General features: G+C 37.3%; 41 protein-coding genes and 1 CRISPR repeat array (2 of these 42 cut by a window edge). Of the genes, 27 read left to right on the top strand and 14 right to left on the bottom strand.

The features are described from left to right. The 5 genes from BMW64_RS16445 to BMW64_RS16430 all read left to right on the top strand — a co-directional run. Nucleotides 1-506: the end of a lantibiotic dehydratase gene (locus BMW64_RS16445; RefSeq protein WP_090001089.1), read on the top strand. Its footprint begins 2,506 nt before the window's first position; only the last 506 of its 3,012 coding nucleotides appear in the window; its start codon lies off the left edge, out of view; it ends in the stop codon at nucleotides 504-506. A 6-nt stretch (nucleotides 507-512) separates the two neighbouring features. Next, complete coding sequence (locus BMW64_RS16440; protein ID WP_090001088.1) at nucleotides 513-1,718, top strand: sensor histidine kinase; 1,206 nt, start codon at nucleotides 513-515, stop codon at nucleotides 1,716-1,718. Further along, complete coding sequence (locus BMW64_RS16435) at nucleotides 1,684-2,388, top strand: LytR/AlgR family response regulator transcription factor (protein WP_090001086.1); 705 nt, start codon at nucleotides 1,684-1,686, stop codon at nucleotides 2,386-2,388. Before BMW64_RS16440 ends, BMW64_RS16435 begins: the two co-directional genes overlap by 35 nt. Before the next feature lie 279 nt (nucleotides 2,389-2,667). Beyond that, complete coding sequence (locus BMW64_RS21045) at nucleotides 2,668-2,802, top strand: hypothetical protein (protein WP_262484237.1); 135 nt, start codon at nucleotides 2,668-2,670, stop codon at nucleotides 2,800-2,802. Beyond that, nucleotides 2,799-3,161, top strand: a complete 363-nt coding sequence (locus BMW64_RS16430) for a hypothetical protein (RefSeq protein WP_143052717.1) — start codon at nucleotides 2,799-2,801, stop codon at nucleotides 3,159-3,161. Before BMW64_RS21045 ends, BMW64_RS16430 begins: the two co-directional genes overlap by 4 nt. 169 nt (nucleotides 3,162-3,330) lie before the next feature. Here BMW64_RS16430 and BMW64_RS16425 read toward each other — a convergent pair whose 3' ends face one another. Next, complete coding sequence (locus BMW64_RS16425) at nucleotides 3,331-3,801, bottom strand: hypothetical protein (protein WP_090001082.1); 471 nt, start codon at nucleotides 3,799-3,801, stop codon at nucleotides 3,331-3,333. Beyond that, nucleotides 3,798-4,763, bottom strand: coding sequence for a cytochrome P460 family protein (locus BMW64_RS16420; protein WP_090001080.1), 966 nt, complete (start codon nucleotides 4,761-4,763; stop codon nucleotides 3,798-3,800). Before BMW64_RS16420 ends, BMW64_RS16425 begins: the two co-directional genes overlap by 4 nt. Nucleotides 4,764-4,923: 160 nt before the next feature. On the opposite strand from BMW64_RS16420, the gene BMW64_RS16415 reads away from it, so the two are divergent. The 10 genes from BMW64_RS16415 (at nucleotide 4,924) to BMW64_RS16375 (ending at nucleotide 22,548) form a co-directional block, all read left to right on the top strand. After that, nucleotides 4,924-6,030, top strand: a complete 1,107-nt coding sequence (locus BMW64_RS16415; protein WP_090001245.1) for a LytR/AlgR family response regulator transcription factor — start codon at nucleotides 4,924-4,926, stop codon at nucleotides 6,028-6,030. Nucleotides 6,031-6,071: 41 nt separating this feature from the next. Continuing rightward, entirely contained in the window at nucleotides 6,072-6,491 is a 420-nt protein-coding gene (locus BMW64_RS16410; RefSeq protein WP_090001078.1) for a hypothetical protein, read from the top strand. A gap of 216 nt (nucleotides 6,492-6,707) precedes the next feature. Beyond that, nucleotides 6,708-9,860: an efflux RND transporter permease subunit gene (locus BMW64_RS16405; protein ID WP_394332266.1), complete on the top strand. Its 3,153-nt coding sequence runs from the start codon at nucleotides 6,708-6,710 to the stop codon at nucleotides 9,858-9,860. 48 nt (nucleotides 9,861-9,908) lie between these two features. After that, nucleotides 9,909-11,135: a TolC family protein gene (locus BMW64_RS21135; protein ID WP_394332265.1), complete on the top strand. Its 1,227-nt coding sequence runs from the start codon at nucleotides 9,909-9,911 to the stop codon at nucleotides 11,133-11,135. 4 nt (nucleotides 11,136-11,139) lie between these two features. After that, a complete protein-coding gene (locus BMW64_RS16400) occupies nucleotides 11,140-12,279 on the top strand; it encodes an efflux RND transporter periplasmic adaptor subunit (protein ID WP_090001076.1) in 1,140 nt (379 codons plus the stop codon). A gap of 465 nt (nucleotides 12,280-12,744) precedes the next feature. Next, complete coding sequence (locus tag BMW64_RS16395; RefSeq protein WP_090001074.1) at nucleotides 12,745-13,329, top strand: CinA family protein; 585 nt, start codon at nucleotides 12,745-12,747, stop codon at nucleotides 13,327-13,329. 429 nt (nucleotides 13,330-13,758) lie between these two features. Further along, nucleotides 13,759-17,679, top strand: coding sequence for a response regulator (locus tag BMW64_RS16390; protein WP_090001072.1), 3,921 nt, complete (start codon nucleotides 13,759-13,761; stop codon nucleotides 17,677-17,679). A 10-nt stretch (nucleotides 17,680-17,689) separates the two neighbouring features. Next, nucleotides 17,690-18,046: a response regulator transcription factor gene (locus tag BMW64_RS16385; protein ID WP_090001070.1), complete on the top strand. Its 357-nt coding sequence runs from the start codon at nucleotides 17,690-17,692 to the stop codon at nucleotides 18,044-18,046. A gap of 6 nt (nucleotides 18,047-18,052) precedes the next feature. Continuing rightward, on the top strand, nucleotides 18,053-19,120 hold the full coding sequence (locus BMW64_RS16380; RefSeq protein WP_143052716.1) for a HEAT repeat domain-containing protein: 1,068 nt from the start codon (nucleotides 18,053-18,055) through the stop codon (nucleotides 19,118-19,120). After that, complete coding sequence (locus BMW64_RS16375; protein WP_090001066.1) at nucleotides 19,114-22,548, top strand: sulfatase-like hydrolase/transferase; 3,435 nt, start codon at nucleotides 19,114-19,116, stop codon at nucleotides 22,546-22,548. The genes BMW64_RS16380 and BMW64_RS16375 overlap by 7 nt, the downstream gene beginning before the upstream one ends. A 5-nt stretch (nucleotides 22,549-22,553) precedes the next feature. Here the strand turns inward: BMW64_RS16375 and BMW64_RS16370 are convergent, their stop codons facing one another. Then, the gene (locus BMW64_RS16370) at nucleotides 22,554-23,786 is read right to left on the bottom strand and encodes a YaiO family outer membrane beta-barrel protein (RefSeq protein WP_090001064.1); all 1,233 of its coding nucleotides are present in this window, start codon (nucleotides 23,784-23,786) and stop codon (nucleotides 22,554-22,556) included. Nucleotides 23,787-24,055: 269 nt separating this feature from the next. On the opposite strand from BMW64_RS16370, the gene BMW64_RS16365 reads away from it, so the two are divergent. The 3 genes from BMW64_RS16365 (at nucleotide 24,056) to BMW64_RS16355 (ending at nucleotide 27,004) form a co-directional block, all read left to right on the top strand. Continuing rightward, on the top strand, nucleotides 24,056-25,492 hold the full coding sequence (locus BMW64_RS16365) for an SDR family oxidoreductase (RefSeq protein WP_090001062.1): 1,437 nt from the start codon (nucleotides 24,056-24,058) through the stop codon (nucleotides 25,490-25,492). Nucleotides 25,493-25,662: 170 nt separating this feature from the next. Then, entirely contained in the window at nucleotides 25,663-26,484 is an 822-nt protein-coding gene (locus BMW64_RS16360; RefSeq protein WP_090001059.1) for an alpha/beta fold hydrolase, read from the top strand. A gap of 31 nt (nucleotides 26,485-26,515) precedes the next feature. Continuing rightward, complete coding sequence (locus BMW64_RS16355; RefSeq protein WP_090001057.1) at nucleotides 26,516-27,004, top strand: MaoC family dehydratase; 489 nt, start codon at nucleotides 26,516-26,518, stop codon at nucleotides 27,002-27,004. Nucleotides 27,005-27,378: 374 nt separating this feature from the next. On the opposite strand, the gene BMW64_RS16350 is transcribed toward BMW64_RS16355, so the two are convergent. The 9 genes from BMW64_RS16350 to BMW64_RS16310 all read right to left on the bottom strand — a co-directional run bounded on the left by BMW64_RS16350 (nucleotide 27,379) and on the right by BMW64_RS16310 (nucleotide 36,714). Beyond that, nucleotides 27,379-28,200 carry an alpha/beta fold hydrolase gene (locus BMW64_RS16350; protein ID WP_090001055.1) on the bottom strand — a complete coding sequence of 274 codons (822 nt, stop codon included), beginning with the start codon at nucleotides 28,198-28,200 and terminating at the stop codon, nucleotides 27,379-27,381. 133 nt (nucleotides 28,201-28,333) lie between these two features. Further along, the gene (locus BMW64_RS16345; RefSeq protein ID WP_090001053.1) at nucleotides 28,334-28,849 is read right to left on the bottom strand and encodes a DsbA family protein; all 516 of its coding nucleotides are present in this window, start codon (nucleotides 28,847-28,849) and stop codon (nucleotides 28,334-28,336) included. Nucleotide 28,850: 1 nt separating this feature from the next. Next, nucleotides 28,851-29,312: a redoxin domain-containing protein gene (locus BMW64_RS16340; protein ID WP_090001052.1), complete on the bottom strand. Its 462-nt coding sequence runs from the start codon at nucleotides 29,310-29,312 to the stop codon at nucleotides 28,851-28,853. Between the two features lie 33 nt (nucleotides 29,313-29,345). Further along, the gene (locus BMW64_RS16335) at nucleotides 29,346-30,380 is read right to left on the bottom strand and encodes a cupin domain-containing protein (RefSeq protein ID WP_090001050.1); all 1,035 of its coding nucleotides are present in this window, start codon (nucleotides 30,378-30,380) and stop codon (nucleotides 29,346-29,348) included. 977 nt (nucleotides 30,381-31,357) lie between these two features. Beyond that, nucleotides 31,358-31,909 (bottom strand): putative antibiotic biosynthesis monooxygenase, encoded by a 552-nt coding sequence (locus BMW64_RS16330; protein WP_090001048.1) that lies wholly within the window; start codon nucleotides 31,907-31,909, stop codon nucleotides 31,358-31,360. Between the two features lie 246 nt (nucleotides 31,910-32,155). Beyond that, the gene (locus BMW64_RS16325; RefSeq protein ID WP_090001046.1) at nucleotides 32,156-33,211 is read right to left on the bottom strand and encodes an NADH:flavin oxidoreductase/NADH oxidase; all 1,056 of its coding nucleotides are present in this window, start codon (nucleotides 33,209-33,211) and stop codon (nucleotides 32,156-32,158) included. Between the two features lies 1 nt (nucleotide 33,212). Then, on the bottom strand, nucleotides 33,213-35,426 hold the full coding sequence (locus BMW64_RS16320; RefSeq protein WP_090001044.1) for a hybrid sensor histidine kinase/response regulator: 2,214 nt from the start codon (nucleotides 35,424-35,426) through the stop codon (nucleotides 33,213-33,215). Nucleotides 35,427-35,475: 49 nt separating this feature from the next. Further along, nucleotides 35,476-36,171, bottom strand: a complete 696-nt coding sequence (locus tag BMW64_RS16315) for a LytR/AlgR family response regulator transcription factor (protein ID WP_090001042.1) — start codon at nucleotides 36,169-36,171, stop codon at nucleotides 35,476-35,478. Between the two features lie 69 nt (nucleotides 36,172-36,240). Further along, nucleotides 36,241-36,714 (bottom strand): Dps family protein, encoded by a 474-nt coding sequence (locus BMW64_RS16310; RefSeq protein ID WP_090001040.1) that lies wholly within the window; start codon nucleotides 36,712-36,714, stop codon nucleotides 36,241-36,243. Between the two features lie 275 nt (nucleotides 36,715-36,989). Here BMW64_RS16310 and BMW64_RS16305 point away from each other — a divergent pair, with 275 nt between their 5' ends. The 3 genes from BMW64_RS16305 (at nucleotide 36,990) to BMW64_RS16295 (ending at nucleotide 39,354) form a co-directional block, all read left to right on the top strand. Further along, on the top strand, nucleotides 36,990-37,166 hold the full coding sequence (locus BMW64_RS16305) for a histone H1 (protein ID WP_042720556.1): 177 nt from the start codon (nucleotides 36,990-36,992) through the stop codon (nucleotides 37,164-37,166). Between the two features lie 178 nt (nucleotides 37,167-37,344). Next, nucleotides 37,345-38,490 carry a hypothetical protein gene (locus BMW64_RS16300; protein ID WP_090001038.1) on the top strand — a complete coding sequence of 382 codons (1,146 nt, stop codon included), beginning with the start codon at nucleotides 37,345-37,347 and terminating at the stop codon, nucleotides 38,488-38,490. 24 nt (nucleotides 38,491-38,514) lie between these two features. Beyond that, on the top strand, nucleotides 38,515-39,354 hold the full coding sequence (locus tag BMW64_RS16295) for a GLPGLI family protein (protein ID WP_090001036.1): 840 nt from the start codon (nucleotides 38,515-38,517) through the stop codon (nucleotides 39,352-39,354). Nucleotides 39,355-39,414: 60 nt separating this feature from the next. On the opposite strand, the gene BMW64_RS16290 is transcribed toward BMW64_RS16295, so the two are convergent. Then, complete coding sequence (locus BMW64_RS16290; protein ID WP_090001034.1) at nucleotides 39,415-41,538, bottom strand: Tex family protein; 2,124 nt, start codon at nucleotides 41,536-41,538, stop codon at nucleotides 39,415-39,417. A 486-nt stretch (nucleotides 41,539-42,024) separates the two neighbouring features. On the opposite strand from BMW64_RS16290, the gene BMW64_RS16285 reads away from it, so the two are divergent. From BMW64_RS16285 to cas2, 4 genes are all read left to right on the top strand, one after another. Beyond that, nucleotides 42,025-42,702 carry a YceI family protein gene (locus BMW64_RS16285; RefSeq protein ID WP_090001032.1) on the top strand — a complete coding sequence of 226 codons (678 nt, stop codon included), beginning with the start codon at nucleotides 42,025-42,027 and terminating at the stop codon, nucleotides 42,700-42,702. A gap of 251 nt (nucleotides 42,703-42,953) precedes the next feature. Then, the gene (gene cas9, locus BMW64_RS16280) at nucleotides 42,954-47,141 is read left to right on the top strand and encodes a type II CRISPR RNA-guided endonuclease Cas9 (protein ID WP_090001030.1); all 4,188 of its coding nucleotides are present in this window, start codon (nucleotides 42,954-42,956) and stop codon (nucleotides 47,139-47,141) included. 11 nt (nucleotides 47,142-47,152) lie between these two features. Beyond that, a complete protein-coding gene (cas1, locus tag BMW64_RS16275; RefSeq protein WP_090001028.1) occupies nucleotides 47,153-48,046 on the top strand; it encodes a type II CRISPR-associated endonuclease Cas1 in 894 nt (297 codons plus the stop codon). Continuing rightward, on the top strand, nucleotides 48,043-48,381 hold the full coding sequence (cas2, locus tag BMW64_RS16270; protein ID WP_090001025.1) for a CRISPR-associated endonuclease Cas2: 339 nt from the start codon (nucleotides 48,043-48,045) through the stop codon (nucleotides 48,379-48,381). The genes cas1 and cas2 overlap by 4 nt, the downstream gene beginning before the upstream one ends. 58 nt (nucleotides 48,382-48,439) lie before the next feature. Continuing rightward, nucleotides 48,440-51,181: a CRISPR direct-repeat array (repeat unit 47 nt; unit sequence GTTGTGTTGTATCCCAAAGATACGGATAAATGAAAGCAATTCACAAC). A gap of 71 nt (nucleotides 51,182-51,252) precedes the next feature. On the opposite strand, the gene BMW64_RS16265 is transcribed toward cas2, so the two are convergent. Further along, a complete protein-coding gene (locus BMW64_RS16265) occupies nucleotides 51,253-51,951 on the bottom strand; it encodes an IS1 family transposase (protein ID WP_090001023.1) in 699 nt (232 codons plus the stop codon). Between the two features lie 895 nt (nucleotides 51,952-52,846). Here BMW64_RS16265 and typA point away from each other — a divergent pair. Both typA and BMW64_RS16250 read left to right on the top strand, forming a co-directional pair. Further along, nucleotides 52,847-54,652: a translational GTPase TypA gene (gene typA / locus BMW64_RS16260; RefSeq protein ID WP_090001021.1), complete on the top strand. Its 1,806-nt coding sequence runs from the start codon at nucleotides 52,847-52,849 to the stop codon at nucleotides 54,650-54,652. 1,771 nt (nucleotides 54,653-56,423) lie between these two features. Then, a protein-coding gene (locus BMW64_RS16250; RefSeq protein WP_090001016.1) for a glycoside hydrolase family 10-like protein crosses the window boundary here: on the top strand, nucleotides 56,424-57,671 show its 5' portion. It continues 348 nt past the right edge of the window; the window shows 1,248 of its 1,596 coding nt (coding positions 1-1,248); it begins with the start codon at nucleotides 56,424-56,426; the stop codon falls past the right edge of the window.

Here is a 57,671-nt window from a genome sequence, read left to right as displayed (position 1 = left end):
ATACATACCGGCGTGAAATTGAAAGATATGGCGAAGAATACATGGAGAATACGGAGCTGTTGTTTTGCTACGACAGCAGTTTTTTCATAAATTGTCTTGCTGGCGGATATTTTGATGAGGATGAAAACCACAGACTTTATTCAGCCATAAAAAATATAGATAGCTATTTATCATCATTTGATTTCTGTCTGGATGACAAATTTTATTTTTGCAAAGAAATGGAAGCTGCATTTGAAACGGAATTTGATCAGAATATGAAGAAATCATTATATTCACAATACAGGTCATATTCGAAATCTTTGTATAATTATATGAAAAGTGTAGAACTAAATGAAGCTTTTGCACAAAGAGCGATGAAAATAAAAACCCTGAATCTGAGCAGAGAAAACCTGCCCAGCTTTATACATATGAGCATCAACCGATGGTTTGATTCCAGCCAGAGACAATTTGAATATATGTGCTATATTTTTTTAAAGAATTATTATAACAGACTGTTAAACAATTAAATATTAATGAGCTTTTCTAAAAAAGAGAATGGTATTCTCACATTTGCCGGACTTATAAATTTTATAAAGCACAAAGAACAATATCACGTCAGCATAAGAATTTTATCTCATGTTCTGATGTGGCTGTCCTTTACGCTTTTGCTCTTTTTTGATTACTATCTGGCTCTTAATATCTCTTTTGGGCAGTCAATGTTTTTATCGGTAAGAGTTTTAGTCAGCAGCGCAGTTGTTTTTTATTTATTTTTTTACTGCTTTTTACCGTATGCAAAGAAAAGTAATAATCTGTGGATGATCATTATAGTTGCTCCACTGCTTATCCTTACCTGGTTATTTATAAACAACTTTTTTTATGTTGCAGCGGATTATGTAGGATATGATTTAACTAATCTTTACCCTATTATGGGGAAAGAAAAAGGATATCGCCCCAGCCTGACGGAAGTCTTTAAACTGAAATTTATTATCCTTAATTCATTGTCTGTTATTTATTCCCTTTCGCCCTTCTTTTTTACCAAAATTATTGTGGATGTTACAAGGCTAAATGAGACTAAACTGCGCATTCAGAAGCAAAAATCTGACCTGGAAATAAATAACATTAATATTGAAAAAGAGTTCTTAAAAGCTCAGCTTAATCCGCATTTTTTGTTCAATACCCTTAACAATTTATATGCATTAACGGTGAAAAAAGATGATAAAGCTCCTGAAATTGTCTTAAATTTGTCGGATATAATGGCATATACCTTATATGAATCGAATACAGAAAAGGTTTCTTTACAAAAAGAGCTGGAGTTTATTTCAAATTATTTCGCATTAGAAAAAATGCGTTATCCTGAAGATAAAAAAATTACTCTCACGATAAAGGAGGAAAACCCCGGAAAGGATTATCAGGTTGCCCCACTACTTACATTTGTATTCATAGAAAATGCCTTTAAATACGGTTTAAAAAGCACAAAAGAGCAGTTTGTAAATGTTATCATTGATATACGGGACGATACATTTTTCTTTGTTATAGAAAATGACACTGAAAATGCAGAGAAAGCTGATAGAAGTAATAATTATTTAGGAGGTATAGGCCTTTCCAATGCGAAAAAGCGTCTTACATTATTGTATCCGGATATGCATGAATTATCGGTAAAATATGAAAATGGAGTTTATATGGTTTCTTTAAAAATTAGTTTGAATGAGCAAAGTATTACGTTGTATAGTGATCGATGACGAGCCTTTGGGTAGGGAAGTCATAGAAAGTTTTATTGAAAAAATACCGTTTCTTACCTTATCAAATTCTTTCGGAGATCCGCTGGAAGCACTAGGTTATCTGCAGAATGTGGAAATTGATATTGTGCTGACGGATATCCAGATGCCCAAAATAAACGGGCTCGAACTTATACAATCGCTGCAAAATCCTCCCGCTGTAATTTTCATCACCGCACATCGCGATTTTGCCTTAGACGGTTTTGATACAGGCGCTAAAGATTATCTGGTAAAGCCCGTACGTTTCGATCGGTTCTTAAAAGCCGTCAACCGTGCTAAAGATTATATCGAAAATACCAAAAAGCCCAAAACAGAAGCTCTAACGGACCGGATTTTCATTAAAACAGAAGGGAAACTGGTCAAAATTTTACTAAAAGATATTCTGTATGTAGAAGCTCAGGGTGATTACTTAAAGATTGCAACTGAGAAAACTTCCTACACTACACTTTCTACCATGAAGTCTATGGACGAAGCGCTCAAGCTTCCGGATTTTTTCAGGGTGCAGCGTTCTTTTATTATCAACTTATCCGCTGTTCAGGCCGTAAACGGCAATATGGTGGAACTTAATAATGGCAAGGTCATCTCCTTAGCGATAAGTAAAAAAGAAGAATTATTTTCTATACTGGGTTTGTAATTCGTAGACCTTCAACCTTACTTTTAATCATTAATTAGCAGATCGACTATCAGAGTTTTTAATCTTTGATAGTTGTTCTATTGCGTAAAATCTAATCTGTTAGATAAAATCTGAAAACGATATTAATACTCTTCAACTATTAAAATCGGAGAATTTCATATAATAATCATTTTCTTTTAACCTTGTTTTTTATGTTTCTGTCGGAATTATTGGGCATTCCGACGAACGATTTTGTTTTCATTTTTCGTGTGTTACACATTTGTATCAAAATTAATAACCATGAAAACTGAAATTAAAAAACAAGAGCTTTATAAGCTGAAAGTGAAAAAGAAAGTTGTAAAAAAATCTGAAAGTTCAAAAGATAATACAACAACTGAATTTACAACACCAACCATAACCTGGACAATTTTTTGAGTACAACAATTAAATGCTTCATGGTAAGCCGTAATGATTTACTAATTAACAAACTTGAAACGTTTGTTGAGAAAACTTATTTTTTAGAAATTTTTGATGAAGATGAGCTGCTTTTTGAGGATGGTTATCCGATGTTTATGTTTTTCGATATAGATTCACTAAAGATCGGAGTTCAGAATATGAAGAAAATATTGACTCTGCCGTTTCTTCCGGTTTTCATTTCATCTGTATATTCCCGTGATATTGTTAAGCAGATTATGGGAGATCGATTTTCATACTTTGGTTTTTTAAATAAGAAGTCCAGCTATGATGATTTTATTAAAGAAATCAGCCAGGTTATTGATGAAAAATATAAATAACAATCAAGTACTCATGCTCCTAAAATAAAGAATATCCTTATTTTTAAATATTACTTTCTTCACTCAAATGCGTCAGATAATTTCATCTGACGCATTTTTTAGTTATTTATTTATAAAAATTAATTTCTAAAATTTGAGCTGCATCATCATGAAACTATTAATTGATATGTTAAGGGGATACAGCCATCCTCTGATCCAGAATAATCTCTTTTCTTAACTGGTCTTTAGTATTATTACCTAAAATCCTTCGAAGTGGTTTTCCTTCGTATCTTTCATATACCGACCGGGAATCTGTAAAAGAAATTTTCTCTACTGAATAAATTTCCTTCGGAATATTGCCCCCAAACCACACTTCATCTGGTTTTTGCTTCCATGTTACCTCGTATAAAATAGCATTTTCAGGATAATCAGCATCCGGATGACGTTGAGCATAATTGAAAGCGATATCATTGCCATAAAAAGTTGACATGGTACTGTTTTCAGGATTTATCGAACTTGTAATCGGCTTCATCAATAAAGGGTTTTCCTTTAATTCGTCATTCCGCTGTACAGATGCCGTAAGATTCAGTGTATTTTTAGAATGTTGTTCGCATGAAATTGTTAATAAAAAACAAAAGAACAGGATGATGATATTTTTCATTTCTGAATTTTTTTAAGTTGGGAAATTAAATACAATGGAGAGGTAAATACATGGTCCTGATTCTCCATGGGTTTGTGACATTCTATGCATTCTTTATCAAAATCAGTCGATTCTCCGTAAGGTTTCAGATCATTTCCTTTCCATCGACCCCATCCCCAACCTTTGGTTTCAGCATACTTTTTGGCATCTTTTACCATAAATTCCACCTGCAGGAATTCCCCTGCACCAATGCTGCCATCTTTCTTCATTTGCTGTTTCCATGCGGTTTTTGCAAAGACAGTTCCGTCGGGCCAGGGATTTGTTTGTTTTTCCTGAATGGCTTTCACAGCAATTTCATTACCGAAAATGATACGCATGGTACCATTGTCAAATCGGTCGGTCGTACTGATGGCCTTCCAGTTCCTGTAATCCGGAATATACGGCAAGCCGTTGGGCGATGGTTTTACTGAAGAATGTTTCAGTGTTCCATTTATCCATTCATTATATTGTTTTTCTGCTGAGCTGATCTGTGCACTGTCAGCAATTTTCCTTGGCGAAAGTGTTAAAGCATAATTCTTTAAAATATTAATCTCACTTTGATTCAGCTTTGCATAAGAATGAACTGCTGCATAACTCGGAATAGGCATTTCACCAGATAAAATCTTATTGATAGAATAGTAAATAATAGTATTTTGCTGTGCTTTTGGCCAGGAAGCCCATTTTGAAAAATCCAAAGCTTTTCGGCCATCTCGTATATGGGAAGCGACCAGAAAATTCGCTGGAGTAATTTTATCATACCATCGGAGATTAACTTCTGAAGAATGGCAGTCAAAACAGGATGACCTCAAAATAGCATTCACCTGTTTGGGGACATTTGCAAGATCAGGCGCTTTTGTTCCGTGATCTATTCCCTTAGGACGGAAAAATTGCAGTCCGATAAAGACCGCTAACAGGATCAGTAATAGTTTATTTTTGTTTTTCATCACAAAAAGATTTTATGTTAAATATAATTCAAAGTTATGGATAATCAGTATATTACATAGCTGGCGTGTTGGTGAAAGGGAAAAAAATAAGCATGAAAGCGAATATCAGCCTGTAAATAATTTATTACTTTTGAAATATATAAGAGTTAATGATCATTCGATGAAGAAAATCAAACTTTACATTATCACGTTTCTGGCTGTTAGCGTCGTTATTTTGCTGATCAGTTTTTCTTCTTTTCAATACTTGTACAAGTCTTCCAGGCAGGAGCTTTTTAACAGTAAATTAGAAGCAGGAAAAAGAGAATCGAGGGAAATAGGGAAGTTATTAGAACTGCAACTCAAAAGCGGACTTTCGAAACAGCAAGTCATTCAGAATCTTCAGAACAGCATTATTAATACAGATACCCAAAGTGGATTTATCTGCATGTACAATCAGAAAGGTATCGAACTCTGCCATCCAAATCCTGCGTTGGTGGGGCAGGTTATTGACAAAAGCAATTCAGATTTTATTTCCGGAGAGGTCAGTTCAGGCTTTATTGATATTCTGAATTCTGGAAAAGAGAATACCGGAATCCGTAATTTCAGCAAAAAGTCAGGTCGTTCTTCTGAAATTGTGAGTGTATTTCCGGTATCAGGAAGTGACTGGATGCTGGCTTCCCACGCCAATACCAAAGTGATTGAACAGGAGATCTCCAATTTATATCTTAGATTTTTGCTTATTTTTATCTTAGCAACATTAGTGATTTTAGGAATTAGCTTCTTCCTGATCCGAATGATCTATAAAAAATATGAAAGCTATAAAGAGCGGCAGCTCAACGATCTTAATGATGAGGTTAATGCGCTTACGGCGATGAATACCCAGCTCAATCTTATTCATAACAATTCAAATCCGGACATAGACGGTTCTGATGATCAAACTGCAGAAAATATAAAGAAAAGAATCATCACCTATCATAAAGATGAACTGATTTCTTTGGAAACATCCGAAATAGCATACTTCTTCCTTGAAAATAATACCGTTTATATCAAAACCCATTCTGGCAATCAGTATTCTATCAATTCAAGTTTGGATGAAATAGCAAAAATGCTGGATCAATTTAAATTCTATAGAGCAAACAGACAATATGTTGTCAACATCAGCTCGATAACCAATATTCTTATCTATGGAAAAAACCAGCTCAAAATTATTGTTACGCCGACAAGTTCAGACGATATTCTAATCAGCAAAAACAAAGTGGCGGAATTCAAAAAATGGCTTGAGCAGTAATTAGCCTTTAATTGATTTGCTTACTTATTTTAAAATTTAAAATGATTCTTAACGAAACATTTTATAATTTTGCAGAAGTGAAAAAAGTGATCTCGATACTATTGCTTAGCTTATACTTGGTTTCTACAACCGAGCTGTATCAGTTTTTGAAAGTTCCGGCTCTTATTGAACATTACCTGGAGCATAAGGAGCAGAATCCTGCTATTACTATCGGTTCTTTCTTCAAAATCCATTATGACAATCCGGTAAAAGATTCAGATTACACCAAAGATCAGCAGTTACCATTTGTTTCGCATGCTGCACATCTTGTAGTGGTATGTACACCCGCGACACCTTTTACTTTTCAGTTTTCTGACAGAGAATCCAACCCGATTATTAAATCTAAACAGACTTTTTACAAAAGCATCTTTTACAATAAAGATATTCTCAATTCCATCTGGCAGCCGCCGAAATCTTGTTGATTTTATTTCGAATTCTTCTCAAAAATATTTTTGAGAACGTTTTGATATTAAGTTAATCAACGATATGTTCATTAATTTTTTATCAGACGATCAAACTTATTTATTCATAAGCATTTGCTAGAATAGTAAATTCAGATAGAGATATTTATCTGTAACATATTTATCTATCATCTGTTATCTATTATCTATCATCTGCTAATAAGCTCACAAATCATTATGCTTACAAAAATCATTGAGTTTTCTGTAAAGAATAAACTCATCATTGCGCTGTTGATTTTGGGATTGATAGGCGTGGGTTCCTATCAGGTCACCAAACTTCCGATAGACGCAGTTCCGGACATTACCAACAATCAGGTTCAGGTTATCACCATTGCTCCCTCATTTGGGGCAACGGACATCGAAAGACTGGTAACATTTCCCATAGAACAGGCAAACAATAACATTTCAGGATTAAAAGAAATCCGCAGTTTTTCACGTTTCGGATTATCGCTCGTTACCATTGTCTTCGAGGATGATATCGATATTTACTGGGCAAGACAGCAGGTGGCAGAAAGGCTTCAGCAGGTTCAGACCCAGATTCCTCAGGGAATAGGAACCCCCGAATTAGGGCCTATTTCCACAGGTTTAGGCGAAATATTTCAATACGTAATTCGTCCCGAAAAAGGCTACGAGAAAAAATACAACATTACAGAACTCCGCACTATTCAGGACTGGATCGTGAGAAGACAGCTTCTTGGGGTGAAAGGAGTTGCCGAAGTCAGCAGTTTCGGAGGCAAATTAAAACAATACGAAATTGCCGTCAATCCCGACAGATTAAACGCTTACGGAATCACCATCAATGATGTTTTCGATGCTTTAAACACCAACAATCAGAACACAGGAGGAGCTTATATCGAAAAAGGACCTACCGTTCTATACATCCGCAGCGAAGGTCTCATCGGAAATATCGAAGACATCAAAAATATAGCGATTGCTTCCAAAACCAATGAAATTCCATTGTTTATAAGAGACGTTGCAGAGGTGAAAACCAGCTTTGCCACAAGATACGGAGCCATGACCTTCAACGATCAGGGAGAAGTTTCCGGTGCAGTGGTAATGATGCTGAAAGGCGAAAACAGCAATCAGGTCATTAAAAACGTTAAAGAAAAAATTGCACAGATTCAGAAAACACTTCCGAAGGGAGTCGTAATAGAACCATTCCTCGATCGTACAAAAATGGTAAACAATGCCATCGGAACTGTTGAGAAAAATCTTACCGAAGGTGCATTAATTGTTGTTTTCGTACTGGTTTTGTTTCTCGGAAATGTACGTGCAGGACTGCTTGTAGCTTCCGTTATTCCTTTGGCAATGCTTTTTGCCATCTGTATGATGAATCTTTTCGGAGTCAGCGGAAACCTGATGAGTCTCGGTGCATTAGATTTTGGTTTGATTATCGACGGAGCGGTGATTATTGTAGAATCAGTCCTGCATCAGTTCAGCCATAATTCAAAGTTTAAAAAAATATTCTCCGTTGGAAAAGAGGAAATGGACACCATTGTTATTCATTCTGCCGGAAAAATGATGAATAGCGCGGTTTTCGGTCAGATCATTATTCTCATCGTCTATCTTCCGATTCTTACCTTACAGGGAATTGAGGGGAAAATGTTCAAACCGATGGCGCAAACTGTCGCTTTTGCTTTATTAGGAGCATTTTTATTGTCGTTAACCTACATTCCGATGATGAGTTCTTTGCTGTTGAGAAAGAGAAGTTCAAAACCGAGTTTATCTGACCGGATGATGAAAAAAGTGGAGAAAATCTATCTGAAAACCCTGCTTAAAATCTTGAGAGTTCCGAAAATGGTATTCTCCATCGTGGCTGTACTTTTCGTATTGGCAATTTTCATTCTCAGCAGAATGGGAGGGGAGTTTATTCCTTCGCTTGAAGAAGGAGATTTTGCGGTAGAAACCAGAGTTTTGCCGGGAAGTAATCTGAATACAACCATTGAAAGTACACAAAAAGCCGCCCATATACTGAAATCAAGATTCCCGGAAGTGGAAAAAGTAGTGACAAAAATCGGAAGCGGAGAAGTTCCTACAGACCCGATGCCAATGGATGCAGCCGATTTAATGGTGATTCTTAAAGATAAAAAAGAATGGACTTCTGCTTCCACATTCCCTGAACTGGCAGATAAAATGACCAAAGAATTACAAGATGTTCCCGGAATTACGGTAAGTTTCCAGTTTCCTGTGCAGATGCGTTTCAATGAACTGATGACCGGAGCGAGACAGGATGTTGTCGTGAAAATTTTCGGCGATGATCTGAATATACTTTCTCAGAATGCCCAGAAATTGGGGAAAATAATCGAAACCGTAGACGGAGCGCAGAATCTTTACATTGAACCGATTGCCGGAATGCCGCAGGTAACCATAGAATACAACCGTCCTGTTATTGCGCAGTATCATTTATCTATTTCCGATATCAACCGGATTGTGAATGCTGCATTCGCAGGGCAGAGTACAGGTCTCGTTTTCGAAGGCGAAAAACGTTTCGATATGGTCGTTCGTCTCGATTCTAAAGTCCGTAAAAATGTGGATGATATTAAAAATCTGCTCGTTCCGACTCCGTTTGGAAACCAAATTCCGCTTTCCCAGCTTGCAAAAGTTGAGGTAAAAAACGGACCGAATCAGATTCAGAGAGAAAATGCACAACGCAGAATTGTTGTTGGATTCAACATTAAAGGAAGAGACGTTCAGAGCATCGTGGAAGAGCTTCAGACTAAAGTCAACAAAGAGATGAAACTTCCGACAGGTTATTATATGACCTACGGAGGTTCTTTTGAAAACCTGACCAATGCAAAACAACGCCTGATGATCGCTGTTCCGGTTGCATTGGCGCTCATTTTTGTCATGTTGTTTTTAGCATTCAATTCCGTCAAAGAAAGTCTTCTGATTTACACGGCAATTCCACTATCAATTATTGGCGGCGTATTTCTTCTGGCTTTGAGAGGAATGCCTTTCAGTATCAGTGCAGGAGTGGGATTTATCGCGCTTTTCGGAGTGGCTGTTCTCAACGGAATCGTTCTGATCTCAGAATTCAACAGACTATACAAAAGCGGGATCAGGAATATCGTAAGAATTGTTATTGATGGCGGAGAATCCAGGCTTCGTCCGGTTTTGATGACGGCTTTCGTGGCCTCTTTAGGATTTATCCCGATGGCACTGAGCAACGGAGCCGGAGCAGAAGTTCAGCGTCCGTTGGCAACTGTGGTGATCGGAGGTTTGCTGGTGGCAACCTTCCTTACCCTTTTTGTATTGCCGCTTCTTTATGTAACCATTGAAAAAGGATTTAAAATGAAATCGCCATCATTTGGAAAACGCAAACGCCTATGAAGAAAACGCGATTACATATGACCTTTAAAAAACAATAAATATCTACATATGAAAAATAATCAAAAAAATATAACGGCTGTATTCATTTTGCTATTCAGCTTTGCAGGATTCGGGCTTAAAGCGCAAACGTCAATCAATCTTCAGACTGCGATTAATACTGCACTGGAAAACAACAGAAGCCTTAAAAACGAAAAGCTGAAATCTGAGTATTCCAAAGCGTTGATAAAATCGGCTAATGATATTCCGCAGACGGGTGTGACGTTCGATTACGGACAGATCAACAGTGCGTACAACGATATGAAATTTGGCGTTTCCCAAAACATTGCTTTTCCGACAGTGTATAAAAAACAGAAAAATGTATACACTGAGGAATGGAAAAAATCCTTGCTGAATGTTTCTCTGAAAGAATATGAACTAAAAAAAGCAGTCAGCCTCACCTTTTACAACATTCTGTACTGGAAAGAAAAAGAAAAACTGCTGAATGAAATTCTGAAACTGTACACCGACTTTTCAGACAAAGCGAACCTGAGACTGAAAGCAGGGGAGAGCAATATTCTGGAAAAAACAACCGCTTCCAGTCAGAAATCGGCGATAGAAATTCAGTTAAAACAATTGCAGCAGGAATTAGCGGTCTTAAAGATCCAGTTTCAGTGGCTTTTGAATACAGAAACGGATTTCATTCCGGAAGATTCAAAATCTTTTGCCAATTCTTTAAATGAAAAACTGGCGAATCATCCTTTGCTTAAAATCTGGGAACAGCAGAAAAATATTTCCACAGAACAGATCGCACTGGAAAAAGCGAAAATGCTTCCCGGTCTGCAGTTAGCCTATAATCTGAATAGTTTTAAAGGATTAGGGCCGGACGATAAACGATACAATGCAACGCCTCAGTTTCATTCGGTTCAGGTGGGTGTTTCACTTCCGATATTTTCAGGAGGTCAGAAAGCGAGAATTGAAGCCGCAAAAGTAGCCCAGTCTGTTGCTGAAAGTGAGCTTAAAAATGCGGAATTCAATCTTCAGAATCAGCTTAAAAAAGCCAGAGAAATCTATCAGTCCAATCTGGAAATTGTTTCAAAGTATGAAAGTTCCGACCTTAAAAATGCAGATGTGATTACAGAAACCGCAAAAAGGCAATTCATCGGAGGAGAAATCAATTACCTCGAATTTGTGATTCTTGTGAATCAGACAGTACAGCTCAAAAACAATTATACCGATGCCGTCTGGAAACTTAACCAAAGTGCCATTGAACTGGAATACCTTACTTTAAATCCGTAAAAAAATGAAATCAATTTCAATATACACCCTATTAATCAGCTTTTTTGTATTCATTCAATGTAAAAAAGAAGAAGCTCCGAAGCAGGAAAAAAGCCTCCCGAAAGATGAAAATGTAGTTACTTTAACCGATGCTCAGCTTAGAAATGCACCGATAGAAACAACGACGCTTTCATTACAAAATATTGCTTCGACCCTGAAATTAAACGGAATGATCGATGTTCCGCCACAAAATCTGGTTTCCGTAAGCATTCCACTTGGCGGCTATCTGAAATCCAGCAATCTTCTTCCGGGAATGCCGGTTTCCAGAGGTCAGGTGATTGCCGTGATCGAAAATCCGCAATTCATTCAGCTTCAACAGGATTATCTGATGGCAAGATCCAAAGCGCATTTTGCAGAATTGGATTATAATCGTCAGAAAACCCTCAACCAAAGTCAGGCAAGCAGCGACAAAGCGATGCAACTCGCCCAATCTGAAATGAATAGCCAGAGAATTTTAATGAATTCATTGGCGCAACAGCTCAGACTCATCAATATCAATCCTGAATCTTTAAAATCCGGAAATATTACGAAAAGTGTTCCGGTGTACAGCTCGATCAACGGTTTTGTAAGCAAAGTGAATGTGAACATCGGGAAATATGTCAATCCTTCTGATGTCCTTTTTGAGCTGATTAACCCGGATGACATTCACCTGAATCTCAAAGTGTATGAAAAAGACTTGGAAAACTTGAAAAAAGGACAGCGTTTTGCAGCATACACGAATGCAGATCCGGGCAAAAAATATTACGGTGAAATTCTTCTCATCAGCAAAGATATCAGTCAGGGCGGTCTGGCAGAAGTTCACTGCCATTTTGATAAATACGATCACACTTTGGTTCCGGGAATGTACATGAATGCCGAAATTGAAACCAGCAACTCTTTTTCCCATGCGATTCCGGAAGAAAGTATTATCAATTTTGAAGGCAAAGACTTTGTGTTTGTTGAGGTGAAGAAACAGACTTATCGATTAACGCCGGTTATGTTGGGAGAAACGGAAAACGGTTTTGTTCAGATCCTTAATTTTGATGATTTTAAAAATAAAAAAATTGTGACTAAAAATTCATACACACTCCTGATGAAGTTGAAAAACACGGAGGAAGAAGAGTAATTGAGCAAGGTTTAGTAAAAAGCATTATACTAATAGCAAAAAGCAATCAATCAGGAAATTTAAATACATTTAACTCAATATCAGTTCGATAATAAAGTCCAACGCTATGTTGGACTTTTATTTTATACAAGTATTACAGATCAGATTTAATCAGATAAACACTTTAGCAAACATTTTGTATATGAAAAATCGTTGATTGCTTTTGACTATTAAATTATGTTTCTCTATTGATTAAGATCATAATAATTGGATCTTTTATTAATTAAATTTAGTACTGAGTTCAAAATTCTAATGTATAAAGCAATTCTACGCCATCATTTATGAGAAAATTCTCTCAGTAAAATTCAGATCTGGTTGCCTGCATATCTACAGCCTTTTTTGATTTAAAGAAAACTAATAATCTCATGACCACTGAAATCAACATTGTTATCAAATTATAGTAACGATCACAAAATAACAGTATTAATGATTTTAAAACCTTCAAGAATAGGAGTCAGTTCAGAAGAGCTGTCGGTAAGATCTCTTATCAACTTTATTATAGAATTACAGAACCTTTTTGAGTATATCGGGAAATATTTCCTGTCTGCCAACGAAACGATCGCTATTGCGGAAAGTGTAACTTCGGGATTTCTGCAGTTTTCGTTTTCTCAGATGAAAGAAGCATCAACTTTTTACAAAGGAGGTATAACTGCTTATACACTTGACGAAAAGGTTGGTCTGCTAAATGTTGACGAAAAGGAAGCCGCTGCCTGCGACTGCGTTTCACCAGGCATTGCAGAAACAATGGCGCTGAATGTGTCTAAAATTTTTAAAACCGACTGGTCCATTGGTGTTACAGGTTATGCGACCCCCGTGCCGGAATCAAGACAAAAGCTTTTTGCTTATTTTTCCATTGTTTATAAAGGTAAAGTCATTCTTTCGGAGAAACTTGATCTGCATTCCAGAACCAGACAGGTCAATGCACAGCTGTATTACACGGAGTTCATACTGGGATGCCTTAAACTTGAGCTGGATAAGCACGCTGATAGAAAATCGGAATCGATGTCGTAGATTGTCATTTTCTTTTAAAGATCAATAAAATTTTTTGCAATATGACAACAGTCATAAAACTGACGTGATATATCATTTACCTTTGATTTATCTATACACTTCATTTTTGCAGTCATTTCTAATAAGCTCCCCCGTTTCTTGGGGGGGCTTTTTCAATTATAAAATTTTGATAAAAATCCATCAAAATAATATTATTTCAATGTATAAAATGTATTTAATTAAAACTTGATACCACACTTTGTTAATTTGTCTGATTATTTTCTCAAATCCGGACAAAGAGCTTTGAAACTGACGCAAATTTTTATTAGTTTTAAAGCCGGAAAAGTTATAATCTCTTTTATGTGATTTAATAAGAAAACTTAATAGAAAACTATTTTTTTAGCAATTTTATAATTATATTTAATATTATAAAAGAAATCAGTTATTAATATGAACAAATATCCAATTCCCTATAATGAAGAAGGAAGACTTAAAAAGTTAGAGTTCTTCGATCTTTTGAATTTAGGTAAAGATCCTCAATTGGATGTTTTTGCAGAGACGGCCTGCCTCATTACCGATTGTCCTTCTTCACTCATATCAATCATGGAGCGAGATACACAAAGAGTCCAAAGTTGTATTGGGCTTTCCATCGATTCAATAGAACGTGAGAATACACTTTGTCAGTATTCTATTGCAAATAGTGAAATTGTGGTAATCAATGATACGTTGCAGGATGAAAGATCTTCTGACAACCCGATAATATTGGAAGGAGGAATACGCTTTTACGCAGGTGTACCACTTATTGATGATGAAGGATTTGCATTGGGGACCATTTGTGTGATTGATTTTAAACCTAAAACAATAACTGATAATCAGATATCTGCACTCAAAAAGCTTGGAGAAATTGTCACCAAGCTCCTCTTAAGCAGCAGAGAAACTATAAACGCAGAGTATTTTCAGCAAACTTTTAATGTCTCTAACAATCTGATCTGTGTGTTGGATAAACAGTTCATGCTTAAAGATGTTAATCCAGCTTTTGAAAAAGTTTTTAATGTTTCCAAAGACAAAATTGTTGAACACAATTTTTTAAGCATTTTAGGAGATCAGGAACCGGAATTGCAAGCGCAGATTGAAAATTTTAAGAAAACAGGAGGAGAGCTTACTTTCACGACTTCCACAAAGACGGAAGATGAAAATTCCATAATTGTTCAGTGGCAGTTGAAGCAAAATCAGAAGTTTTCTGAAATTTTTTGTTTCGGAATTAATATTACCCGGCAGATAGAAGAAAAGCAGCTTCTGGAAAGTTCCGAAAGACGCTTCAGAAGTTTCTTTGAAAATGCAATCGGGCTGATGAGCATGCATGATATGGAAGGAAATATTCTGGCCGTCAATGAAAAAGGAAGGGAAACACTACATTATACTGCAGAAGAAGTAAAAAGTCTCAACCTAAAAGATCTCGTGCCGGAACAAAACTGGCTTCTGCTAAAACAATATCTTGAGCGTATCAATGAGAATAAAGAAGATTATGGTACCATGATTCTGAAAACCAAAGAAGGTGAAGAATTGATATGGATGTATCATAATCTCGTAGAAATTGATAAAGAAGGAAAACCATACGTTGTCAGTACAGCCCTCAATGTCACCGAAAGGATGATGCTGGAGAAAGATCTTGTTTATACCAAGAAAATGCTGGAGCAGACGAGTTCCGTTGCGCAGGTGGGCGGTTGGGAAGTAAACATGAAAACCGGGACCGTTTTCTGGTCTCAGAGCACGAAAGAAATTCATAAGATAAAAAACAATTTTCAGCCTGATTTTGATAATGCCATTGGTTTCTATAAAGAAGACAGCAGGGAAAGAATGAGATATCTTTTCAATAAAGCAGTAACGGAAGGGATTACCTTCGATGAGGAATTTCAGCTTGTCCGTAACGACGGTGTTACCATCTGGGTAAGAGTGAAAGGAATTCCGGAGTTTGAAGATGGAGTATGCAACAGGGTTTTCGGAATCATTCAGGATATTGATGCCTTTAAGAAAATGTATCTTGAGGTGACCCGTAAAGAAGCAATGATGCAGTCATTTGTAACGTATGTTCCTGTAGCCGTAGCCATGTTTGATAAAGAGCTTAATTATGTTTCCGTAAGCAGCAGCTGGAAAGATGAATTCGAGATGAATGATAAGGAGCTCATCGGAAATAATCTGTTCACCATATCCCCGAATGTCCCTGAAGAAAGAAAAGAAATATACCGAAATGCTTTACAGGGAAAAACCTATATAAACGAAGATTTTGTTATCGAAATCGAAGGCAAAGAAGAAATTCAGCATTATAATCTTAAGGTAGGTCCGTGGTACCTGACAGACGATGAAATCGGGGGAGTGATTGTATCCGTACAAAATATCACCCACGCAGTGCAGGTAAACGAAGAGCTTAAAAATGCCAAGAAAATGGCTGAAACTGCCAGTAAGGCAAAATCTGAGTTTCTGGCAAACATGAGTCATGAAATCCGTACACCTTTAAACGGCGTGATCGGATTTTCTGATCTTTTGCTGAGAACACCTCTTAATGAAATTCAGATGCAATATCTTAACTACATTAATGAATCCGGGGAAAACCTTCTGAACATCATTAATGATATTCTTGATTTCTCTAAAATAGAATCTGGAAAACTAGAGCTTCTTATTGAAAAGAGTGATGTATACGATCTGGTAAGCCAGGTAATCAATGTTATTCTCTACCAGTCGCAGAAAAAAAATATCGAATTGCTCCTGAACATAGAGCCCGGACTTCCGAAAACGCTTTTATTAGACGAATCCAGGTTAAAACAGATTCTGATCAATCTTCTTGGTAATGCCGTGAAATTTACAGAACAGGGTGAAATTGAGCTTAAAGTAGAAAAACTAAATATAGACGACAACAATATCACCTTACGTTTTTCTGTAAGGGATACAGGAATTGGTATTCCGGTAGAAAAACAGAAATATATTTTTAATGCCTTTACCCAGGAAAACAGCTCGATCAGTAAACGATACGGAGGTACCGGACTTGGACTTACGATTTCAAATAATATCCTGGGATATATGGGAAGTCATCTCTCCCTGATCAGCGCACCGGAAAAAGGTTCGGTATTTTTCTTTGATATTGAGATTCCTTATGAAATGTCGGAAATCAAAGAAGAGGAAGAGAATATTACGATCAAAAAAGTACTTGTGGTAGATGACAATGAAGCCAACAGAATCATTTTGCAACATATGCTTGCTTATAAAAATATCGAATCTACCCTGGCTGCCAACGGAATGGAAGCTCTGCAGATACTGCTGAAAGGAGAACGTTTTGATGTCATTCTGATGGATTATCATATGCCGGTGATTTCAGGTCTGGAAACCATTGATAAAATAAGGGAGTTGTTTAATCAGCGTAAGGAAATTTCTCCTTTGGTGGTTCTCCACACTTCATCAGAGGAACACGATGTCATCAACTCTTTCCGAAAGGAAGAGAATTCTTATTTTCTTCTGAAGCCTATTAAATTTGATGAATTATACAAAACGCTCAGACGGGTGGCACAAACTAATGTTACAGAAATCGCAGCCCAGGAACAATCTGAGAAAGATTCAGTTTCATTTATAAGAGAGCTTGAAGTTCTTTTAGTAGATGATAACCCGGTGAATATGGTGCTGAATAGTAAGATGATGAAATCTCTTACTCCTGATGCTCATTTAACAGAAGCGGTAAATGGCCTTGAAGCACTTGAACAATGCAAAAGAAAACAATTTTCTCTGATTCTGATGGATGTACAGATGCCGGTAATGAACGGGATGGAAGCTACACAGCAAATCCGTATGCTGCCTGAATACAGTAATGTGCCTATCATCGGAGTTACTGCCGGGAATGTTCTTGGTGAAAAAGAAAAATGCCTGGAATCCGGGATGAATGATTTCCTTCCAAAGCCTCTCAGACAGGCCGATCTTATGGAGATGCTTAAAAAGTATATCACCATTAATGACAATAAAAAAAATTCAGAATCAGAAACCAAACCGGATTCTGAAAAATATATCAATATCGATATGTTAAACGAACATATCGGAGATGATGATGAAGATTTTAAAGCAATGTTTTTAAATCTGGTGATTCAGCAGCTTACACAAGCTCAGCAAAATATAGAAAATGCCGCAGCAGAAAAAAATGTTGCAGAAGCCAGAATGATTCTTCACAAACTCAAAGGTACGGCCGGGACAGCAGGACTTTTCAGACTTTCGGAAAGCGCATTAAGCTGGGAAAATAAAGCAAGTGAAAACATGGACTTCTCATCCATGAATAAGGAAATAAAAGAAGAAATCACAATAGGATTAGATATAATAAAAAGTTTAATAAAATAAAATCACAACTATGTTAATTTTGATCGCCGAAGATGATGAACTGATTCTTAAAACAATAGAACATAAACTGTTGAAGGAAGGACATGAAGTGATACTTACCAGAAACGGTAAAGAAGCTATCGAAACACTAAAAGAAAAAGATGTAGATCTTGCCATTACAGATATTATGATGCCTTTTGCTTCCGGAATAGAAATCCTTTCAGCGATACAGGCCATGGGAAAAAACGTACCTGTAATTATGCTTTCAAGTATGGGACAGGAAGAAGTGGTGCTGAATGCTTTTGATCTTGGAGCATCAGATTTTATTGTTAAACCGTTTAGCCCCAGTGAATTAATGTTAAGGGTGAGAAGATTTTTGTCAAAATAAGATAGAATGCTAGTTACATCAGTACATTTTCTTTTTGTTATTTTTATTATCATGTTGTCTTTGGTAGTCGTATTGGCTATCATTGTGCTCATTTACAATATCATAGAATATAACCAATCGGCCCGTTTAGCAGGCTGGTCACAAATTATCAACAAAAAAATATCTGATGTCATCGTGTACGGAGATGATGAGCTGCCGGAAGATGCTTATTTTAATACACTCGCCAGAAACCCATCATTCCGTAATCTATTTTTACAAAAACTTGTAGACTCTGAAAAAAAGTTTTCCGGAGCTGCAAAAAATAAAATAAAAGATTTATTCAGAGAATATGATCTTCAGAAAGAGGCCATCAAAAAACTCAATCAGAAAAAAAAGCATCTTATTGCCAGAGGAATACATGAGCTTACGGTGATGGACGCCAAGGAAGCAGTTCCGCAGATTGATACTTTCCTTTCTCATCCTTCCGTTCAGGTCTATCAGGAAGCCCAATACGCGATGGTAAGATTCAAAGGATTTGAAGGGTTACACTTTTTAGATAATTTTTCGTCTAAAATTTCCGAATGGCAACAGCTCAGGCTTCTGCTTTCCATTTCATCCTTACCTTCAGATTCTGAAGCCACCATTGGAAAATGGCTGGAAAGTTCCAATAATACGGTAGTTATTTTTACGCTTAAATTAATAAAAAAGTTTCAGTTACTATCTTTTTATTCCAGCGTGCTCGAATTGCTCCATACCGCATCGGTTGAGGTCAGGGTAAAAGCTGTACAGACATTGATGTCGCTCGAAAATCCTCAGATGATCGAATACCTGTCAGGGGTTTATTATGATCAGCCGGATGAGGTTCGTATCGAGATTCTGCGGGTAATAAAAATATCAAAAGATCAGTGCTGTACAGATATGCTTAAACAGCAGCTTTCAGAAACTGATGCAGTATCAGGAATCAAGGTTAATGCGGCACAGGCTCTTTTCACATTAGGACATGGCGAATATTTGTCGGAGCTCGCCCGGAATGAAGATGCATCTGAAGAATTAGTTCAAATTATTAAATACGCATTGCAGGAAAAAGTATGTTAGAGTTTTCACACATTATATACGAAGTTGTCATTTGGCTGTATTTGTTATATGGTGCGGCCGTTGCAATTATTTACAGTTGGGTAGGAATTTACGCCTTTGGTGCTGTTTTGCGCTATAAAAAAGAAAATGTTTTTACGGATTACAGCATTATTGCATCCAATCCCAATGCGCCGGTTTTCAGTCTTTTGGCTCCTGCATACAACGAAGGAATGACCATTGTTGAAAATGTAAGATCCTTACTTTCTCTTTATTATCATAACCTTGAAATCATCATTATCAACGATGGAAGTAAGGATGATTCTATGCAAAAGCTCATCGAAGCTTACGATCTGGAATGTGTATCTTACTTTGTACAGGGAAAAATAGAAACCAATGCCATCAGGGGAATTTATAAAAGTAAAAATCAGGCCTTCAGAAAACTCATCGTTGTAGATAAGGAAAACGGAGGAAAGGCAGATGCACTGAATGTAGGAATCAACGTTTCTTCCGGAGAATACCTTGTGTGTATTGACGTAGACTGTATTCTTGAACAGGATGCAATTCTTAAGCTTGCTAAACCTTTTCTTGAGCAGACCGATAAGAAAATTATCGCTTGCGGAGGTGTGATCCGTCTTGCCAACAACTGCGTTATTGAGGATGGAAAGGTAGTGAGCGTAAATATGCCTAAAACATTATTGGGAAGAACACAGGCATTGGAATATATCAGGGCTTTTGTACTTGGAAGAATGGCCTGGTCAAGAGCTTCAGGGCTTATTCTGATCTCGGGAGCCTTCGGAGTCTTCGACAGGAAAATTGTTCTGGAATGTGGCGGTTACGACAGAAATACCGTAGGAGAAGATATGGAGCTGGTCGTGCGGATGAGAAAATTTATGGAAGAACGCAACGAGCCTTATGAAGTCATTACCATTCCTGATCCGCTTTGCTGGACTGAAGTTCCGGAAACGAAAGATATCCTGAAAAAGCAAAGAAACCGCTGGATGCGCGGAACTATAGAAACACTCTGGAAACACCGTAAAATGATGTTCAACCCAAAATACAGGAGGCTTGGTATGGTAAGTCTTCCGTATTGGTTCTTCTTTGAATTTCTGGGACCATTGGTAGAATTTTCAGGGTATATCATTTTCTTTATATTCCTTATTTTAGGAATTATCAACTGGCCTTTCTTTTTCGTATTATTTGCACTTGTTCTCTCCACAGGATTCCTCTATTCTGTGTACGGAATATTGGTCGATATGGTCAGTCATCAGGTCTACAGTAAGAAAAAAGATTTTTTTGCCTTAATTGGTACCGCTTTTTCGGAGCCGTTCTATTTCCATCCGATCGTTGTAAAAGCCGGAGTAAACGGTTTTATTGATTATTTTAAGAAATCACACGGCTGGGGAGAGATGACAAGGCAGGGCTTTAGCCAGAATACAAAAAATTTACCTTTAAAAGAAAGAATCTGGGCTATTCTTAAACATGGATTCAGAAAGTGGGGAGCGCTGGCTGCAACTTTCAGCATTCTTTTTCTGATAGGAATTACCGCAGAATGGCTTTGGTACAAATACATGTTCACAAAAGTAGATACCTCTGTGGTGGTAGGTTCGCTGTTTACAGATAATATTCTGTTTGCATTTGAACTCATGTTTGGCTTAGGGATTATATATCTTATTATTAACTTCATTAAAGAAGGCTGGGCAAAATTTTTGGCTGTACTGGCTTTTGGGCTCGTTGTCGTTTTGCAATATATTTTATTCCTTTATTTTTCAGAAACAGGAAATCTGTTGGGAGCCGACCTTATCTATTACAGCAAGGCAGAGATGAAACAGATCTTGCAGGCGAGTGGTATGCTTAATTTTAAAAATTATGCTTTACTGGCAATTTTGTTGGCTATATCATTTATCCCTTTATGGATGTCAGGAAGATCCGGGTTTAAATCTATTTATCCTGGAGTCGCATTTTTATCTTTAGGATTGATTGCTTTATTTATTCCGTCTGATGTTCTACATTCAAAAACATTAAATAATTCGAACGAATTTAGTCAGAACGCAGCAAAAAGCAAATGGGCCTACTTCTTTAAGGCTAATGAAGAAAACTTTATCAGTGATCACCCTGAACTTGCAGAATGGCTTAATGGCGACGAAGATACTGCATTAAACGGAAATATGCTCAATGAGGCATTTCCTTTCTGGAAAAAAGAAGATACTCCTGATTTTCTGGGACCGTACTTAAACAAATCTGAAGAAGTTCCTAATCTGGTTTTTGTTGTGCTGGAAGGATTTGGACATGCCTATACTTCTCCGAAAGGATATATTGGTAATTTTACGCCTTTCCTTGATTCTCTTTCACGTCAAAGTTTGTTTTGGGAAAATGGTTTAAGTACGGCGGGCCGAACTTTTGCAGCCTTACCTTCACTTACAGGATCTTTGCCTTTTGGTAAAAACGGATTCCTGGAAATAGAAAAGACACCTGATCATTTTAATCTTTTTAATATTCTTAAGTCAAACGGTTTTGAAACCGGATTTTATTATGGAGGTAATTTGTCCTTTGACCGTTACAGAGATTACCTTGAGTACAGCAAAGTGAATAATATTGTAGATTTGGCATCCTATGGCAGTCCTTATCGTAAGCTTCCTTCTGGCAGCTCTGGTGAAAGTTGGGGGTATGAAGACCAGGCGGTTTTCAGTAAAGTGCTTGCTTCGCAGAAAGTTCAGGCAAGACCTTATTTTAATATGATTCTGACGCTGTCTACCCACAATCCATTTTTGATTAATAACAAAGATTATTATGAAAAAATGTATAATGAAAAGATGAATTCGAATCTTTTGACCCAGGATCAGAAAAAATGGGCAGGAGAATACAAAGATCAGCTTATTTCAGTTCTTAATGCGGATGATGCCCTGAAGAAGTTCTTTGAAAACTACCGTAAAAGACCGGATTTTGCAAAAACCATCTTCTTTGTTACCGGGGATCACAGTATGCCGGAAATTCTTATTCAGGCTAAAATAGACCGTTTCCACGTACCAATGATGATTTATTCACCATTGCTGAAAGCGCCAAAAAGATTCCAGAAAACGGTGAGTCATTTTGATGTGGCTCCATCCATCTTAGCATATTATCGCAAAAATTATAGTCTGCGGACACCTTCTACAGTGACCTGGATCGGAAAAGGCTTTACGCAGGATACGGATATTCATAAAGGAAATTATCCTATTATGCAGAGTAAAACTCTTCTCACCGATTTTGTCTCAGAAAAGTACTATACCCACGACGGAAAGCTTTTCATTCTCAACAATCTTGAGGAAGATAGCTATGATAATCCTGATATCGCGAAAAAAGTAAACGGACGCTTTGATCAGTTTAAAAGAATGAATTCCAAATTTTATCAGACTCAGAAAATAATGCCGGATTCTGTATACAGCAATTTCATGAAAAAAGCAGCAAAGTAAATGAATTAAAACTTTCTGGTGTATCCTAAAGTAATATCAAACTGATTTCCTTTTTCATTAGGACGGTATTCCTGATTGTAATACATGGTTCCCACTGAGAAAAGATTTTTCTTAACTGAGAAATTGTATTCGCCGCCTACTTTAAAGGTTTTTAGTTTAAAGGTTTCGTTTTCCAGAAGGTTGTTGCGGGATTCTTCAGGGCTGATACCCGTACCAATCTGGAAGGCAAAATAGTCCTGTGCACTTTTCGTATAATAACGTATGGTTCCTGTATACGAGTGGGAAATATTTTTATTATCCGGGGTAATATACGTTCTGATATTAAACCAGAAATTCTTGTAATATTTGCCGACAGAAGCCGTATACATCCAGATATTATTGCTGAAATACAGCTGTCGGTAACCGATTTCCGCCTCGAAACTGTGTGGAAGATTGGCATTTAACGAAACTCCTGTACGGTATTTAGGAAAAATGCCGACATCATTAGAATAGGCGGCTCCGACATACAGATAAAACATATCCGATAATCTTGGATACGCTTCCAGCTCAAACTGTGCACCGTTTTCGGCAAACTTGTTGGCATAGTTCGCTCTCAGAATTACCGATCCTATAGGCGTTACTCTCTTATAGCCCACACTTACGATATGCCAGTCATCTGCAAATTGTTTATCAAAGTGTGAGTAATTATAATTAATGCTAATGGCATTTTTAGCCGCAAGATCATTGATTTTCACAGCCAGACTGATGGCCTCTGTATTTTTTGGATTAATGGCTAATAGGCTTTTGATCGCTTTTTCAGATTCTATGTAATTTTTATCAGAGTAATAAGCTCTCGCCTTCAATAGCCATAACGCTTCAGATTGTGGGTGATAAGACAATCCTTTATCTGCGATTTCAACAGCCTTGGCATTATCATCATTCCAATATTCCAACGAAGCATAGGCAATAAAATAATCTTCATCCTGAACATCTCTTTTCCCGAGTTCTTCAAAAACCGCTCTTGCAGACTCAGTATCTTTGCTCCAGGTATATACTCTTCCTAAAAAAACGGAAATATCTGTATAATTGGGTGCTTTCTGTAAAGCTTGTTTTGCCAGTTCAATCGATTTTGTGTAATCCTTTTCGTCAAATGCTGCTGTTCTGGCTTTTACAAATAATTCATCAGCAGACATATCTTGCTGACTATAAGCTTGAAATGGGAGCAATAGAAGTAGTAAAAATCCAAAATGTTTTTTCATGAAATGATGTTTAGGCCTTTTTATATTAATGAATTATCTTAAGGCAAATATATTGAACTTTTTGTATCTATAAAGAGTTATGGGTATCTAAAATATAGTTTTTCTGCTAAAAATAGTAAATAGGTTTTTGTAATAATTGAATCATATCATTTAAAAGTAAATTTTTTATTTAACCATTAATTTAGACAAGATTAAAAATATTTGGCCATTCTTTAAAAAGGGTATGATTTTCGGAGATTGAAAAAATAGAATTCATCGAATCCATTTTTATGAAAAAAATACTGCTCACCGGAGCCACCGGATATATTGGTAAAAGAATGATAAGTGTAATCGCCGCACAGGGCTACAAAGTTGTCTGCTGCTGCCGTGATGCAACCCGCTTCTCCAGAAATGTTGATATTGATGAATCGTTGATAGAAGTGGTAGAAGTAGATTTTTTAAAGCCCGAAACATTACAAAATATTCCGAAAGATATTTCCGGTGCCTATTACCTGATGCATTCCATGAGTAACTCAGATGATTATGAAGACTCTGAGAAGAAATGTGCAGAAAATTTTACAGATTTTATTGAAACAACGGATTGTCAGCATATCGTATATTTGTCAGGTCTCGTTAATGAAAAAGAACTTTCAAAGCATCTGGGTTCACGTTTTCAGGTAGAGAAAATTTTAATGGAATCTAAAGTGCCGGTTACGGTTCTCCGTGCAGGAATCATCATAGGATCTGGAAGCGCTTCCTTTGAAATTATCCGTGATCTTGTCGAAAAACTGCCGGTGATGGTAGCCCCCAGATGGCTGGATACCAAATGTCAGCCCATCGGAATTGCAAATGTTCTTGATTTCCTGATCTTCGTTCTCTTTAAAGAAGAAAGCTATCATCAGAGTTTTGACATAGGATGCGATGATGTACTCACCTACAAAGAAATGCTTCTGGAATTTGCAAGGATAAGAAACCTGAAAAGAAAAATTTTCACATTACCTGTAATGACTCCAAAGCTTTCTTCCTACTGGCTGTATTTTATTACCTCAACGTCGTATAATCTGGCTACGGCACTGGTAGGAAGTATGAAGATCGAAGTGATCTGCAGGCCTGAAAGTCTTGCTGAAATAAAACGAATTACCGGAGTACAGCCTTTTTCTTACGAAACTGCTTTAAAAAGAACGTTAGCAAAGATTCAGGCCAATGAAATTGTTTCCAGCTGGAAAGACAGCTTTATCAGCAGCCGCAGAGATACCAGCCTTAAAGACTTTATGGAAGTGCCTCACTATGGATGTTTTACAGATCTGAGGAGTGCACCTTACGATGATCGGGAAAAGTGTATCGAAAGAATTTTCAGCATCGGCGGAAAAAACGGTTGGTACGGGCAGAGTCTCTGGAAGGTACGCGGTTTCATGGATGTTTTGGCAGGTGGACCAGGCTTAAGACGCGGCCGCACTCATCCCGACCGCATTCACGATGGCGACGCGCTGGACTTCTGGAGAGTGCTCTATGCCAACCGTGAAGAAGGAAAATTAATTCTTTTTGCCGAAATGAAATTGCCCGGAGAAGCATGGCTGATGTTTAAAATATACAGAGGAAAGCTTTGGCAGAAAGCCGTTTTTCGTCCGCATGGAATTTCCGGAAGGTTATATTGGTACTCGGTGCTGCCTTTTCATGGAATTATTTTTAAAGGAATGCTGAAAAGACTTACAGGCCATTCAAAATAAAAGAAATTTTACCAAATTAAAATAATGGTATCATAATATTACGACATTTCGTATTTAATTTGAATTTAATCAATTGTTTAAATGGTTGATTTAAAGTGTTTTAAATTATTCGTACCATTTTTTGTAATTACTATTTTGAATTTAATAATTAATCAAAAAAAATTACAACAATGAGTACACTTAAACTAAAAGACGGAACAGAAATTTTTTACAAAGATCAGGGAGAAGGACCGGTATTGATGTTTCACCACGGATGGCCTTTATCATCAGACGATTGGGACGCGCAGGTAATTTTCTTTTTACAGAGAGGTTACAGAGTGGTGACACATGACAGAAGAGGTCACGGAAGATCCAGTCAGGATATTTATAACCACACGATTGAGCAGTACGCCTCAGATGCTGCAGAATTGGTTAAGTTTTTAGATTTAAAAGACGTGATTCATATCGGTCACTCCACAGGTGGTGGTGAGGTAATCCGTTATGTAAACAAATATTCTAACGGAAGAGCGAAGAAAGCGGTACTGATCAGTGCTATCCCTCCGGTAATGGTTCAAAGTGAAACCAATCCTGACGGTGTTCCAATTTCAGTTTTTGATGACATCAGGGATCAGACGTTGAACAACAGAAATCAGTTTTATTATGACCTTACGTTCCCTTTCTACGGTTACAACAGGGAAGGTGCGAAGGTTAAAGATGGTGTTCAGAGAAACTGGTGGAGACAGGGATTAATGGGCGGAATTGTTGCTCATTATGACGGAATTAAGGCCTTTTCTGAGACAGATTTAACAGAAGATCTTAAAGCAGTAGATATTCCGGTATTGGTGCTTCATGGTGAAGATGATCAGATCGTACCGATTGAAAACTCAGCCATTAAATCTGCTAAGCTGTTAAAGAATGGTAAGTTGATTACTTATCCAGGGTTCCCTCACGGAATGCCGACTACAGAGCATGAAACCATCAATAAGGATCTTTTGGATTTTATCAAAGAATAAATCATTTGTTCATTAACACCAAACCGTTTTTATGGAAAATTTAAATACTGAACAGTCTGCCTTTGATCCCGAAAATTTCTCTATTGTTCCGCAACGTGGTTTCGACGAGCTGAAAGTAGGAGAAGTTTTCAGGGCTCCGAGCCGGACCCTTACAGATGCCCACGCTTCTGCTTTTCAGACGGTATCCTGTGACAATCATCCTATCCATTATGATAAAGAATATGCCGAAAGATACGGTCATGAAGCGCCGGTAGTGCACGGATTGCAGGTACTGTCGTTTACTGCGCCCGGAGCGACTTTGCTGCCGCATTATTTTGGGAATGTTTTTATCAGCTTTTTAGAGTTGTCATGCAGCTTTTTAAAAGAAGTTCATTCCGGAGATACGCTGTATTCTTCTCTTACGATCACTGATCTTGAACCTAAAGGAAATACAGGAATTGTAACAACCAAAGTAGAAGTCTACAATCAGAAATCAGAATTGGTACTGCAAGGGCAACATAAATACTTGCTGAAGAGATAAATTTTAAAAGTAAAAAATGAATAAAGTCTTTAAATTAAGTTTTAAAGGCTTTTTTATTTAGCAAAATGAGGAATGAAAATTTTCCTGTAACCTTAAATATACTATAAAATGGTGTCTGCTACATTTGAAATTTAATCACAAGCCGAAGGCTCGACTAATAAAAGATATGTTTCTTTATTCTTTATTAAGAACCTGTTTAAATTTATAATTTATTTTAACATTAAGAATTAAACTTCTTAGCTTAAAAAGCTTAATGAAAATCAATTTATTGATTACTTAACCGGAACAAAGTCTGCGTTAAATCAATCATTAAAATTCAAATAAAAAAGAGTGAATCATCAGAAACACTCTTTAGAAAATAGATTTAAATATAATTAATCCTGAATAAACGCAAGGATGTCTTTATTTATCGTTTCATGCTCCGTAGTCGGCATACCGTGAGGGAAACCTGGATAGGTAATAAGCTTGCCGTTTTTTAATAGTTTAGCAGACTTGATCGCTGAGTTTTCGATTGGTACAATCTGATCATCTTCGCCGTGAAGCACCAAAACAGGAATATCTACAGATTTTAAATCCTCTGTAAAATCCGTTTCGGAAAAAGCTTTAACTCCGTCGTAATGGGCAACAATTCCACCCATCATCCCTTGTCTCCACCAATTTCTCTGTACGCCTTCTTTAACTTTCGCACCTTCTCTGTTATAACCATAAAAAGGGAATGTTAAATCAATGTAAAATTGATTTCTATTGTTCAACGTCTGATCTCTGATGTCATCAAAAACTGAAATTGGAACACCGTCAGGATTGGTTTCACTTTGTACCATAATTGGAGGGACAGCACTTATTAAAACTGCTTTTTTAGCCCTTCCGTTTGAATATTTGTTAATGTAACGGATTACCTCACCACCACCTGTGGAGTGTCCGATATGAATCACGTCTTTTAAATCTAAAAACTCAACCAGTTCGGCAGCATCAGAAGCGTACTGCTCAATCGTGTGGTTATAAATATCCTGACTGGATCTTCCATGACCTCTTCTGTCATGTGCGATTACCCGGTAGCCTTTTTGTAAGAAGAAAATTACCTGTGCGTCCCAATCGTCTGATGATAAAGGCCACCCGTGGTGAAACATCAATACCGGTCCTTCTCCCTGATCTTTGTAAAAAATTTCTGTTCCATCTTTTAATGTAAGTGTACTCATTTTGTTTAATTTTTAATGTTGTTAATATTGTGATTTAAAAAATTGTTTTGTTTAATTCTTTAGCAAATGTACTAAGGCCAAACCTGATGGAAATTAATCTAGTTTAATTTCGTTCGTAAAGCCTGAAAAATATTTAAATAGCATTCTCTCTTACCAGTTCAAGCAGATCCATTGCACCACCATTGAATTTTTTTCCGTTGACGAAAAATGAAGGAGTGCCGTTTACCCCGCTTATTACGCCGCTTTCAAAATCCGAATCTACTTTTTCAGCAAGTTTGCTGCTTTGCAGATCTTCTTTAAACTGTGGCATATTCAGGCTCAGTTTTTCTGCGATTTCCGTAAGCAGATTTTCATTCAGCTGTTGCTGGTTTTCGTAGATCGCATCATGCATTTCCCAAAACTTTCCCTGTATGTTGGCTGCTTCTGCGGCCAGAGCGGCCGGCCTTGCATATTGATGCATTTCCGATAATGGAAAATTTCTGAATACAAACTGAACTTGATTTCCAAATTCTCTCATTAGTTCTTTAAGAACAGGATACGCTGCTCCACAATACGGACATTGATAATCGCCATATTCTACGATGACCAGTTCGGCATTTGCGTTGCCCTGAATGTGGTCATTACTGTTTACTGAAGGTTTTAGTGACATATTATTTTGTTTTTAAGGTTTCTAATGCGTCCAGAATTCCGTCTGCTCCGGGATTTACAGCAGTAGGAGACAGGTAGCTCCATGCGATAACACCGTCTTTATCAATCACAAATAAGGCACGGTTGCATTCCCCTTCTTCCTCATTGTATACGCCGTATTGTTTTGCGATCTCACCTTTTGCTTCAAAATCTGCCAGTAGAGGAAAGTGCAGGTTTCTCGATTGAGCAAAAGCCATGTGGCACCATTTGCTGTCTACGGAAATACCGAAAATTTCCGCATCATATTGTTTAAAAAATTTCAGCGTTTCGTTATAAAGGGCCATTTGATCACTGCATACAGGACTCCAGTCGGCAGGATAAAAAGCAAGGATCACATTCTTTCCCCGAAATTCGGAGAGGGTGATTTTCTGGTCTGGGGTTGCATACAATGTAAAATCGGGTGCAACGGTATCTTTCTGTAACATAATTTATTTTTTAGTGGTTAGTGATTATCATGTTTAAGGTTGAATAAAAAGCTTCTTTTTCGGGAATTTTTCAATTTCGCCATCGGCCAGTCCAAAATTGGTTATCACCACATCTTTAGGATTTCCGGCAAGCCATTCGCTCAGATTAATAGATTCGTAAGTCCCGCTGTTGAAACCGATTAATACTTTGCATATGGTGTCTCCCGTATTCTTGATATAATGTCCGGCTCCCATCGGTACGTAACCTACGTCTCCTGTTCCGAACTGTTCAGTGACTGCCGTGCCTTCCGCCAGGAAAACCGTCATTTCCGCCTGCCCGGAAATATAATACTGCCACTCGTCGGCATTCGGATGCCAGTGCATTTCCCTCAGGGCGCCGGGCTGCAGCTCGATCACTGAGCCTGCCATCGTTGTGCTGATGGGAAATTCTTTTTGGCTAACCAGCCTTTGAAGTCCCCCGCCGGGAATAATCCTCGGCTGCTGGGAATGCAGCGGATAGCGGTGCAGATTCGTTAATTCAATATCAGATTCTTCGGGACGCGGCGTAGCTATTGCCGACATCTCATCCGGAACAGGACCTGCAGCAAAATATGCTTCCTTCTGCGGCAGCGCTGCTACTTCTTCAAGACTCAGCCCCAAATTCTGGGCTACGATCTCAGGAGGCACGCTCGAAATGAAATCGGTAACACTGAAAGTATGATCCTCAGAAAAATTACCGTTATCAAAAATCAGGATAAAATGGCATTCTTCTGTTCCCGTTGCCTGAATAGAATGTCCGTAGCCTTTTGGGAAATACCACACATCGCCAGGCTCAAAATTATCGGTATAGCTTTTACCGTCAGGATGGAGGATCGTGGTACGTACACTTCCTGAAATTACATAAGCCCATTCTGCTGCATTGGCATGCCAGTGGAGTTCACGCATACTTCCGGGTTGCAGTCTCATCGACACTCCGGCAATACCGACAGAAGCCGGAAACTCTTTTACAGAAGCTCCTCTTGTCGTTCCACCGTCATTGCTGCGCGGTTCTTTTTTTTCTAATTCATATTTAAAGCGTAGTGTGTTCATGATGTTATTTTTAGGGTGGCGGATAAGATCTTTTTTTTTTTATTATAGTAAAGCTAGCCAATAATCATGATATTTCAGAAGCTTATTCGTTGAACAGGCAAAAACACTCGTTGAGAATGATCATCTGAAAAGCAGTTGATTTCCCGTGAATTGCCAGGTGATAAGCTCGCTAGAGGTGATGGGTAATGAAATATCGTCTGTTCATAATATGCCATAGACTAATTGTGAGTTCGATATACAAGTGAGTGTGTGATCAATAGAAATGGGCTTTAGCCCATTTACTCGGTAGGGTCTGATCATCCGGCTTTAGCCGAAGTTATGATAGGTTTTGGCTAAAGCCCAATGATAAACTGCTATAACTTCATCGGGCTAAAGCCCGACGCTAGTGATAAGTATTGTTTTAAATTCAAAAGATTTAAATCCTTTATCATATCGAACTCAGGTTAATCCAAAAGGAAACTCATTTTTGTCTAATCTGATAGATTAAACTAAAACAGAAAACCATTTTAATCTAAACTGTCAGATTAAATTAAAACCGGAAACCATTTTATTCTAAACTGGCGGATTAAACTAAAACAGAAAACCATTTTATTCTAAACTGGTAGATTAAACTAAAACAGAAAGCCATTTTATTCTAAACTGATAGATTAAACTAAAACAGAAAACCATTTTATTCTAAACTGGTAGATTAAACTAAAACAGAAAGCCATTTTATTCTAATCTGATAGATTAAGCTAAAACAGAAAGCCATTTTAATCTAAACTGGTAGATTAAACTAAAACAGAAATCCGTTTTTTCTACGTTAACCCGGTTGGATCATGAATTTGCAATATCAATAGGAACGGGCTTCAGCCCGTTTAAATTTTGCATAATTCCATTTGGCTTTAGCCGAAATCAACTAGGTCGGCTGAAGAACTTTAAAAAGTTTCAGCTTTCGGCGAAGCCGAAAGCTGAAACGTATCATAAAATATCGTCTGTCATTGATACAGCCATTTCCTGATGGCTCTTGTATAAACCGGCATGACGATAAATACCATCAAAAACACGATAGTTCCAGAGATCAATAAAGCTTCAAAATAATGATTCTGCGGGATATTCAGTAATCTGAGCAAAGGCAGAAGAAAATGAGGAATGATGAGTGATAAAGGATAAATGGCAGACCATGTCACCAGAAACTGTTTCCAGCGAACAGGCGCTTTACCGGTAGTGCTTTCAGAAGTAAAAAGAAAATCCAGTCCGGATCTGATCTCATAATTGTCATTTTTCCTGAACAAAGGATTTGCTTTTTCAATAAGCTTTTTCCTGCTTTCCGATTCCATCCAGGTTTTGAGATGGGTAATGGTGTCGAAACGGATAATGACCGTATAGACAAAAGTAAGACCGGGAATCGGCCTTACGATCTGAAGGTCTATAAAGCCCTCAGAATGTTTGGTCTGGGGAACGATCTCATCCAGCCAGCCTTCGTATTCTTTTTGTTTTCCGTCAAGTATATGATGTGTAATAACTACAGACGCGCCCTGGTTTTCCATATCTCTTATTTAAATTACAGGTTGTGTATTTGAATTCTTACGGAAAAGTCTGTTTAAACTTTTATATAACCGCAAAAGTCTCAAAAGATGAGTTGAACTTTTATTTAAAGTTGATAATTAAAAGTGAGAAAGCTAACAATAACTTAAAAAAAATCTTCGATCTTTATCCTTTTGAGAACTTCGTTATCTCAAGCTTAAGAAAAGTCTTTTGCTCCTTTTGTGGTTAAATTTAAAATTCACAAGAGTTTAAAACGCCCTCTGATACTGCCACGGAATTTCGGTTTCAACGTCCAGTTCCTTAGCCGCATGAATAGCAAAATACGGATCCCGCAGATGTTCTCTGGCAATCACGACAAGATCTGCCTTTCCGGAGGTAATGATTTCATCCGCCTGCTGTGCTTCAGTGATCATTCCGACGGCACCGGTCAGAATTCCTGTTTTCTTTATGGCAGCAGCAAAAGGAACCTGATAACCGGGAAATACTTTGTCTTTGCTTACGTTGGTAAATCCACCGCCGGAAGCTGTGATGAGGTCTACACCATTTTCTTTCAGAACTTCCGAAAGGGCAGCACTGTCTTCCAAGGTCCATCCTTCGGGGGTGTCGATATAATCTACCGCAGAAATCCTTACAAGGAGAGGCATAATTTCAGGAATGACCTTTCTCACTGCGCGAACGGTCTCTACCAGAAAGCGTATCCTGTTGTCAAAGCTTCCACCGTATTCATCATTCCTTTTATTGATCACTGCGGAATAAAACTGATGGAAAAGATATCCATGTCCTGCGTGAAGCTCTATCGTATCAAAGCCTGCTTCCACAGCACGCATTGCCGCATCAGCAAATTTTTGGGTAAGCTCATGAATTTCAGCTACCGTCATCTCCTGTGGAATTACCCCGTTGATTTCCGTAGCGGAAGAAGATTTTACTGTCCAGGCACCTTCTTCATCAGTTAATGGTTTCATTCTTTGGTTAGGATGTCTCAGGCTTCCTTTACCCCCGGAATGCCAGAGCTGTATGCCTATTTTAGCTTCCTGCTCATGGACAAAATCTACAATGTTCTTCCAGGCTTCCTGCTGCTCGTCGTTCCAGATGCCGACATCGTTCAGGGTGGCAAGTCCTTCCGGAGAAACAGCGGTACATTCGGTGAGGATCAGTCCTGCACCACCTACGGCACGGCTGCCGAGATGTACAAGGTGCCAATTGCCGGGAATACCATTGTTAGCGCTGTATTGCTGCATCGGCGATACAACGATTCTGTTTTTCAGGGTAAGGCTGCGGAGATATAATGGAGAAAATAAGTTCATTTTAATTGTTTTGTGAGGTTAAAAGATGTTCTGCTTCTTGAAGTGATGATACGAGTATATTTTTTACTTCATTAAGTGTCTGATTCAGCACATGCTGATGTTCATTAGGTTTTTCGAGGATGTCCAGCTTTTCTTCCAGCAAGGGAAGAAGTCCCATTATGGCTACACTGGATTTCAGATCATGCGCACGGAGTTTTAGAATGGCAAAATCTTCATCTTTATAGGCTTTCAGAAGCTCTTCCAAATGCTGCGGAATCTTTTCGGTAAACTGTTTTGTAACGAGATGCTCAAAGCTCTGGTCACCGCCGCTTACAGACCTCATATAAGTGAGATCGATATATTGGTATTCAGGAATATGAGCTTCGGCTTTTACTTTTTTATATTCCGAATTTTCCAGTCCGAACCCGGAAATAATCCTGAAGAGTTCTTCTTCATTAACAGGCTTTGAAAGATATTCGTTCATTCCGCGACTCAGGCATTTTTCCCTTTCTCCGGCTAATGCGTGGGCGGTCATAGCAATGATCGGAATATCAAGTTTCAGTACGTCACGTATCTGCTCAGTAGCGGTATAGCCATCCATTTGGGGCATCTGTATGTCCATTAGGACAAGATCACACGGATTTTTTCTGAGGTAATCTACCGCTTCAGCACCGTTGGATACGATATCAAAATCAATATTCCATTGGAGCAGAAGATGATTCATCAGGCTTTGATTAATGACATTATCATCAACAACCAAAACTTTTAAAGGAATATTCGAACGGTCTTTAAAGTAACCGGTGTCAACGGATGCGGTGTTTTCGAGCTGCTCTTCGGCAATGGTGTAGGGAATATAAAAATCAAATGTAGTTCCTTTGCCCTGCTCACTCGTCACTTCGATATTTCCATGCTGAAGAAGTATCAGTTGCTTCACGATAGAAAGTCCGAGCCCCGTACCTCCGTAATTTCTTGTGATGGAATCTTCTCCCTGGTTAAATCTTTCAAAGATTTCGTCAAGCTTTTCTCTTTCAATTCCAATTCCGGTATCTGATACTTTAAAGCCGAGAACAATCGTACTTCCTGATCTTTCTCTGATATAAACCTCAATGCTGATGCTTCCCTGTCGGGTAAATTTTATGGCATTGCCGATGAGGTTGACCATAATTTGCGTAAGTCTTGTCGCATCACCGATTAGCGTATCCGGAATTGACGGATCTACACTGCCCGAAATGGTAAGTTTCTTTTCTTTTACCCTTTCAAGGAAAAGCGTTTTCACAGAATCAACCAGGCCGTTGATGCTGAATACTCCTGATGTGATCCGCATCATTCCTGCTTCAATTTTAGACAGATCAAGAATGTCATTAATAATGGTCATTAAATTTTCTCCCGACTGCTGAATAGAGGAAACAAACTGTGCCGACGTTTCATCCAGCGGTCTTTTCTGCAATAAATTGGTGAAACCTAAAATACCGCTCAACGGAGTACGGATTTCGTGGCTCATGTTGGCCAGGAAGTTTTCTTTGGTCTGAGCTGCAACTGAAGCCTTTTTTTCTGCAATATCCAGCTCTTCGATCAGTACAGACTGTCTGCGGAACTGTCTCAGGATATGAAATCCTACAATGGCACCGCTTAAAACCAATAGTACAAGTAAGGACATATCATACAGTCTTGCCTTCCTGCCCATTTCTTCACTTTTCCTGCTGAGCTGTACCATATGCTGCTTGCGGCTCTCATAGATCTTTCCTGTAATGGAGGTGATCTCATTGGAGATATTTCTGGCGCGGGGATTGGCAATGGAGGTATTGTCATCCATATTGCCCAATGTAAGGTAACGGTGGAGCAGCTTATTCTTTGTATCCTTTTTTTCCATGGCGAGGACACTGAGCCGATGGATCAACCGTTCTTCTTCTGCATCCTTATTATCTTTGGAAAGGGAATCCAGGAAATTTTCAATCTGGTTGATCTTATCATCTATTCCTTCCAGGTGAGTGGTGTCATTGGTGGCAATAGAAGCTCTGATGCGGCTTTCAACACCCAGAATGTCCCGGTCGATCTCTCTGAGATGATTGCTGGAACGCAGCTCATTCAGCAATGTATTATTGTTTTGAATAAGAGCCTTTGTATTGCGTGCCGAATTGATCTGAACCGCGATCAGCAATATGCTTCCCGCAATGAAGCTGAGTATGATGAAATAACGGAACTTTTTATTGCCCATTACGGCAGTTACCTTTATCATAAATAAACTAAAAATGATGATTTGTTTTAAACAATCTGATCAAACCTGGTCAGAAAACATTCATTCTTGTATTAAGCGCCTTTCTATATGCATCAGCTACCGGAATGAATTTCCCATTGATCATGATGCCGCCGTCCTGAAGGGTGTCGATCTTTCCGACGGCGATAATATAAGAACGGTGTACACGGATAAAAATGTCTTTTGGCAGACGTTCTTCCGCAGCTTTCATAGTCCCGTGGATCACAAATGCCTTTTCCAGGGTATAAAATTTTACATAATCGCCCATCGCTTCTGCATAAAGAATATCAGCCAGCTTCAGACGCCTGGTAATATTGGAATCTCTAACGAAGAGAAACTCGTCTTTATTGATCTGGATATTTTCCTTTCTGCTTTCGATAACAGCCTGTGCCTTACCGACCGCCTGCAGGAATCTTGCGGGCGTAACAGGCTTCAGAAGATAATCCGCGATATTCAGTTCGAAGGCTTCCAGTGCATAATCCTTTTTAGAAGAGGTGAAAATGATGATCGTATCTCTTCCGGAAAGATTTTTTGTCAGCTCAATCCCGGTCATTTCCGGCATTTCAATATCGAGAAACAGAAGATCTACAGGATCATTCTGAAGGTGAAGATAGGCTTCCATAGCATTGGAATATTCTTTGACAATGCTAAGGCCGGGAATCTGCTTGGCCAGGTGTGCTAAAGTCATTCTGGCAATATCATTGTCATCAACGATTAAAGCTTTCATAGGAATAGTTTATTTATGATAGACACAAATATACTTAATTCCTTTTTTATTTATGCCTGAAGATAGCGGTTACCTGAAATAGGAACGGAGCATCCACGCCATTTCTTCATGGGTTTCCATAAGGCCCGTAATGTAATCGCTGGTGCCATAATCTTTGTATTTTTCTGCAAAAGGGGTTATGTTCCCGCGGAGAAAATCGATAATGCTTTCATGATCGCTCAGAAGATCTTTCATATAGCCTAAGCCGTCATTGGTCCGCTCGCTGTATTCTGTAAGATGGGTAAGCTCAAGATACGCTTTCATGGTGGCCGGAGCGTAATGTCCTATTTTTCGCATACGTTCTGCAACGCTGTCGATGAGGTCTTCCAGTTGGGTGTATTGTTTTTCAAAGAAAATATGCATCGCGTGGAAATTATCACCGGTAACATTCCAGTGGGCGTTTCTTGTTTTGGTGTAAAGTACAAACTCATCTGCCAGTAATTTTGCCAATTCTGCTGCAACAGTGTCTGCGTTTTTTTCTGTAAGTCCGATTCTTGCTTTCATGATGTGAAATATTTAAAGTTGTGCGAGCATTATTGCTCTTTTTTTCTGATGTAAAGTTCTGCAGGAATCAGGGTAAAATGGAACAGATTTCGGTGAACGGGCAAAATGAATCGTTGAGTGACGGATAAAAAACATTAAAATTGAAATTTTACTTTAAAAAATAAATGGAAAGCAAACCGAAAGGATGAATTTTAATGAATTAATATAAATTTTTTCGTCTCTATTAGGCTGGAATTGCCATAAAACATATATTTGCAGCCTAAATTTTAAAAATAATGAAAGAATTAATTGAAAAAATCAACGCGGAATTTGAAGCTTTTGCAACGGAAGCAAACCAACAAGCAGAAAAAGGAAACAAAGCAGCTGGAACAAGAGCTCGTAAATCAGCTTTAGAACTTAGCAAACTTTTCAAAGAATTCAGAAAAGTTTCTGTTGAAGAATCTAAAAAATAATCATGAAGCCGGCTCACTGAGCCGGCTTTGTTTTTTACACTAACTGTTAAATTTTCTTAGGATTTAGCAGTGATATAATAAAAAAAACATTTTAAAAGGTTAAAAATTATTAAAATAATTCTAAGTCTGTTGAATTGTATGCGGTTTCCTTTTATATTTGCCGCAATTAATGCCATGTATGAAACAGATTCTTATTTTTTCCTTATTTTTTTCGATTTTAACGTATTCACAGAAAATACAGATTCTTGACGCTGAAACTCAAAAGCCCGTTAGTGGAGCGAGAATTATCCTTGCAGATCAGCTGGTCTATACCAATGAAGACGGCTATGCGCCGTTAGAGGCTGCGGCAAAAGGTTTTGAAGTATCAGCGGCAGGATATAAGACCTTTAAGGCCAATTCTTATCAGGATATCATTTCTTTAAAACCTGCTGTTATTGATATTGAAGAAGTAAAAATAGTGGATGTGGATCTTAAAGAAATATTTGAAGATATTCAAAAAAACTACCATAAAAGATACTACGACCAACCGTCACTATATGATGTCACGTATAAGGCTAAAAGCTTCAGTAATAACAAACTCTACTTTCTGGTCATTGCCGATGCCAAGTTGTGGAGCAAGAGCAATGCATATAATTTCAGGGACGGCTTCCGCAAAAAATATGATGATATTCTACAGATGCAACTGAATAATGTGAAGTATCTGAAGAGCAACAGCAAAGGAGTTTTTAATGCTAAAACCAATGAATTTTCCCATGCCGAAATGGGGGATTATTTTTTCAGCTTTGAGATCTACAGACTTCTGTTGACCATGAATACGAAAAACACAAAGTTTTCCGGGCGTCTTCTTTCTGATGATGGCGAGGAGCAGCTTATAAGTATGCGGATCAAAACAGAGAACGGTATCAACATAGAAGGAGAAATGCACTATAATAAGGCAGACAAAGTGATTACGTATTTTGAGGTCCTTCACCAACAGACAGGATTAGCTCCTTACAAAAGAAAAAATACTGAAGGAAAAGAATATGAATTTCAATTTGGTGATGTGCAGCTCATTTACGATTTTTATAAAAAAGATGGAAAATACCTTCCTGCCTTAAAGAAAACAGTATCGGATAAATTCTTCATCAGGTATGATGGTAAGGAGGAAGAACGAAAATCTACCACGGAAACCATTTATCACACTTTTTCAAAATCTGATAAAAAAGGTCTTGAGCCAAGAATTGATTTCACCAAAAGCATCTGGGAAAACATTCCGGTAAAAGAAGATAAAGAATCCGGGATACTGCTCTCACGGGAAGAGCAGGCTTTTCTTAACGAGAATTAATTATCATTTACATAAAATTTACCAATGAAAATCATCCTTATCTCTATATGGATCACAGGCTGTTTGGGAATTAAAGCGCAGTCTCACCGTTTTATTTACGATGTGCAGTACAGGAAAGATTCTACCCAGAATCTGATGACCAAAGAAAACTACCATCTGGATATTGATCAGAAAGAGGTTAAATATTATCCCCGGGATTTTTATGTCGGTGATTCTCTGATTACCAATAATATTCCATTTGGAAAGGATATGCAATTCAATACTTCAGGTATTATTTCCCATCAGCAGGGCAGCAGTACTTATAATGATTATGATGTTCTGGAAAGTGTTGTTCTTAAGCGTGTCGCAAACGCTGCCCAAAACTGGAAGCTGACCGGTGAAAAAAAGCAGATTAAAGAACTCTCTGTTCAGAAAGCTGTTACCAGCTGGGGCGGAAGAAACTGGATTGCATGGTTCAGTCCGGAAATACCTTTTCAGGAAGGACCGTATAAATTTCATGGCCTTCCGGGACTGATCGTGGAGCTTTATGATGATAAAAACGATTATCATTTTGAATTGGTTAAGAACCAGAAACTGTCAAAACCATATGTGAACCAGTTTATTCAGTATATGGAAAGCAGAAGTGTAATGGTTAATGATGAAAAATACAAGGAAGCCAAATTAAAATATTATGCATCCCCGGTAAATTATCTGAGGAATTCTGCAGGAGTTACAAGATCAAATGAAGAATATTATCTGAACGACGGTACTCTTGTCGGTGAAAACAACAGCCGGGAAATAAATGAAAGGTTAAGGGAATCGATCCGGAAGTACAATAATCCTATAGAGATCGATACAGCGATACGCTATCCTTCAGAACTTTAAGACAACAGCCGGTAATATTTATTGTTACCGGCTGTCTTTTTTAGTTAAATCTTTAATGGATTACAGAATCATGCTCAGCTGTATCCTTTTTCTGGCCTCATCCACATCCGTAACCTTTACCTGAACGTGCTGGTGAAGTTTGACCACTTCGTTCACATCCGAGACAAAGCCGTCTTTGAGCTGGGAAATATGTACGAGTCCGCTTTCTTTAATGCCTAAGTCTACAAAACATCCGAAAGCGGTGATATTATTGACGATCCCAGGAAGGATCATGCCGATCTTAAGGTCGGTAATCTTTTTCACATTCGGATCAAATTCAAAAACTTTGGCTGCTTTTCTTGGATCCAACCCCGGTTTTTCAAGCTCTTTTAAAATATCTTTAATTCCTAATATTCCGATATCTTCCGTGATGTATTTTTCAGGGTCGATCTGAGAAATCTTCTCTTTGCTGGCGATTAGCTCAGGAGTCGTTATTTTCAGATCTTTCGCCATTTTCTCCACAATTCCGTAGGCTTCGGGATGCACGGCAGAATTATCCAGCGGATTTTTCGGATTGCTGATTCTCACGAAAGCGGCAGCCTGCTGAAAGGCCTTTTCACCCAACCTTGGAACTTTTTTCAACTGTTTCCGGTCTTCAAAAGCCCCGTTTTCTGAACGGTAATTCACAATATTTTCTGCCATTTTTTCGCCGATACCGGAGACATAGCTTAATAATGATTTGCTGGCGGTATTCAGATTAATCCCGACAGAATTAACGCACTTCATCACTGTAGAATCCAGCTCATTCTTCAACTGGGTCTGGTCTACATCATGCTGGTATTGTCCGACACCAATGGATTTCGGATCGATCTTAACAAGCTCTGCTAAGGGATCTGATAATCTCCGCCCGATAGAAACCGCTCCACGAACAGTTACGTCATACGTTGGAAATTCTTCTCTCGCAATTTTGCTGGCAGAATACACGGATGCGCCGGCTTCAGAAACCACAAAGACCTGCAGCGGTTTATCAAATGCTATTTTTTTAATGAAAAATTCGGTTTCACGGCTTGCTGTACCGTTTCCGATAGAGATGGCCTCAATATGATAAGCATTCACCATAGAGCGGATTTTCTTCATCGCCATCCCGGATTCATTCTGTGGAGCATGCGGATAGATAGTCTCATTATGCAGAAGATCACCTTTTTCGTCGAGGCAAACAACTTTGCAGCCGCTTTTATAACCGGGATCAATCGCCAGAATTCTTTTCTCCCCGAGAGAAGGCGCTAAAAGCAGCTGGGTAAGGTTTTCAGAAAAGATCTCGATGGCTTTTTTATCTGCTTTTTCTTTGGCTTCCTGCAGGGTTTCATTGGAAATGGCAGGCTCCAGTAGTCTTTTGTAGCTGTCTTTTATGGCCAGAGAAATCTGCCCGGCTGTTTCGTTATTGGATTTAATAATGGCATTTTCAATAAATTCGATGGCTTCATCTTTGTCAATCCCGATATTGGTCTTGACGAAACCTTCCGCTTCAGCCCTCAGCATGGCCAGTAAACGGTGAGAAGGTGTTCTGTTCAGGCTTTCTTCCCATTCGAAATACTGCGAGAATTTCTGGGCTTCTTCTTCATCCTTTTTCGCTTTTACTACTTTTGAAGTGATCACTGCTTTCCTTTGGAACATTCTCCTGAGATTCTTACGGACATACATATTTTCATTGATCCATTCCGCCATAATATCTCTTGCTCCCTGAAGGGCTTCCTCTTCAGTCTTTACCTGATCGCTGAGGTATTTTGAAGCTAAAAAAGATAAGTCCTGAGCTTTCTGGCTCATGATTATTTTGGCTAAGGGTTCCAGTCCTTTTTCTTTGGCAGCATCCGCTTTTGTTTTTTTCCTTTTTTTAAAAGGGAGATACAAATCCTCAAGTTCCTGCAGATCATAGCTTTCTTCAATTCGTTGTTTTAATTCGGAGGAAAGGGCATTTTGCTCTTCTATTGACTTTAGAATCGTTTCCTTTCTTTTAACAATTTCTTCAAACTGCTTATTGATTTTTGAGATCTGCTCGATCTGTGTCTCGTCGAGATTTCCTGTTTTATCTTTGCGGTACCGGGAAATAAAAGGAATGGTACAGTCTTCGGCAAGCAACTGAAGAGTAGAGGAAATGCTTTTTTCTGAAATATCAAGAGCCTGATGGATATAGCGTGTGGCGTTCATTGTAAAATTTAAGCGGCTAAAATAATCATTTTTAATCTTGGTAAAGTATTCTGCATTCGGCAACTTTTTTATATTTTAGCTTTTTTATCATAAGAGCCTATTTAAATTTATAATTTATTTTTTAACATTAAGGAATTAAGACCCTTTAGCTTAAAAACTTAATAAAAATCAATTAATTGATTTCTTAATTTAAAATAGAGTTTGATTTACTGAAATTGACTACGTCGAATCTAAAGATTTCTTAATGTTAATTAAAGAATAAACAAAGTTTATTTAATTTAGAAAATTAAGAAAAACTATAAAAAATTTATTTAGTAAAATTTAAACAGGTTCTAAGAAAATTCAATGAAATTAAATTTATTGATGTATGATAAGATGTTCAAGATTCAGGTTCTCTATTTTTGGATATCATAAATTATGAGCTATTAAATATGCTGAAAAACTTCAGCTGTTCATCATAATAAACTTTTAAAACAATTAGATAATATGAAAAAATTGAGTGTCATTGCATTGGTAGGAGTAGGACTTCTTGCCGCGTCGTGTAACAAAGAAAAAACTGCTGAAAATGCAGCAACATCTACAGAGCAGAAAGTTGCGGAAAGTAAAGGAGAAGTATTGGCTGTAGATACAGCAGCGTCTGTGGTAAACTGGAAAGCTTTCCACAAAGGAGGAATGGCTCCTCGTTGGGGAACTTTAATGGTAAAGTCAGGTGATCTTAGCGTAGAAAACGGAAATGTAGCAGCAGGAAATTTCGTTATTGATATGAACTCTCTTAAAGTAGATCCCGCTTCGGTAACCGAAAAAGATAAAAAGCCGGAAGATCTTGAAAAGCACCTTAAAACTCCTGATTTCTTCGATACCGCGAAAAATCCGACTTCAGAATTTAAAATCACGAGTGTAACGGATCTTAAAGAAGCACCAAAAGATGCTGTTGCAGGAGCTAACAAAACCGTGAGTGGAAACCTTACGTTGTCAGGAAAAACGATGAATGTAACATTCCCTGCGAAAGTGGATGTAACGGATACTTCAGCGTCTATCCAGGCTAAGTTTACAGTGAACAGAGCTGACTGGGGGATCAAATTCGGTACTTCCGAAGCCGATCCTGCAGAATGGATGATCAGCAAAGACATCGAAATCGCTGTTGATGTAAAAGCGAAAAAATAATATTGTTAGATATAAAATCGTGGAAGCTACCTTTTTTAAGGTGGCTTTTTTGTTATGGTAAATTGAAAAGATCTTAAATAAAAGAAGGCGAGTTGCCCCGCCTTAGATGTTTTCACAACGGAATAATCCTTATTGTGAATTGCTTTCGGTTACAAATCTAGAAATTATTTTTTTAACTGTTTTATGGTTTTCCGTAAAATATTTGTGATTTTTCTGTTTATTTTTATACAATTTCTAAAAACTAATAGATTATGACTAAAAATATACTTGGATTGGACTTGGGAGTTTCATCAATCGGCTGGGCTTATGTTCAGGAAGATTCTAAAAATTATGAGAATAGTAAAATTATCAAGTTAGGAGTTCGTGTAAATCCATTAACTGTTGATGAGCAATTAAATTTTGAAAAAGGAAAGCCTATTACAACCAATGCCGGAAGAACTTTAGCCAGAAGTGCGAGAAGAAATCTTCAAAGGTTTAAGTTAAGAAGAGCCAATCTTATTGATATTTTAAAGAAAAACCATATTCTTAAAGAATCAGATTTACTTGCCGAAGTTGGCAAAAATTCAACATTTCAAACTCAAGAATTAAGAGCAAAGGCAGCAAAAGAAAAAATAGAACTTTCAGAATTTGCCAGAGTTCTGCTTCTTATCAATAAAAAAAGAGGATATAAAAGTAGTCGTAAAGCTAAAAACGAAGATGAAGGACAAATTGTAGACGGAATGGCAGTTGCCAAAAAATTATATGAAGAGAATTTAACTCCGGGAGAATATTCATATCAGCTTTTACAGCAGGGAAAAAAACAACTACCTGATTTTTACCGTTCAGATTTACAGGCAGAATTTGATAAAGTATGGAGTTTTCAAAAACAATATTATTCAGAAATTTTAACCGAAGACCTTTATAAAGAATTACAAGGTAAAAATAAAAATGCAACTTGGGCAACTCTGAAAGAACCATTTTCTCTGGTTGGGATTAAGCAAACCGGAACAATGCAGGAGAAAAAAGTTGAAAAATACTTTTGGAGAAGCGAAGCGGTAAAAAGGCAATTGGATTTTGAAAGTCTGGCTGTTGTATTTCAAGAAATTAACAGCAATCTGAATAATGCTAGCGGTTATTTAGGTGCGATTAGTGATCGAAGTAAAGAGCTTTATTTTCATAATCAAACTGTTGGAGAGTATTTATTTCAGCAGTTGAAAGTAAACCCTCATACAAAGCTTAAAAATCAGGTTTTCTACAGGCAGGATTACTTAGATGAATTTGAGAAGATATGGGAAACTCAATTAAAGTATTACAAAGAACTAACGAAAGAATTAAAGCAGCAGATTCGGGATATTATCATTTTCTATCAGAGGAAGCTCAAATCGCAGAAAGGTTTAATCAGTATTTGTGAGTTTGAAAACAGGGAAATTGAAATTACAGAAAATGGAAAAACAAAAAAGAAAACAGTCGGGCTAAAAGTGGCGCCAAAATCATCTCCCTTGTTTCAGGAATTTAAAATCTGGCAGGTTCTGAATAATTTACAGTTTCAAAATGCAGAAACAAAGGAAATATTCCCAATAGATTTAGATTTCAAGCAATCTATTTTTGATGAAGTCAATATAAAAGGAAAACTTTCTGCAAAAGATGTTTTAGATCTTGTTGGATATTCAGGAAAAGAATGGAAAACTAATTTCAAAGATATTGAAGGAAATTATACTAATGAAAGTTTATATACTGCTTTTCTAAAGATTATTGCCAATGAAGGGATAGAATTTCCAAAAGAATTTAAATTAACCATTGATGACGAAATTAAAGTTTCTAAAATAATTGCTTCTGCAGAAATTATAAAATTATTTGTCAGAGAAAAGTTTTCAGGATTAGGAATTGATACTTCTGTTCTGGATTTTAATCCCGAATTGGAAGGAAATGATTTTGAAAAACAGGCTTCTTATCAGCTATGGCATTTACTGTATTCTTATGAAGGCGATGATTCTCCTTCCGGAAACGAAAAATTGTATGAATTATTGAAGGGGAAATTTGGATTTAAAAAAGAGCATTCCAAAATATTAGCTGAAATTGGTTTTCCTCAGGATTATGGAAGTTTGAGCTCAAAGGCGATGCGAAAGATTTATCCTTACATTAAAGAGCATAAATACAGTGTAGCCTGTAATTATGCAGGTTACAATCACTCTAAAAATTCTTTGACCAAAGAGCAATTGGAGAATCGAGTTCTGAAAAAACAATTGGATATTCTTCCTAAAAACTCTTTACGAAATCCAGTAGTTGAAAAGATTTTGAATCAAATGATCAATCTTGTCAATGAAATTTCAAAGGAATATGGAAAACCTGATGAAGTAAGAATTGAATTGGCGCGAGAACTCAAACTAAATGCGGAAGAACGTGCTACAATGACTTCTGAAATTAATAAAGCCACTATACAGCATCAGAAATATGCAGAAGTTTTGCAAAGAGAATTTGGCATAAAAAGTCCTTCAAGAAATGATATTATCCGCTATAAATTATACTTGGAGTTGGCAAATAACGGTTTTAAAGATTTATACACAGATGTAAAAATTGAAAGAGAAAATTTATTTACAGATAAATACGATATCGATCACATCATACCACAATCCCGATTTTTTGATGATAGTTTTTCCAATAAAGTCTTAGTTCCAAGAAGTGCTAATCTTAAAAAAGGAAATTTTACGGCTTTCGATTATCTTGAAAATGAAGGAAAAGAAAAATTAGAGAAATTTCTTAATGTCATAAAAGATCTTTATGATAAAGGTTTTATCACCAAAGCGAAATATGAAAAGCTACAGAAAAAAGGCTCTGAAATAGGAGAGGGATTCATTGAAAGAGATTTAAGAAATACACAATATATTGCCAAAAAATCTAAGGAAATCCTTTTTGGAATTACTAATTCTGTGGTTTCCACTTCGGGAAGAATAACAGATAAACTTCGGGAAGACTGGAATCTCGTTAACACAATGAAAGAACTTAATCTTGAAAAGTACAGAAAATTAGGCTTGACGGAATTAATTGCAAATTCCAAAGGTGAGGAAAAAGAAAGAATTATTGATTGGACGAAGAGAAATGACCATCGTCATCACGCAATGGATGCTTTAACGGTTGCTTTTACCACCTATAATCATATTCAATATCTGAATTATTTGAATGCGAGAAAAGATGAAAAGCATAAAGAACATCAAAATATCTTTGCTATTGAAAACACAATTACAGAAATTGTAGAAAAGAAAAACGGATCAAAAGAAAGAAAATTCAAATTACCTATTAAAAATTTCCGTACTGAAGCAAAAAAACAATTGGAAGAAGTTTTGATTTCTCATAAAGCTAAAAATAAAGTAGTTACCAAAAACATCAATAAAATTAAGAAAAAAGGAAGTGTAATTGCGAAAACAGAGCTGACTCCGAGAGGACAGCTTCATAAAGAAACAATTTACGGAAGTTCGAAATTTCTTAAAACAAAAGAAGAAAAATTATCTGGAAAATTTAATCTAGAAACGATTCAGAAAGTTCAAAATGAAAAATATAGAAATGCTCTGCTAAAAAGATTACAGGAGTTTGGCGGAGATTCTAAAAAAGCATTCACAGGAAAAAATGTTATTTCTAAAAATCCAATATTTCTTAATGCTGAAAAAACTGAACAATTACCTGAAACCGTAACTTTAGCTTGGTATGAAACAGGCTATACCATAAGAAAAGTTGTTAATCCGGATAATTTTAAAGATTTTAAAAATATTGAAAAAGTTATTGATAAAGGAGTCCGTTATATTTTAACTGAAAGATTAAAAGAATTTAACGGAAACTCTAAAGAAGCCTTTTCCGATTTAGAAAAGAATCCGATCTGGCTTAACAAGTCAAAAGGAATTTCAATAAAGACGGTTACTATTACAGGAATTAATAACGCCGAAGCTTTACATTATAAAAAAGATCATTTAGGAAAAGAAATTTTAGACGAAAATAGTCAAAGGATAGCCGTTGATTTCGTGAGTACAGGAAATAATCATCACGTTGCAATTTATGAAGATGAAAATGGAAACTTACAGGAGAAAGTTGTTAGTTTTTATGAAGCCGTTGAAAGAGTAAATCAAAATTTATCAATTATTGATAAAGAATACAATGCTGAATTAGGCTGGAAGTTTTTATTTACGATGAAACAGAATGAAATGTTTTTATTTCCTTCTGAAGATTTTGATCCGAGAGAAGCAGATTTATTTGATAATAAGAATTTAAGTTTGATTTCTAAGAATTTGTTCAGAGTACAAAAGTTTACAATAAGAGATTATTTTTTTAGGCATCATCTCGAAACTACGGTTGAAGATAATTCTGCCTTGAAAGGTGTTACCTGGAAAAGAGAAGGATTGAGCGGATTAAAAGGTATTTTAAAAGTTCGTCTGAATAATTTGGGGAAAATAGTTCAAGTAGGAGAATATTAACGCTTTACAATATGATCACCCGCTCCATTTACATTGGCAACCCCGCTTATCTCAAGCTCAAAGACGAACAGCTTAAAATCCTCTGTCCGGAAACCAAAACAGAGAAGGGGAGTGTTCCTGTGGAAGATCTTGGATTATTGATGTTGGACCATTTTCAGATTACCATTTCGCACCATCTGATTCAGAAAATGATGGGAAATAATGTAGTGGTGGTAAGTTGTGATTCTCACCATTTACCGCACGGAATTATGTTGCCACTTTACGGACACACAGAACATTCTGATAGGGTAAAAGACCAGTTGGAAGCCAGCGAGCCTTTAAAAAAACAGCTTTGGAAACAGACGGTAGAATGCAAGATTGAAAACCAGAAAAATGTCCTGATGAAACTGGGGAATTATTACGAACCGATGATTGAATATCAGAGAAATGTAAAATCAGGCGACGTCACCAATATGGAAGGCATTGCGGCGCAACATTACTGGAAATATCTGATCAGTCTTGATTTTTTGAGACAACGTTTCGGGGATTCTCCCAACCAATTCTTTAATTTCGGTTATGCCGTTCTCCGGAGTATTGTTGCAAGAGCTATCGTGGAAACTGGGTTGCTGCCCGTTCTTGGGATCTTTCATAAAAATAAATACAATCCATATTGCCTTGCTGATGACTTGATGGAACCTTACCGTCCGTTTGTTGATTTATTGGTGATGCAGTGGCTGAAAATTAATCCTCAAACTGAAGAGCTGTCAAAAGAATTCAAGGCACACATTCTGCAGATTGCCACAAAAGATGTACGTATTGATGACAAAACAAGGCCATTGTTAGTCGCTGTCAAAACGACGGCCTCATCGCTTTACAAATGCTATACCGGTGAAAAACGGCTGATCTCTTATCCTGAACTGATATGAATGCCGAAAGGTTTAATGCATACCGAATTATGTGGGTTTTAGTATTATATGACCTCCCGACCGAAACGAAAGCAAATATGAAAGATGCCAATCGTTTCCGGAAAGCGCTTATCGATGACGGATTTATGCTGTTCCAGTTTTCGATGTATGTGCGTCATTGCCCAAGCCGTGAAAATGCTGATGTGCATATCAAAAGGGTGAAGTTTATGCTGCCTAAAGCAGGGAAAGTTGCCATCATGTGCATTACGGATAAACAGTTTGGGGATATCGAGATCTTTTTTGCCAGGAATAAAGAAGAACCGCCTCCAACCTTTCAGCAACTCGAATTATTCTGATTTTTTAAATTCTAAATCATAAATAAACCCACTGCAATTCAGTGGGTTAAATGTTGAGGTTGTGTTGTATCCCAAAGATACGGATAAATGAAAGCAATTCACAACAATTAGGCTATAAAGGTTTTAAACAGTTGGGTTGTGTTGTATCCCAAAGATACGGATAAATGAAAGCAATTCACAACTTACTTCCTGCGGGCTTATGGATTTATCCGGTTGTGTTGTATCCCAAAGATACGGATAAATGAAAGCAATTCACAACTACACCCTTTAAGTTATATACAGCCGTTAAGTTGTGTTGTATCCCAAAGATACGGATAAATGAAAGCAATTCACAACGATATCAATAGACTTACTGTATCTCAGTTAGTTGTGTTGTATCCCAAAGATACGGATAAATGAAAGCAATTCACAACGGAGATTAGATTCTTGCTTATATTTATACTGTTGTGTTGTATCCCAAAGATACGGATAAATGAAAGCAATTCACAACTATATGGGGAGCTTCCATCAAAATTATATAGTTGTGTTGTATCCCAAAGATACGGATAAATGAAAGCAATTCACAACCTAGCTGAACAGTATCTAGACCTTTCAAGCGTTGTGTTGTATCCCAAAGATACGGATAAATGAAAGCAATTCACAACGCCATCCCTCAAGAATCCACACCTAAAAGCGTTGTGTTGTATCCCAAAGATACGGATAAATGAAAGCAATTCACAACGTAATAGGCTTTTTTGTCTCCAATGCTTTAGTTGTGTTGTATCCCAAAGATACGGATAAATGAAAGCAATTCACAACACTCTAAAAAAGAGTTATTCAAGGCTCTTTGTTGTGTTGTATCCCAAAGATACGGATAAATGAAAGCAATTCACAACTTATCCTTGGTGAGTCAAGATTCCACGCTTGTTGTGTTGTATCCCAAAGATACGGATAAATGAAAGCAATTCACAACTATTTCTCCTAAGAATTACAAAACTTTTACGTTGTGTTGTATCCCAAAGATACGGATAAATGAAAGCAATTCACAACCTATGGATATAATTATAACTATGTAATACCGTTGTGTTGTATCCCAAAGATACGGATAAATGAAAGCAATTCACAACTCAGCCCATGTAATACCCAGCGGATTAACAGTTGTGTTGTATCCCAAAGATACGGATAAATGAAAGCAATTCACAACTGTGTGCCGATGAGGTGCTAGACGATTACCGTTGTGTTGTATCCCAAAGATACGGATAAATGAAAGCAATTCACAACTAATGAGTACATAAGTATATAAATTTATTTGTTGTGTTGTATCCCAAAGATACGGATAAATGAAAGCAATTCACAACTAAATGGGGACATCTTTTTCCCTTACAACTGTTGTGTTGTATCCCAAAGATACGGATAAATGAAAGCAATTCACAACACGCGCAGGTATTCTAAATTTGGATGCTCTGTTGTGTTGTATCCCAAAGATACGGATAAATGAAAGCAATTCACAACCGGCAAAGTAAACTATCTCCCAAGTAGGATGTTGTGTTGTATCCCAAAGATACGGATAAATGAAAGCAATTCACAACGGCTCACTTCCTCCGGCCATGAAACCACCAGTTGTGTTGTATCCCAAAGATACGGATAAATGAAAGCAATTCACAACTGGTCAACCGAATAAAGTTGAAGCTGGTAAGTTGTGTTGTATCCCAAAGATACGGATAAATGAAAGCAATTCACAACGGGATAAGAGAATTTTTTAAAGAGGTTACTGTTGTGTTGTATCCCAAAGATACGGATAAATGAAAGCAATTCACAACTGGTCAACCGAATAAAGTTGAAGCTGGTAAGTTGTGTTGTATCCCAAAGATACGGATAAATGAAAGCAATTCACAACGGGATAAGAGAATTTTTTAAAGAGGTTACTGTTGTGTTGTATCCCAAAGATACGGATAAATGAAAGCAATTCACAACTGGTCAACCGAATAAAGTTGAAGCTGGTAAGTTGTGTTGTATCCCAAAGATACGGATAAATGAAAGCAATTCACAACTGGGTAGCATATCAGCATGATACTAATATTGTTGTGTTGTATCCCAAAGATACGGATAAATGAAAGCAATTCACAACTGCTTATACTCTTCATCACGAAGTTCTAGAGTTGTGTTGTATCCCAAAGATACGGATAAATGAAAGCAATTCACAACTATCTTTACAACATCAAACAAACAATAAAAGTTGTGTTGTATCCCAAAGATACGGATAAATGAAAGCAATTCACAACTATCCCTGTGTACTACTACGTAATGAGTACGTTGTGTTGTATCCCAAAGATACGGATAAATGAAAGCAATTCACAACCCGGCTTCGGCTTCCATTCAACAACAACGAGTTGTGTTGTATCCCAAAGATACGGATAAATGAAAGCAATTCACAACCACGTTGTGTTTGCGAAATGGTGCAATCCGGTTGTGTTGTATCCCAAAGATACGGATAAATGAAAGCAATTCACAACTGGTCGCAAATCAAGCATTATTGGAGTGAAGTTGTGTTGTATCCCAAAGATACGGATAAATGAAAGCAATTCACAACGCCGTCTTTGAAAAGTTCGGCAATCTTCCCGTTGTGTTGTATCCCAAAGATACGGATAAATGAAAGCAATTCACAACGGTTAAGGCGCAAGGCTTTGAAATGTTAGCGTTGTGTTGTATCCCAAAGATACGGATAAATGAAAGCAATTCACAACGGTTAAGGCGCAAGGCTTTGAAATGTTAGCGTTGTGTTGTATCCCAAAGATACGGATAAATGAAAGTAATTCACAACTGTATTTCTTTTCTGAACCTTTGCCACATCGTTGTGTTTTATCCCAAGATCTTTTATCCATCATAGTTATTTTATGTCCAAAAATAGATTCTGAGAATAGCATTAACAATAATTATACTTTTGCTGAAACAAATACTTCGTCTGTTGAATCTTTTGAGATTTGTTCTTATGGTAAGGTTCATTCTTTCAATTGAATTTGTTCCGAATCGTTGGGTTGAATGGACTTCTTTAGGAATTAAATATTGGTAATTTCTAAGTTTGTCTGTATATACCTTTTCTGCTTGTGAATTAATTAAAGTTTTAATAATTGTCTTTAAAGTTTTATTAGTTCTTTTTCCCACATGAAAACTTACAATTTTCTTAGTTATTTTATTAATGGCATAAGCCAACCACATCTGGTTTGATTTATTACCGATATAAAATCTCATTTCATCTAATTCGTAGGATTGATGGAAAGGAATTTCTGGCGTAGAGATCTGATTTGAGATAAAAACCATTCTTTTAAGTAAAGTGGTTGTTGATATTTGTAGCACTCTCGCTATACTTCTTAAACCTAATCCCTCTTTTGTTAATTGAATAATTTGGGAATTAATATTCTTCTCATAAGCTTTATAACTGTAAAATTCTATAAACCTTTTATGGCAGTTTTTACAGAAATATTGTTGTTTGCGGGTTTTGGTAGTTCCGTTTTTTACAATATTTTTAGAACAGCAGTTAGTACATATTCCTGCATCACTAACTTTGATACACGAGGAATGATCTTCAATCATTTAGGAATGTTTTTATCGACAAAAATAAACAAGAGTAGGGAATACCTACTCTTGTTTTCTATTAATTTGTTTTTAATTTTTATTGATTTTCAATAGGTTAATGATTTCGTATTATGCCATCACTAACTTTGATACACGACCGCTTGATGGCAGAAGAAATCTGCCCTCTTTGCTTGCTTAAAGAATTAAACTGAAAACGAAAACTTTGCTTTATATTTCTTGTGGAATTAAGCTATTTATTAATAACCTGAGTTCGGGATAAGAGATATTTAAAATAATTTATTTTCAAATTAAAATTATTTTATCACAAAGAGAAACAAAGAAATATTTAATTTTTGAAACGCTTTTAAGTTAAACGATGCCACTTCGTTTATTAAAGTAATACAAGAATTTTGTATTACTTTAATAAGTTTCACGCCTTTGTATATCTTAAATTTTTAAAAACATTGTGATTAATGTTTTTGTTTAGCTTTGCGTTTTTATATAAACTTATCCAGAACTCAGGTTAAATATATCCAAACCCATTGTGTATTTTATTCATTTCGTCACTTCGAGTAGATTTTTACAAAAAATCATATCGAGAAGTTTGTGATTTGAGGACAAATTTAATTCCCGATACATTTTCTTCACTTAAAGTTCGAATTGACGAATCGTATTCAAAGATCTTTTTTTAATCCTTGATAGCTCTTTAAACACATCATAATGGTTAAAGAAATAACATTTTAAAAGATGATCGGTAATTTTCTATTAATTTAAATCGTTTAGTGGAATGTTTCCCAAACACGTCTTATGATGATTTCTGTTAAATAAGCTCATTATGAATTTGTTAATTAACAAAACTTATTAGCGAGTATTTCATTAAAAATCACTACTTTTGCACCCGTAAAAATCTTTTATGCAAAACATTAGAAATATTGCGATCATCGCACACGTTGACCACGGTAAGACCACCCTGGTTGACAAGATCATCCACGCTACCAATATTTTCAGAGAAAATCAGGAGAGTGGGGAGTTAATTATGGATAACAACGATCTTGAAAGAGAAAGAGGGATCACGATCTTATCCAAGAATATTTCTGTTACTTATAAAGACACGAAAATTAACGTAATTGATACACCCGGTCACGCCGACTTCGGGGGAGAGGTAGAAAGAGTACTGAAAATGGCAGACGGGGTAATCCTGTTGGTGGATGCCTTCGAAGGGCCAATGCCACAAACCAGATTCGTACTTCAGAAAGCACTGGAATTAGGATTAAGACCATTGGTGGTAATCAACAAAGTAGATAAGCCAAACTGCCGTCCGGATGAGGTTCATGACCAGGTATTTGACCTGTTCTTCAACCTTGATGCAACGGAAGAACAGTTGGATTTCCCAACATTCTACGGATCTTCTAAACAAGGTTGGTTCAATACTTCTTTAGAGCAGACTGAAGATATTTTACCATTATTGGATGGGATCCTGCAGTATGTTCCGGCACCGGTAGTAACGGAAGGAAACCTTCAGATGCAGATCACTTCGCTTGATTACTCTTCTTTCTTAGGAAGGATCGCCATCGGTAAAGTAACCAGAGGAGAGCTTAAAGAATCCCAGTGGATCGGTCTTGCCCAGGCAGACGGTAAAATTGTAAAAGGAAAAGTAAAAGAATTATATGTTTTTGAAGGATTAGGAAAGAAAAAAGTAACCGAAGTACAGGCAGGAGATATCTGTGCGGTAGTAGGTTTCGATGCTTTCCAGATCGGGGACTCATTTGTAGACCTTGAAAATCCTGAGCCATTGGAAAGAACAGCCATTGATGAGCCTACGCTGAACATGACGTTCTCCATCAACAATTCCCCTTTCTTCGGGAAAGACGGTAAATATGTTACCTCTAACCACCTGAAAGAAAGATTAACCAAAGAATTAGAGAAAAACCTGGCATTAAGAGTTCAGCAGACGGATGATGCCAACACATTCCTTGTTTTCGGTAGAGGGATCCTTCACTTATCGGTTTTAATTGAAACAATGAGAAGAGAAGGGTATGAAATGACCATCGGACAGCCACAGGTAATCCTGAGAGAAATCGACGGCGTAAACTGTGAGCCTTACGAATCATTGGTAGTTGACGTTCCTGAAGAGTATGCATCAAGAGTAATTGACCTTGCAACGCAGAGAAAAGGTGACCTTCACATCATGGAAACCAAAGGAGAAATGCAGCACATGGAGTTCGAAATTCCTTCAAGAGGATTGATCGGATTACGTTCTCAAATGCTTACGGCTACTGCTGGTGAAGCGATCATGGCGCACCGTTTTACAGAATACAAGCCTTTCAAAGGCGCTATTCCTGGAAGAAACAACGGGGTATTGATCAGCAAGACCCAAGGGCCGGCTACCGAATATTCCATCAACAAACTTCAGGACAGAGGTAAGTTCTTTGTAGATCCGGGAGAGGAAATCTATGCAGGAATGATTATTGGTGAACAAAACAAACCTGGTGACCTTGTCGTAAACATCGTTGAAGCAAAACAGCTGAACAACATGAGAGCGGCAGGTAAAGATAAAGATACCGGGGTAGCACCAAAAATCTTATTCTCTCTGGAAGAATGTATGGAATACATCCAGGCTGACGAAGCCATCGAGGTAACACCAAACTTCATCCGTATGAGAAAGAAAATCCTTTCCGAAGAAGAAAGAAAAAAAGTGGAAAGATCAGCGAAAGCGTAATCAACCCTTTATATATACAAAGCTCCGAATTATCGGGGCTTTTTTGTTTAAATAATACCAAGAAGTACCTCTGAATTAAAAAGATCCGCGTCATCTGCAAAATCAGCGGGAGTTAAATTCTAAACTTCTTCCCGAAGGATTTCACTTTTATCATACACCAAACGCTGAATTTCCGAAACTTTTTTATTGAATCGCAAAGCAAGACAAAGTTTTTTGTATAAATGTTGCCTATTTCAAGGTGAACAAAAGCATTTCATTTATTAAAGTAATACAGGTTTTTATTATCTCGTTGTTTTACAATGCTAAGCGAACAAATAAACCTTCGCGGTCTTCGATAATTAGAACGCCTTAGCGAGCTTAAAAACCGTTAGTATTTAAAAAATCTTTGTGCTCCTTGTGCTAGAACAATAAACCGTTAACAATATTTCCTTGTTTTACGATGCTAAGCGAAGCGGCTTCGTTTATCTTAAAAGCAGTTGGTAGCCAAAAAAAGTCTTCGTCTGCCTTTGCTATTAAATTTTTGCAATTAAATAATAACAATCAAATTAGTTAAATATAAAAAACAACTTTTAAAAATCTGCGTCATCTGAAAAATCAGCGGGAGTTAAATTCTAAACTTCTTCCCGAAGGATTTTCACTTTTATCATACACCAAACGCTGAATTTCCGAAACTTTTTTATTGAATCGCAAAGCAATACAAAGGCTTTTGTATAGAATGCTACCTAATTTCAAGGTAAACAATGGCATTTCATTTATTAAAGTAATACAAGTTTTACAACTTCCTTGTTTTACGATGCTAAGCGAAGCGGCTTCGTTTATCTTAAAGCAGTTGGTAGTCAAAAAAAGCCTTCGTCTGCCTTTGCGATTAAATCTTCGCAATTAAATAATACAATCAAATTAGTTAAACATAAAAAAACAACTTTTAAAAGTCTGCGTCATCCGCAAAATCGGCGGGAGTTAAATTCTAAACTTCTTCCCGAAGGATTTCACTTTCATCATACACTAAACGCTGAATTTCCGGAACTTCTTATTCAACCGCAAAGCAATACAAAGGCTTTTGTATAGGATGCTACCTATTTCAAGGTAAACAAAGACATTTCATTTATTAAAGTAATACAGGTTTTTATTATCTCGTTGTTTTTACAATGCTAAGCGAACAAATAAACCTTCGCGGTCTTCGATAATTAGAACGCATTGCGAGCTTAAAAATAGTTAGTATTTAAAACATCTTATGCTCCTTGCACTAAAACAATAAACTGTCAACAATATTTCCTTGTTTTACGATGCTAAGCGAAGCGGCTTAGTTTATCTTAAAAGCATTTGGTATTCAAAAAAAGCCTTCGTCTATCTTTGCGATTAAAAAAAACAGATTCTTCGCGCTCTTTTTTAAGTAGAATGCCTTTGCGAACTTAAAAACAGTTAGTATTCAAAAACTCTTAGCGTGTCTTAGCGTTTTAAAAATATTGCAGTATCGAGATGCTTCCAGCATGACAATCTCATAATAAAAATAAAGCTTTTCAGCATACAAATATGTGAAAACTTAAAATAGTTTACCCAATGAGATCTGCGTCATCCGTGAAATCAGCGTGAGAATAAAACTTAATTTCTTTTAGAAATCCTTCGCGGTTTTCGCTGAGTAGAACGCCTTAGCGAACTTAAAAACAGCTAGTAGTTAAAAAAATCTTAGCGACCTTAGCGTTAAAAACAATAATTGTTTCATTTTATTATTGTAATTTAAATCAACAAAATAAATTAATGTAGTTTTGCAGATATGAGAATAAATTACTTAAAACTAATCATATTATCAGGATTTTTTACATCAATGGTGTCTTGTTCGACCCAAAATAATGCAGTAAAAGCTTCCACCCCAACAAAAACTCCTTCAAACACTAAAAACAATACTCCGCCTTCAGGTCCGAAACCGGAAGCTGCAATTCCTCCCGATGAGACATTCAGAACGGTACTTCCTGACATCAAAAGAGAATTTCGTGGAGCCTGGATTGCCAGTGTGGCCAACATCAACTGGCCTTCGAGAAACAACCTATCCGTAGACCAGCAGAAAGCCGAAGCGATCAGTATGCTCGATATGCTGAAAGACAATAATTTCAATGCCGTGATCTTCCAGGTGCGGCCTTCTGCTGATGCCTTATATACAAGCAATATTGAACCGTGGTCGTATTTCCTTACAGGCCAGACCGGATTGGCTCCCTATCCCAATTATGATCCTCTGCAGTTCTGGATCGACGAAGCCCACAAAAGAGGACTGGAGCTTCATGTATGGCTGAATCCGTACCGTGCGCACCATTCCAACGGAGGCTCACCAAACGGTCTGTCGATGGTGAATAAGCTGTCGGATATGGTGATCAGATTAAAGAACGGAATGTATTGGTTTGATCCCGCAAATCCCAAAACACAGGGACACGTTTCTAATGTGGTAAAAGATATTGTTACGCGCTATGATATTGATGCGGTACATTTTGATGACTATTTCTATCCGTATGCCACCTATAACCGGGGTGCCGATTTCCCTGACAATGCTTCATGGAATGAATACCTGAGAAACGGAGGAACGCTTTCCAGGGCCGACTGGAGAAGGGATAATGTGAATAAATTTGTGGAAAGAATCTACAAAGAAATTCATGCCGAGAAAAATTATGTGCGATTCGGAATCAGTCCGTTCGGGATCTGGAAGCCGGGCTATCCGGAAGGCGTTGTCGGCTCTTCCCAGTATGATGAGCTATACGCTGATGCCAAATTATGGTTGAACAAAGGCTGGGTAGACTATTTCTCTCCACAACTGTACTGGCCTGTAGAATCCAAGGGGCAGCCTTTTGAAGCGCTCTTAAGATGGTGGAAATCAGAAAATACCTTAAACCGTCATTTGTGGCCGGGATTGAATACGGTAGAAATAAAATCTTCGGACCGTCCTGCAGAGATCAGGAACCAGATCGATATTTCAAGGCAGGTGCTGGGTAATGATGCCGGGGAAATCCACTGGAGTATTGCCGGACTGACCAGG

The organism is Chryseobacterium taichungense, assembly GCF_900109935.1.
Classification (GTDB): Bacteria; Bacteroidota; Bacteroidia; order Flavobacteriales; family Weeksellaceae; genus Chryseobacterium; species Chryseobacterium taichungense.
The sequence above is the reverse complement of the archived record's forward strand: the minus strand, read 5'-3'. Positions and strand labels throughout refer to the sequence as shown.

Bases quoted from the DNA above. Each gene is read 5' to 3' on its own strand.
- BMW64_RS16320 (WP_090001044.1), bottom strand. From the start codon at position 35,426: ATGATAAAGGTAACTGCCGTAATGGGCAATAAAAAGTTCCGTTATTTC.
- cas2 (WP_090001025.1), top strand. From the start codon at position 48,043: ATGAATGCCGAAAGGTTTAATGCATACCGAATTATGTGGGTTTTAGTA.
- cas1 (WP_090001028.1), top strand. From the start codon at position 47,153: ATGATCACCCGCTCCATTTACATTGGCAACCCCGCTTATCTCAAGCTC.
- typA (WP_090001021.1), top strand. From the start codon at position 52,847: ATGCAAAACATTAGAAATATTGCGATCATCGCACACGTTGACCACGGT.
- BMW64_RS16335 (WP_090001050.1), bottom strand. From the start codon at position 30,380: ATGAACACACTACGCTTTAAATATGAATTAGAAAAAAAAGAACCGCGC.
- BMW64_RS16285 (WP_090001032.1), top strand. From the start codon at position 42,025: ATGAAAAAATTGAGTGTCATTGCATTGGTAGGAGTAGGACTTCTTGCC.
- BMW64_RS16415 (WP_090001245.1), top strand. From the start codon at position 4,924: ATGAAGAAAATCAAACTTTACATTATCACGTTTCTGGCTGTTAGCGTC.
- BMW64_RS16365 (WP_090001062.1), top strand. From the start codon at position 24,056: ATGAAAAAAATACTGCTCACCGGAGCCACCGGATATATTGGTAAAAGA.
- BMW64_RS16340 (WP_090001052.1), bottom strand. From the start codon at position 29,312: ATGTTACAGAAAGATACCGTTGCACCCGATTTTACATTGTATGCAACC.
- BMW64_RS16400 (WP_090001076.1), top strand. From the start codon at position 11,140: ATGAAATCAATTTCAATATACACCCTATTAATCAGCTTTTTTGTATTC.
- BMW64_RS16355 (WP_090001057.1), top strand. From the start codon at position 26,516: ATGGAAAATTTAAATACTGAACAGTCTGCCTTTGATCCCGAAAATTTC.
- BMW64_RS16295 (WP_090001036.1), top strand. From the start codon at position 38,515: ATGAAAATCATCCTTATCTCTATATGGATCACAGGCTGTTTGGGAATT.
- BMW64_RS16315 (WP_090001042.1), bottom strand. From the start codon at position 36,171: ATGAAAGCTTTAATCGTTGATGACAATGATATTGCCAGAATGACTTTA.
- BMW64_RS16360 (WP_090001059.1), top strand. From the start codon at position 25,663: ATGAGTACACTTAAACTAAAAGACGGAACAGAAATTTTTTACAAAGAT.
- BMW64_RS16330 (WP_090001048.1), bottom strand. From the start codon at position 31,909: ATGGAAAACCAGGGCGCGTCTGTAGTTATTACACATCATATACTTGAC.
- BMW64_RS16305 (WP_042720556.1), top strand. From the start codon at position 36,990: ATGAAAGAATTAATTGAAAAAATCAACGCGGAATTTGAAGCTTTTGCA.
- BMW64_RS16290 (WP_090001034.1), bottom strand. From the start codon at position 41,538: ATGAACGCCACACGCTATATCCATCAGGCTCTTGATATTTCAGAAAAA.
- BMW64_RS16425 (WP_090001082.1), bottom strand. From the start codon at position 3,801: ATGAAAAATATCATCATCCTGTTCTTTTGTTTTTTATTAACAATTTCA.
- cas9 (WP_090001030.1), top strand. From the start codon at position 42,954: ATGACTAAAAATATACTTGGATTGGACTTGGGAGTTTCATCAATCGGC.
- BMW64_RS16410 (WP_090001078.1), top strand. From the start codon at position 6,072: ATGATTCTTAACGAAACATTTTATAATTTTGCAGAAGTGAAAAAAGTG.
- BMW64_RS16345 (WP_090001053.1), bottom strand. From the start codon at position 28,849: ATGTCACTAAAACCTTCAGTAAACAGTAATGACCACATTCAGGGCAAC.
- BMW64_RS16265 (WP_090001023.1), bottom strand. From the start codon at position 51,951: ATGATTGAAGATCATTCCTCGTGTATCAAAGTTAGTGATGCAGGAATA.
- BMW64_RS21135 (WP_394332265.1), top strand. From the start codon at position 9,909: ATGAAAAATAATCAAAAAAATATAACGGCTGTATTCATTTTGCTATTC.
- BMW64_RS16325 (WP_090001046.1), bottom strand. From the start codon at position 33,211: ATGAACTTATTTTCTCCATTATATCTCCGCAGCCTTACCCTGAAAAAC.
- BMW64_RS16375 (WP_090001066.1), top strand. From the start codon at position 19,114: ATGTTAGAGTTTTCACACATTATATACGAAGTTGTCATTTGGCTGTAT.
- BMW64_RS16440 (WP_090001088.1), top strand. From the start codon at position 513: ATGAGCTTTTCTAAAAAAGAGAATGGTATTCTCACATTTGCCGGACTT.
- BMW64_RS16380 (WP_143052716.1), top strand. From the start codon at position 18,053: ATGCTAGTTACATCAGTACATTTTCTTTTTGTTATTTTTATTATCATG.
- BMW64_RS16390 (WP_090001072.1), top strand. From the start codon at position 13,759: ATGAACAAATATCCAATTCCCTATAATGAAGAAGGAAGACTTAAAAAG.
- BMW64_RS16385 (WP_090001070.1), top strand. From the start codon at position 17,690: ATGTTAATTTTGATCGCCGAAGATGATGAACTGATTCTTAAAACAATA.
- BMW64_RS16350 (WP_090001055.1), bottom strand. From the start codon at position 28,200: ATGAGTACACTTACATTAAAAGATGGAACAGAAATTTTTTACAAAGAT.
- BMW64_RS21045 (WP_262484237.1), top strand. From the start codon at position 2,668: ATGAAAACTGAAATTAAAAAACAAGAGCTTTATAAGCTGAAAGTGAAA.
- BMW64_RS16435 (WP_090001086.1), top strand. From the start codon at position 1,684: ATGAGCAAAGTATTACGTTGTATAGTGATCGATGACGAGCCTTTGGGT.
- BMW64_RS16420 (WP_090001080.1), bottom strand. From the start codon at position 4,763: ATGAAAAACAAAAATAAACTATTACTGATCCTGTTAGCGGTCTTTATC.
- BMW64_RS16300 (WP_090001038.1), top strand. From the start codon at position 37,345: ATGAAACAGATTCTTATTTTTTCCTTATTTTTTTCGATTTTAACGTAT.
- BMW64_RS16370 (WP_090001064.1), bottom strand. From the start codon at position 23,786: ATGAAAAAACATTTTGGATTTTTACTACTTCTATTGCTCCCATTTCAA.
- BMW64_RS16395 (WP_090001074.1), top strand. From the start codon at position 12,745: ATGATTTTAAAACCTTCAAGAATAGGAGTCAGTTCAGAAGAGCTGTCG.
- BMW64_RS16405 (WP_394332266.1), top strand. From the start codon at position 6,708: ATGCTTACAAAAATCATTGAGTTTTCTGTAAAGAATAAACTCATCATT.
- BMW64_RS16310 (WP_090001040.1), bottom strand. From the start codon at position 36,714: ATGAAAGCAAGAATCGGACTTACAGAAAAAAACGCAGACACTGTTGCA.